The organism is Streptomyces sp. NPDC001750, from assembly GCF_042892615.1.
Lineage (GTDB): Bacteria > Actinomycetota > Actinomycetes > Streptomycetales > Streptomycetaceae > Streptomyces.
In genome coordinates this window covers 1-56,510 of the sequence record NZ_JBIAUE010000024.1, presented here as the reverse complement: position 1 = coordinate 56,510, position 56,510 = coordinate 1, and the positions used below count along the sequence as shown (strand labels likewise).

The following is a 56,510-nucleotide window of genomic DNA, read 5'->3' as shown; positions in this document are numbered from 1 at the left end:
GTGAACGCGGCCGCCGCACCTCCGAGCCCCATGGCCAGGCCGCCGATCGGCGGGCCCGCGATCTGGCTGAGGCGCAACGACAGCGAGCGCATGCCGGTGACACGGGCCAGTTGGTCGGGGTCGGTGATCCGCGGCGGAAGGGCCCCGATCGCGGGTACGAACAGCGCGTCGACGGCGCCGAAGACGAGCGCCACCGCGACCAGGACCCACAGGGCCGGCGCGGTCAGCGCGATGCCGGCGGCCACCGCCAGGGTGAGGAGACAGCGCAGCGCGTCGCTGCCGAGAATGACCCGGCGGGGGTCGAAACGGTCGGCCACCACGCCCCCGGCGAGCATGAGCAGAGCCCGTGGCAGCGCCCCGGCGGTCATGACGAGGCCGACTTCGGCGGGCCCGGCGGTCTTCTGGGCGGACCAGCCGAGGGCGATGAAGTACACGCTGTCGCCGATGAGGGAGAAGGTGTACGCGGTGAGCCAGCGCAGCACGTTCCAGTCGCGGTAGGCCGGGGTGCTGACGTGTGCGGGCACGGCTGTCCCAGGGGCGGTCATGGTGGGCTCCAGTGGTCGGGGACGCGGATGTGTCAGGGCCGGAACGGGAAGCCGTAGAGGTGTACGGACACGTGCTCGCGGCCCTGGTCCTCGCCGTCCGCCCCGGCGGCCTTGCCGCGCTCGCGCCAGCGTCGGGCCAGAGCATCGAACTCCTCGCCCATCTCGGCGAGTTCGGCCGGTGTCAGCCTGAGCAGCCACTCGGAGTTGAAGGCCGCGTCGGTCCACTCCTTGCCCCAGGCGGACTTCTGGTCCAGATATGCGCGGTACTGGGCGACGCGGGTGTCGACGATGCCGCGAGTCACCGCACCGACGGCGGCGGCTCCCTCGGGCGTGTCCAGGAAGTCCGAGTCGCGGTAGCCCCAGCCTTCCTCGGACGTCACCCGCCACCACCGCTCACGACCGTCGGACCCCTCGCCTGCGGCCTCGGTCACGAAGCCGTGTTCGGCCAGCTTGCGCAGGTGATAGCTGACCAGCGACGGAGTCTGGTCGACATGCTCGGCGAGCTGGGAGGCGGTCGCGGTGCCCGCGGCGTACAGCACCCGGTAGAGCTGCATCCGCAGGGGGTTCATGAACGCCCTCAATCGCGACAGTTCGGTGATCTGCTCAGGCTTTTGCTTCGGTGACATGCCCTCACCGTAGATATGAAGCAAGAACTTCGCAATAATTCCTTCAGAGTTGCTCGTCCGAGGGCGCAGCAGGCCCGGAGGTTCTGGTAAGGCTCGATCGCCGGGGGCGGGCGGAGCCCGGGAAGGAGATGTGGTCAGCCGTGCCAGACCGTGCCGGAGGCGGCCTCTTCGTCCAGCGACCTCAACAGCGCGTCGTCGATGGCGTCGAGCGAGTCGACGATGTGACGCGTGCCGACGTCCCGCATCAGCTGCCGCTGGAAGCTGTGCTCGAAGGAGCTGGGGTGACCGATGAACGGCATGTCCAGCGACTTCGCGGCCTCGGCGACCCGGGCCACGTCGTCGACGACGAGCACCTGATCGTGCCTGAGGCCGAAGAACTCGGTGGCGATCTCGTGGATGCCCGGGCGGAAGGCATTGGTGCAGACGTAGCCGGGGCCGTCGAACAGGTCGGCGAACTCGCCGAGGAACCTGTCGAAGTGCTCCTTGTCCAGTCCGCCGTAGCACACCGTCTTCATCCCCAAAGCCCTTGCCCTGTGCACCATTTCGATGGCGCCCGGCAGGATCCGGACAGGGTGTGCGACCAAGAACGCGGCACGTTCCTCGAAGTACGCGGCCAGGACATCGTCGGGGCTGGAGCCGGGGCCCAGGGCGGGACCGGCACCGGGGCCGGCACCGGAGCCGGCATCAGGACCGAGATCGAGACCGAGAACCGCCGCGATCTCGCGTGCTGCGATGTGCCGGGGCTGGGAGAAGATGCGGCGCTCGACATCGGCCGTGTAGGTGGCGCCCCTACGGGTGAGAAAGCCGTGGATCACCGGGCTGAAGGTGTCGTTGAGCAGAACACCGTCGATGTTCAGGGCAGCCAGGCGGATCTGCCGGATTCTCGTGACCACGACGGCTCCTGTGGGGGCGGTGGATGGTGGACGGAGGGGGAGTGCCGTGCCGGGGCGGCGGTGGGCGCGCGGACAGCCCGCGCCCCCACCGGCCCCATTCAGTTCTGCGTGAAGAGAAGCTGCTTCAGGCGGTCCGCGCTCACCTGGGTCTGCGTGAGGGCGGCGGGGACGGCGATGCCCGGCAGCAGCAGGTGCCACATGCGCGCGACCCGGTCCGCGAGGTCCTCGCGTCCGCTGACCACCGTGGCGACCATCTGCATGCCGGTACACGACTCGACGACGAACTCGGCGACCGCGTGCGCTTCGACGCCGGGCCGGAGCTCGCCCTTCTCGGCCGCCACCGCGAGGCAGTCGGCCATGATCTCCGTCCAGCTCCGGTAAGGGCTGGAGTCCTGTATGCCGAAGGTCGCCTGTTCACCCGTCAGCCGCACACCGGCGCGCAGGATCGGGTCCACCTGGAGCTGGTGCGACCAGATCAGAGTGAGGTCGATCAGACGCTGGAGGCCGGTCGACTCCATCCACGGGACGATGGTCCCGGGCTGGGCGTTCATCAGCGTACGGGCCAGCGCTTCTTTCGACTCGAAGTGGTGGTACATGGCACCCGAGGTGACTCCGGCGCGCGTCAGGATCCGGTTGATGCTCGCGCCGGCGAAGCCGAACTCGTCGAACACTTCCGCAGCCGCTCGCAGGATCGACTCACGGGTTTGTACAGCCCGTTCCTGCTTCGGCGTGCTCATATCCACCTCCGTAAAAAAAAGAGAACGGTTTTGATCGTATAGGCCGCCTCCCGGGCCTGGAAGGGAATCAGGAAGCCCCCGATCCTCTGTCGCCACCGAGCTGCCACGCATATCCTGACCGCCCATGAAATGCCGTTGACCTGCGGGTATGCAGGAGATGTGGTACTGGTCGCAGAGCGGCGAAGGTACCGGTACGCGTGAATCGCGAGGCGCCGGATGTGGCTTCTTTTCGCATGTGTCTGCGGTTGCCGCGAGGAGGAATTTCGTCGGGATATGGCGGAATCGAGTTGAAATCAGGCCGCGAATTGAGCGGGGTGCGGGCCGTCGGAAGTGGGTGTTCAGGCGTGCTGTCCGGCCCGGTCGGGATGTGGATGCGGACCGACCGGGCCGGACATCCGGCGAGCCACCGGAGGGCGGGCACGGCAGTACGGCGGGCATGGCGGGCATGTTGGGCGCAGCGCCCGTGGGGGTGGGCATTGGTCGCGCGGGACCGTGTCGGATCCAGGCCGGAGACGGCTACGCCGGGACCGGGTTACGCCGGGACCGGGCTGCGGCCTCGGGTCGGGCCGCGCCTCGGGTCGGGCTGCGTCGGAACCGGGCTGTGCGTGGGACGAGGAGTCGACGCTGCCGAAGTCCCTGCGGGAACTGGTTGAGTTGCGGGTCGACCAGATCAACGGTTGTGGCTTCTGTGTCGACATACACACCAAGGAGGCTGCGACCGCCGGTGAAACCACGCTCCGGCTCAACCTGGTCGCGGTCTGGCGCCACAGCACCGTGTTCACCGATGCCGAGCGGGCCGCGCTGGCGCTCGCCGAGGAGGGCAGTCGGCTCGGCGACCACGGTGTGTCCGAGAGACCTGGGCCGAGGTGCGCGAGCACTTCGACGACGACCAGGTCGGCGCGCTGGTCTGCCTGGTCGCCCTGATCAACGCGGCCACCCGGATGAACGTGATCGTGCGTAATCCGGGGGGTTCGTACGGGCCCGGCATGTTCGCCGGCTTGTCGAGCTGATCGGCAGGTGAAGTGCGGCCCGGCCCGGGACCGTCCGTCCCGGTCCGGGCTCGCGCCCGTCACGGCCACGAGGACCCGCGCCGTGACACGGACGCCGACCACCGAAATGGGACGTGGACCTCGGGCCCGAATGCCGCCCATGGGCCGAGTCCATGGAGTCGGCCCATGGGCTCGGGCAACAGGCTGGGAATCGGGATCGGGATTGGAATCGGGCTCGGATTCAGCGATGAGTTTTCCCGGCATGGAGAGTCTCATCAGCGTCATCAGTGAACAGGAGGAACACAACTGTGGCTCAGTTGCTGAGAGTCCAGAACTTCAACGTCTCGACTGACGGAATCGGTGCCGGCGAGGACCAGAGCCTGGAGCGTCCGTTCGGCCACGTCGAACCGGAGAGACTGTTCGCCTGGGCCGGTGCCACGGCGAGTTGGCCGATGCGTACCGACCCTGGAGGGAGCCGGGGCCTCGACGACTACCTCACGCGGGACTACGCGCGCAACATAGGCGCCGAGATCATGGGCCGCAACAAGTTCGGGCCCCAGCGCGGGCCCTGGCAGGACCATGACTGGTGCGGCTGGTGGGGTGACCAACCTCCTTTCCGTACACCGGTGTTCGTCATGACGCACCACAAGCGTCCTTCGTTCACGCTCTCCGACACCACGTTCCACTTCGTCGAGGGCGATCCGGCCACGGTCCTCGAACAGGCGCGGGAGGCGGCACAGGGCAAGGACGTGCGGCTCGGCGGCGGTGTCACCACCATCCGGCAGTTCCTCGACGCCGACCTCGTCGACACCATGCATGTGGCGGTCTCGCCGGTGAAGCTCGGGTCCGGAATACGGCTCTGGGAGTCACCCGATGAACTGCTCGACCGGTTCCACCTCGACGTCGTGCCCAGCCCGAGCGGCGTGACGCACCATCTGTTCTGGCGAAAGTGACGCAAGGGGATCCGGGGGCACAAGGGGTCCGGGGCACGAGGGGCCGAGACTTGAGGGGTCCGAGACCCGAGGGACCTGGGGGACCTGAGACCCGAGGGACCTGAGACACCCGAGATTCAGAGCCCCCGAGACCCGGAAGACCCCTCGGTGACGCCGTGACGGACTTCCGGGCAGTGATCACGGGGTGGGATACGCCGGAGCCCCGCCCGCGCCGAACGGAGTTCGTGCGCGAGCGGGGTTCCCAGCGGAGCTGGATCGCCGACGGGCTGCCGGCCCCGGTCCACAGGCCCTGGGCCGCCGGCCCCGGAGGCATCACCCCGGACGGGGCCCCGAGGCGTCAGGCCCGCTTGGAACGGCGGCGGGCCGCCACGACCAGGCCGGTGCCTGCGGCAAGCACCACGACGGTGCCGATGACCAGCGGGACCGTGCCGCTGCTGCCGGTCGAGGCCAGGTCGCCACCGCCGGTGGCGGGCGTCGTGCTCTGCGACGGGGCCGGGGTGCCCGGTGCGGCGGGCTCGGACGCCCCACCGGTCGGCGTGGCGCTCGTCGGAGGCGTGGTCTCGGGGGTCGACGGGGTGGTCGACGGCGACGGGGTGTTCTCCGGGGTGCCGCTCGGCGTCGGCTCGATCGACGGGGTCGTGCCGGGCTCGGGCAGGCAGCCGGTGAACGGGAAGTGGTGCGTCTCCGCGCCGCCCGAGCCGTGCAGCGAGGCGACCCACACCGAGCCGTTGATCGGCGCGGCGGTGCCCAGCTCCAGGTGCGCCTTGGGGGCCAGCACGCTGCCGGGCCACGCAGCCTTGCTGCTCTTGGTGATCGTGGTGGCCTCGGGGAAGTTCCAGAGCAGCTTGGAGCGCACCTTGCCGTCGGAGGCGCTCTGGAGCTTGTCGTCCAGGACGAAGTCCTGGCCGCCGGAGAGGAAGAAGCCGGTGGTGCCGGCCTTCGCCATGTCGTACGTTCCACCGCTGACGTTGACGATCGTGGTCGAGCCGGCCGGGACCTTGAGGTAGATGTCCTTGGCCTGTTCGAGCTGCGCGGCCGTCACGTTGAAGACGTTGCGCGTGGTGTCGGTGCCCTCCAGGGTGAGCTTGCCGCCGCTCGGCGTCACCGTGGCGCCGGCCGTCGTCGGCTCGTCGGCCAGCGCGGAGGAGTAGGACCGCAGCTTGGCGAACTCGGCGTCGAAGTCGATCAGATCGGCCTTCTGGCTGAACGTGCCGGAGTGCAGACTGACGGGGGTGTCGCTGACCTTGCCGCCGACGACCGCGTTGCCCTTCATCACCACGGTGGCCGACGAGCCGTTGAGCAGGTCGCCACGGACGACGAGCGAGGTCCGGCCGGGCAGGGCGTCGACCTCCGCCGCCGTCAGTTCGTTGGCGACGCTGAAGCCGCCGCGGAAGTCGGCGTTGCCGCCGACGGCCACCGCACCCTCTGCGTCGGGGGAGTGGACATCGTCGCCGAGGACGAACTCGCCGTACTTTCCGGCGATACCGAACGCATCGGTGGTGCACGCGGCCGAATCGGCGGGTGCGGCCAGCACGGCCGGGGCGGCCGTGAGGCCGAGGACGAGGGCTCCACCGAGCACGGCTGCTGCGGCGGTTGCGGATATGCGCATGGGGCTAGGTTCTCCCGCAGAGTGATTGAGAAGATTTTGTGGCGGCTTTGGCCATAGTTTGCACACAATGACACATTGGTCAAGACCAATGCTCGACGAGCTGATGAAGTGCCAGAAAATGGAAGGTTCTTTGATATTTGGCGTGCATGTGGCTCGATGAGCGCCGCGCGGTGCCGTATGCCCGTGGTGGGGGAGGGGCGGCTGCGGCAGCCCGACAACGGTTCTGGTCTGCGTGTTTTCGGGTCTCAAGGCTCGGCGCTCGGATCTCGGGTCCCGGTTCTGAACGCGCATTCTTCGCCGCGCAGGAGGGGGCGGGGGGTGGAGACGGGGCGAAGCCCGCACGCGAAAGCCGAACGCGGCCCGGCCCTCCTGAGTGATGCGTCTCACTGCCAAGGGCGATCCCATGACGGTACGGCTCGTGCCGCGCGCGATGGACGTGAGCGGGGCGGAGCGGGTGTCGACCGGCATGCCGGACGATCCTGCCCCCGGGGCCCCACCGAGGGTGATGCATCCCGGGTACCCGGTACCCCACCGAGGGTGATGCATCCCGGGTACCCGGTACCCCACCGAGGGTGATGCATCCGCGGCCGGACACTTCCTGATCCTGAACACCTGCGCCGACACGGGCGATCCCGAGGGTTACCTCACGTCGACGCAGTCCGCCGCGGAGGCGACCGCGGGGGCGGTGGACGTGTCTGCGAAGGAGTAGCGGAAGTAGCCGTCCGCCGTGGCCCTCGTCGTCGTCCTCAGGTTGCCCCTGCTGTCCGTAGTGACGGTCTTGAGGGTCTTGTAGGTGCTGGTGTTGTTCGAACTCCACTGGTCACGGATGGTCTGCGGTCGCAGGCCATCTTGGGCTCTCGCAGGTGAATCCGCTGCCCCGCGCCCCCGTGGTAAAGGTGTTCGCCCCACGGACCGCGGACGCGGGCCCTCGTACCCCAACGGCCGGGGCGCCCGCTCCCTCCTGCTTGACAGACCGTCAGCCGTGCGGGCAGGCACGGTGGCCGCACCTCGGAACCCTTGCGACGAGCAAGCGGCCCTCAGGCCGATGCCAGAACACGGCCGAGTACCGCCCGGCCCACGGGGCCCAGGGCGGCTTCCCGCCGGGCAGGCCCCAAGGAGCGGCCTTCGGTCTGGTGAGTGTCCGGCCGCGGTCAGTCTTCGGTGCCGTCGTCGTCCTCGTCGAGCCCAAGTGTGTCCGGGTCTCGCAGTGGCCTGAGGCCGCCGTCGGCCGGGGCGGACGCGGTGAAGCTACAGCGGTCGAGCACGTTCGGGTTGCGGTGCTTGAGCGGCGAGAGCCGGGCGACATCCCCGTCGCGGATTTCGTGCCCCTCGGCGCGGAGCTGGTCGACGGCGGCGTCGAGGCAGCGGGTGGTCCACAGCACGACGGCGTTGTGGCCCACAGCACGACGGCGTTGAGCGGGGCCTACGCGGGAGAGGGCCGGCCCGAGCTGGATGTCAGAACACGATCGAGCGCCGCCCGGCCTGCGGGTCCCCATGCCGGCTTGCCACCAGGAAGGCCCCGCTCCCCGTTCTGGCCCATAAGGATGAGGAAGAGGCTTTTCATAGCAGCCAGCCCGCGGGCGCGTCGGATCGTCGCCTCGTCCGCATGCGCGTACACCTCGAAGAACCGTGGGCCCGCGCCCGCGGGAAGGAGCACCCACGCGGCCGCGAGGTCCCATGCCGGATCGCCGGCGAACATGGCGTCGAAATCGATCACGCCCGAGAGTGTCCCGTCCGAGACGACGACATTCGCGGGGTGGAGGTCGCCGTGCAGCCATACCGGCGGGCCCTCCCAATCGGGGGCCGCAACGGCATCGTCCCAGACGTCCCAGACGGCCCGGACGTCGTTGGCAAAGCCGCCGGGGGCAATGGCTTGCAAGAACTTCTCGAAGTCGCCCGTGCACTTCTTGGGGTGAGCGCCGCGGTCCGAACTGGCCGGCGCCTCAGCGGGCGCCTCCACATGGAGCGCCCTGAGGAAGCCCGCCAGAGTGTCGGCCGCGTGGTCGCCGCGACTGATCGAGGTGTAGTCCAGTGGCTCGCCGCGAACCCACGTCATAATGCTCCAGGGCCTCGGAAAGCGCGCAGAGGGTTCACCGATCCGCACAGGAGTCGGAACCGGGAGCGGAAGACGAGGGGCCAGGACAGGCAGCCACCGGCACTCCTTGCGCAGGAGGTCCGGGGTACCTTCCATGCGCGGCATGCGCACGGCCAACTCATCCCCAAGACGCCACATCTGGTTGCCCCAGCCGCCCGCTACCTCGCGGATGGGCAGCCCGGCAAGGTCCGGATGCTGGTCCTTGAGAAGACCGTGCACCAGCTCTTCAGTGATCTCGATCTCGGAGTCGGTCATGCGAAGCCACAGTACGCCGTGCGCACCACCCACCTGAACGGTCGGTCCACCGCCGTCCCGGCCCACGTGAGCTGCCCGTCGAACTTCCAGGATCCGACCTTTCGCGCCCCGCCCCACGAGCTCCTGCGGGTCACTCGTCAGCTCGACGAGGAACCGCCCGTCGTGGTCGCCTTTGAGGTAGACGCAGGCGGGCCGGAGCCGGTCCCGTGCCTCATTGCCGCCGAGCGACTTGAGATCGTCCACGAGACCGTCCTGAGGTACTGGCGGGAGGGTGCGGCGGCTGGTCAGCGCTTCGTTCCCCGGGTGCGGCCGCCGCACCGGCAGGGACACCCGCGTACGCCGATGAGCGGCGGTGCGCCGGTCTCCGCACGTCCAGGGCCTCGAAGGCTCCGGGCCCGACTCCTGGGCTACCCGTCCGCCCGCATCAGCAGGTGGCCTCGGCGGAATCGTTCGTCCTCGCGGGGTTCGCGCAACATCCGGCCGACTTCGACGAACCCGGCCTTGTCCGCGAGCTCCGCGAGGCCGTCGATCGGCCACCGGTAGGCCGGTGCCGCCTTGTGGTCGAAGAGTGTGACCGGCTCGCCCTCCGACTCGAAGAAGGCGAGCAGGAGGTGGCCGCCGGGTACGAGTACGCGTCGGAACTCGTCGAAGTACGCGGGCAGGTCCCGCGGCGGGGTGTGGATCACCGAGTACCAGGACACGATGCCGCACAGTTCACCGTCGGGCAGATCCAGGGCATTCATGGAGCCGACCTCGAACCGCAGGTCCGGGTGTGCCTCGCGGGCCAGATCGATCATCACCGGCGACAGATCGACACCGAAGACGTCGAGCCCCAGGTCCCGCAGATGCGCGGTCAAGTAACCCGGACCGCACCCCAGCTCGGCCACGGACCCGGAACCAGCGGCGGAACGTGAACCGTCGGCCGCGGTACCCGCGAGTTCGGCGAACGTGGCCAGCAGCGCGCGGTCCAGCGGAAGTACGTCGAGCGAGTTACGGGCGAGCTCGGCATAGCGGACGGCGACGGCGTCGTAGGCACGCGCTGTCGCCACCAGGTGTGAGGACGGGGAGGCGGGCACAGCGGACGAGAGCGAGGACGGAGAGGAGGACGACGAGGACGGAGACGAGGAAGGCAGGAAGGAAGGCTCAGTCATAGGCGGGGACACTAGAGCACCCTCCGGCGTGCCTACGAGTGAACCATCGGTCAGAACAACCTACTTGGGGGCTCCGGACTGTGGGGGGCTCCAGGCTCCGGATCCGCGGCCGCCTTTCGGAGCCTTTGAAGAAACGGGCACTGGTCACCCGTTCGAGCGGAATGCACGGGCGGCGTGGCGACGATTGAGCTCCGATTTCCGAGCTCCGAGCCCCGGGCTCCGAGTGGCGAGCTTCGAGCTCCGGGCTCCGGGCTCCGAGTGGCGAGCTTCGAGAGCCGAGTCCCGAGCCCCGAGTCTCGAAACGAAGATACCGCCCACCCTGCCCTCCTCTTCGCTCAAGGACCCCAATGCACCCGGGGCCCAACGCCCCCACCCGCCACGCCCTGGTCGAATGCGCGGAATGCGCAGTGCCCGGCCCGCCCTGCGCTTCTGGTTCAGGCCGAGGGAATGCGGCGTCGGGTGTGTCCAGGAGCGCGACCAGGAGAGGTACGAACCAGCCCTGGGCGGTTTCACCGTCCCAGGGCGCGGGGGTCGAGGAAAACATCCATGTCAGATCGTGAGCTGAGCCGACGTTGGCCCTGGTAGGCGGCTGACGGAGCGTCGGCGCACCCCCTGGGGGCCCAGGCCGCCCGCTATCGTCACCGGATGCCTGAAGCTGCCGAGAGGTTCGAGACCGCCATGTCTGTCTGGAAGAAGTGGCAGGAGGCTCCTTGGGGCCGCCTGCGCTATGCGATCGGCGAGGCGAACCTGGCCCGCCGCTGCAAAGAACTGACCGACGGACCGCTGCGCGTACTCGACTTGGCCGGTGGGGACGGCGGCGACGCCGTGCGCCTGGCTGCTCGCGGGCACCACGTCACAATCGTCGACTACGCCCCGGCGATGCTCGCCGCGGCGGCCGAGCGGGCTGCTGCCGGTGGCCTGACGGATCTGATCACCTGCGTCGATGCCGACGTGAACGCACTGCCCGCCGACCTCGCCTGTGGGGAGTTCGACGTCGTGCTGTGCCACAACCTCCTCCAGTACGCGGACGATGTCCGCCGTACGATCGCTGCGTCGCTGGCCCCGCTGCGGCCGGGCGGCCTGTTCTCGGTGATGGCGATCAACCGTCATTCGGCACCGTTGACCGTCGCCGTCCGCGAGATGGACCTCACCGCGGCGGTTGCCGCGCTGGACACCGACCAGGCTCGGACACGGATGTTCGACTCAGCGCTGACACTGCACACGGCCGAGGAGATCACCCGTCATCTGGGCGACCTGGGCTGCCAGGACGTGCACCATTACGGCATCCGCAACGTCTGCGACTACATCACCGACGACGCACGCAAGCACGACCCTGCGTTCTACAACGATCTCGAACGCCTCGAACTCGCCCTGACCGCCCGCCACCCCTACATGCACACCGCTCGGCTCTTCCAGCTGACCGCTCGGAAGCACGAGAAGTGACACCCGTGGCGGGCGCGACGGACCGCGCCCGCCACGGCACTACTCCTCGTCCCCGGCGTCCGAGGCACGCAGAGGCCGCAGTCCGCCGGGCGGTCGGGGAGCTGGAAGGAGTACCGCCCGAGCACGTTGATGTGGTGGCACGCGAACGGGCACAGCCGGGAGACGTCCACGTCGCGGACCTCGAAGCCGTCGCTGCGGAGCTGCAGGAACTCGACCGCCACAACAGCTCTCCGAAGATCGACAACAACGACCCACGAAGGCTCCGACGCTTCGTCACCCCAGGTCAAAGCATCAGCCAGACACGAACGTCCTGCGCAGATCTGACACGGATGTTCCTCAGACCCCGGCGCCTTCACCGCGGCAACCTATCCGGCTGGGCGGCAGCTCGGGCACGAGTGAGGGGGTGTCGAGTGGGTCGTCGCCCTGTACCGGACACTGCCCGATCGTGGCGAACTCGCTTTGACGGATGGCTACTTCAACAGAGCCCCCGGCAGTCCTGAGGTGGTGGTCGGGCAGCCCTTCGAACTCTGGCCCGAACCAGAGGGGCAGGGCTACCTCGATGTCAGATCGGATCAAAGTCCAGAATCAGTCATCAATCCACGCGTATGACCAAATTACGCTTAAGCGCAGGAGTAAATCTTCCGGCAAGTGTGGCTGCAAACAGCAACACAAACGTTGGCTCCAGCATTGGCGCAAACATCGATGCAAGCATTGATGCAAACATGGATGCAAACCCTGCCACAACCCCTGCCGCAACCCCTGCCACAAACACTGCCACCAACTCTGTCACGAACATCGATGCAAACATGTGTGCAAGCTTTGATGTAGACACTTGCTCACGCATGAACGTGGATTCGTTATCAAACCCAAGCCGTCCACCGGCCCCGGGCACGGACGACCACAGGGCCCGTCGTCCGGACGTCAGGGGTTCGGGGGGCGATGTCGGAGTGCGATCGCTTCTGCGAGGCGCGCGACGAGTTCCCGAGCCTCGGGCGGGTCGATGACCTCGAAGTGGTCGCTGAACTGGAGGAGTTGGCGTATCCCGTCGAGCCGGTCGTAGCCGACCCGAACCAAGACGGTGCCATCGGCATCGGCGTCGGCCGGTCCCGTGCTCAGCAGGCGTTTGCCGAGGATTCTTTTGGCGATGTCGAGGCGGTCCGCGTCCAGCCGCACGGTCACGACGACGTCCCGCGCGTCCTCCAGGCCCGCACCGAGTGTCCCGGCCAACTCGGTGAGCGTTGTGTTCTTGCGCAGCCTGCGGGGTTCGTCCAACACTTCCCAGCTCGCGAGGCGGCTGAGCGCGTACATACGCGGTTCACCGTCCGTGTCGGCCACGAGGTACCACCGGCCGGCGCGCAGGAGCACCCCGTAAGGGTCGATGGTGATCGACCGGTGGCGCCGGGCGCCGCTGCGTCGGTAGCGGACACGCAGGCGTCGCGCACGGCGCAGATCATGCGTGAGGGAGGCGATGTCCGCCTCTTCGTCCTCGTCCGGGACGAACCAGGCCCGGTGATCGACGGCGACGACCTCCGCCAACGGGATCAGATCGCTCCTCTGCGAGGCCGCCCGCCGCTGAGGGGTGCCCCGCGCCGTGAGCTTGTCGGTGGCGCTGCGTGCGGCGGCTTCCATACCGAGCTTGCGTGCCTGGACGAGGTCGATCCCGAGCACGGTGAGCAGTTCCGTCTCGGTGTCACTCAGGCGGGACACGTCGAGCTGGGTGCCTGGGAGCAGAACGATCCCGCCGTATCTGCCCCGCTCGGTGAAGACGGGGACCTCGGCGGCGGCCAGCGCTTCGACATCGCGCATCACCGTCCGCACCGATACCCCGAACTCCGCCGCCAGCTCCTTCGCGTTGGTGCGCCGTCTCGCCTGGAGAGCGGCGAGCATCGCGAGCAGCCGTTGCTGCCGATTCATGGGATCACCTCGGCTCATGGGTCCACCTCCACGTAAACATGACGTGATGTGTCATGTTTACGTGCCAGTGTTGCGGACACGGCGGCCCGCCCCGACGCGGGCGACTGTCCAGGACGACGGAGAGGCAACAACATGGCGAATCCCAACCTGTTCCTGATCTACGTGGCCGATGTGGAACGGGCCACGCGCTTCTACAGCGACCTGTTCGAGATCGAGCCGGTCGTCACGACACCGCGCTACGTGCCGTTCGAGGTGGCGCCCGGGGTGCTGTTCGCGCTGTGGAGCGGGCGCAGCGAGAACGTGACGCCTGCGACCCCGCGTACGTCCGAGGTCGGACTCATGGTGCCGGGCGGCGCCGCCGTGGTCGACAAGGTCTACGAGCAGTGGCGTGCCAAGGGTGTGACGGTCGTCGAGGCGCCACACGACGAGGTCTTCGGCCGTACCTTCGTCGTCACCGACCCCGACGGCAACCTCATTCGTGTCTCCCCGGTGGACTGACCGCGCGGATCACGCGGGCTGGGCGAGCTGACGGGGAGGAGGAGGTGGTGTGCGAGGAGCCGGGCGAGCAGGCCGGTGCCAGGAAATGCCGCCCTGCATCACGAAATGGGCCGGTTTACGCCTGGCGTCCCTCGTCCACCGATTTCGTCGCCCTCACCGCCCGGTTGTTTCGGCTGCCCCACTGCCGGAACACCATCGAGGCCAGGATCGAGCCGATCACCAACGGCCCGGCGACCCAACGCATCACGGCCGACGGCCAGCTCCACGTCTCGCCGGTGAACCGGCCCACCGACGCGATGGCGAGTGACGCCCCCAGCAGCACGAATCCGAGCCCCCAGGTGCGGGTGGCCCAGACGGGCCCCCGAGCCAGCTCCGGGTACTGGTGGCGCCGATGCGTGGCGGAACACCCCAGCCACACGCATCCCAGGCCCATGGCCAGCATGAACACGTCCATGGCAGCCTCGAACAACTCCATCACGGTCGCGAACCTCCGCCCTCCGCCACATTGAGCAACTTCGAATCGAGCAACTCAAGTTGCGCAACTTCGAGTTGAGCAACCTCGAACACCGCAGCCGGAAGACCCGCCGCTGTGGTTCCCCCACCAGGATGGGCTTCCGGCCGGGCCCATGCGCCTGCCGGAACGGGCAGGGAATACGCCCCGCAGTATTCCGGGACTCGGCAACATGAGCGAGTGCGCGAATGCGCGAGTACGGGGCAGTGGCGCCGGTCCCTGGGACCCGTCTCCGGCCGGTGGGACCGGGTTCGGTCCCCACCGAACGCGGGTCGGCCCTCCATGGAACACGGGTCGGCCCTCATGGACCTCGGCCCCGGCTTGCGGAAATCGGCTTCGACGCCGAGGGGGAATGCTTCTACTGTGACGTGGTGAGAACTCAGGTGATTATGTTGAACGGCGGGTCCAGTTCGGGCAAAACCGGGATCGCCCGGTGTCTGCAGTCCACCTTGCCGGATCCATGGCTCGCTCTCGGGGTGGACACATTGATCGAGACGATGCCCGTCTCCATGCAGGCATCGCAGTCCGGCATCGACTTCGACACGGACGGCGGCGTGAGTATCGGAGCCGAGTTCCGGGCGCTGGAAGAGGCATGGATGGAAGGGGTCGCCGCGATGGCTCGTGCAGGCGCCCGGATCGTCGTCGACGATGTCTTTCTCGGCGGGGTGGAGTCCCAGCAGCGGTGGGGGAAGGCTCTCGGCGGGCTGCACGTGCTGTGGGTCGGCGTCCGGTGCGAGAGCGCTGTCGCCGCAGGCCGCGAGATCGCCCGCGGAGACCGAATCTCCGGTATGGCCGAGTCGCAGGCGGAGGAGGTCCACCGGGACGTGCTCTACGACTTGGAGGTGGACACCACGCACACCGAGTCCCTGGAGTGCGCGCGGATCATCGCCGCCCAGGTCGTGTGATCACGGTCTCGGCGGCCCCCCATCGGCGGCAAACAGGTTCCCGCAGACCACTCGGCCGTCGTCGGTGCCCGTCAGCTTTGCTGGCCCGGCTCGGGCCGTGGACAGCAGCGTAGCGCGTATCCGCAGGTGAGAGTTGCCGCGCTGGTGGAGTGCGGGACGCATGCGGGGTTCGCCGCGGCCACCGGTCCGCTCACCGCGCACGAACAGCATCTCGTCCGGTGATCCGGACGAGGCGGTCTCAGCGACGGTTCCTGCGGATGTCGCGCCGGATCCCCTCGATCATGTCGCGCAGGTCGAGGTGGTCGAGGACGAGCGCCAGGCCACGGGGCCCGCGACACCACCCTCGCCCACGACCTGCTCAGTCGTTGTCTTCGTCGTTGCCTTCGGTGCCCTCGTCGTCAGGAACCCAGCGAGCACATCGCCGCGTTGGCAGTCGAGTGTGCGGCAGATCGCGTCGAGCGTCGCGACGGCGATGACGGATACGGCCTACGGTTGCGGCTTGCGCGCCGGCATCGAGCGGCGCGCGGCGTAGACGAGCGCACCGGCCGCGAGCACCGCGGCGCCGGAGATGACCGAGGCCCACGGGAGTGCGAAGGCCAGGGCCAGGCAGCCGGCCAACCCGACGGCGGGGATCAGGAGATGGGGGCGGCCTTCGTCGGGGGCGAGGCTCCAGGCGGAGGCGTTGGCGATGGCGTAGTAGACGAGCACGCCGAAGGAGGAGAACCCGATGGCCCCGCGCACATCGGCGGTCGCGGCCACCACCGCCACCACGGCACCGACGAGGAGTTCGGCGCGGTGGGGCACCTTGAAGCGGGGATGGACGGTGGCCAGTGCGCGGGGCAGGTGACGGTCCCGGGCCATGGCCAGGGCCGTACGGGAGACGCCGAGGACGAGGGCGAGCAGGGAGCCGAGCGCGGCGACGGCGGCGCCGACGCGTACGACGGGGACGAGCCGGTCGGCGCCCGCGGCCCGCACGGCGTCCGACAGCGGAGCCGACGCCTCGGCCAGCCGCCCCGGGCCGAGCGTCGCCAGGACGGCGACGGCGACGACGGCGTACACCACCAGGGTGATGCCGAGCGCGAGTGGGATGGCCCGGGGGATGGTGCGGGCGGGATCGCGGACCTCCTCCCCGAGTGTGGCGATACGGGCGTAGCCGGCGAACGCGAAGAAGAGCAGGCCCGCCGCCTGGAGCACCCCGCCGACGGTCGCGTCCGAGCCGACGTCCAGCCGGGCGGTGTCCGCGGTCCCGGAGGTGAGGGCGGCGACCACCACGGCCGCGAGCACCGCCAGGACCAACGCGACGATCGCGCGGGTCAGGAGCGCGGATTTCCGTACACCCGCGTAGTTTACGGCCGTCAGCGCCACCACGGCGGCCACCGCGACCGCGTGCGCCTGCCCGGGCCACACGTACGAGCCGACCGTGAGCGCCATCGCCGCGCAGGAGGCGGTCTTGCCGACCACGAAGCCCCACCCTGCCAGGTAGCCCCAGAAGTCGCCGAGGCGCTCGCGACCGTAGACATAGGTGCCGCCCGAGGCCGGGTATCGGGCGGCCAGCCTCGCGGAGGACGTCGCGTTGCAGTAGGCGACCACGGCGGCCAGGGCCAGGCCGATCAGCAGCCCGGAGCCGGCCGCCCGTGCTGCCGGGGCGAGGGCAGCGAAGATCCCCGCGCCGATCATCGATCCCAGGCCGATCACCACGGCGTCGGTCACGCCGAGCCGCCGCCGCAGTTCGTCCGGCACACCGGTGGTCGACGGCTTGTTCACGGGCGTACTCCTCGGCGGCAGGCCACACGGGTCATGGTTTCCGACACCGGCAGACGATAGAGGAGCTTCGGGCAGGCTCCCACGGCCACTGCCCCTGCGCCGCCTGGCCCTTGCGATGTGCGGTGAGCCATGCGCCACATGGGTCGGGTGCCTGGACGGCTCTCCGGCGATCTGTTCCCCGCGTGAGCGGGGGATGGTCCCCCGCGACGGGCGACCCCCGATGGTGGTTCGACCGTCCCCGCGTACACGGGGACGGTCGGGGGAGCCGGCCCTGAAGGGGTTGCGAGTGGTGGCCGCTCGCACCCCCTCGGCCGGCGGTGTCGGGGCCTTCGGGTGGTGCGCTCAGGGGCGTCGGCTTCAGTCCGTCTTGCGCGTCCCCTTCTGCGGTTCTCGTAAGAGGTGGACCAGGGTGGCGCGAGCGCGGGCCACCCTGGAGCGGACCGTGCCGATCGGGCAGCCGAGGGCCCGTGCCGCTTCGGCGTACGGCAGGCCCAGCATCTGGGTCAGGACGAAGGCGTCCCGCCGCTCGGCAGGAACGGTGGCCAGGAGTTCGGCCAGCGCGACTCCGTCGTCGAAGCCGGGAGTGCGCGGCTGGCGGTGCTCCACCAGGCTCTGCCAGTCGTCCCGGTCGTAGAGCCGGGGTCGCGCGGCGGCGTGGCGGAAGCTGTCGACGACCGTGCGCCAGGCGATGGACAGCAGCCAGGTGCGTGCGGAGGAGCGGCCCTCGAAGCGGTGGAGGCTGCTCAGCGCGCGCAGGAACGTCTCCTGAGTGAGGTCGTCGGCGCTCTGCGGGTCCGCACTGAGGTGGGCGACGTACCGCCAGACGTCTTGGTGAAGGACGCGGACGAATCGTTCCACCGCAGCGGTGTCGCCGTGACGGGCGGCGATGGCGACACGGGTGATCTTCTCATCTGTTTCGGCGAGCGACCGGGCGGGCGTTCGTCCGGGTGCGGGCCGCACCCGGTGGGCGAGGGCAGGGGGCATCATGACGTGTCCTTCGGGATGTCGGTTCCGGCGCGCGGGGCGCGGCCGGTGAGCGGTACGGCCTGCCGGGCGGCATGACCGATGCCCGAGGCGCGGCGTGAGGCCCGCGCGTCGGGGTGCCGGCTGTCAGACGACAGCGATCCCGACAGGAGGCCCGCGCGTCTCGCGGGACGAGGCGAGGAGGAGGCGGCGAGGTCTGGTGGCGGTGTGCCGACGGCGCGGGCGCGGGGACGCCCCGCTGGGCGACGGCAGGAGACAGAAGACGAGGCGCAGGGGCGCGGACAACCAGCCCGCGACGGCGCGCAGGGCGCGGAACGCGACGCGTTCGCCGTGTGCCAGCCACAGACCGCACAGCAGCGCGGCGAGGAGGTGGGCGGCCAGCATGCAGAGAGGTGCCGTGCCGGACATGTCGTGGACCGCGGACATCGCTTCCGACCCCGTCCCGTGTCCGTCCGGCATCATGCCGGCCGCCATGTGTCCGGTGTGCGGCGTGCCGTGCGACATGCCGTGAGCCGTTGCGTGGCTGCCGGGCATCGCGTTGTGCGCCGCGTGCTCCGCGTGCGTCATGGCCTCGGCGACACGGTGCTGGTGTTGGTGCTCACGGACGGGGCCGTTCGTCGTCGACGTCATGGAGGGGATCGATGTCATCGAAGGCGTCGACTGCATCGAAGGCGTCGATGACATGCGGCAGAGCAGATGGTCGGCCCATGTACGGAGCACGGAAACGCCCGGAGGCCGTGGCGCGGTCAGGGCCTGGCTCAGTGAGAAGGCCGCGTGGAGGCCGGCTTGGGCCGTCACCGTCGCCGCCGTCACCGTGGCCGTGCCACGCTCGCGCACGGCGAGGGCCCATGCCGCCGTACCGGTCACCGCGAACGCGGCGGCGAGGCCCGGCCCGGCGATCGGCGAGCCCGACATGAGGATGTGGCCCGTGGCAGCGAGCAGCACGCACGTGGCCGCGAAGATCGCGGCCCTGAGCGCTCGGCAGCACCGGCCCGTAGTCATGGCGGGGTCATCCTCGCACCCGCCGTCGGCCCTGATCGGGTCGGTGCGCGGATCGGAGGAGTGGCCCTCTTCGTCGCGTCGGTGTGGCGCGTGCCACAAAGAGGGGCGGGAACTGGTGCGGCGACGCGTACGACTTCTGACGGCAGGCCGAGTTTGACGGCAGGCCGAGTTTGACGGCAGGCCGAGTTTGACGGCAGGCCGAGTTTGACGGCAGGCCGAGTTTGACGGCAGGCCGAGTCTTGCGGCGGGCCCACGTCCGCACCACGGCAATGGCGAGGAGGTGCGCATGGGCAGGGACGGGCCGGAGCGGCTCGGCTCGGGCGCGGGTGGTTCGAGGCCGGGCGCCTGGGCCAGTGACAGTGGCGCCTGGGCCAGTGACAGTGCGGTGGCCGGCTGTCGGCGAGTTGCCGTTCTCGAACACCACTGGTCGCCCCCCGGTCAGGGCGTTTCGGCTCGGGGTCGGTCGCGTCGTGCGCCCGCCCCGCCGTCCGCGACCTCGCTCTCTTCGCGGCCACCGAAGTCAGCCCATCACGTCCCCCGGACGACAACCACCATCTCCCGGACCACAGACGTGCCGCGCCCCCCGATCACCTATGTGCCGGGTCCCCGGATCACAGACGTGCCGCGCCCACACGGCGCGGCTCCCGCTTCTCTATGACAGGAGAGCCATGAACCGCAGAAACGTGCTCCGCGCCTCCACCGCCCTCGGTGCCGCCGGGGCCTCCGCAGCCGTGACGGGCACCGTCGCCACCGCGGCCTCGGCGGATCCGTCGGCCGCTCGGACGGGCGCCAGAACGCTCCGACCGGGCGCCCGGCCGCTGCGTGTGCACGTCGTCATGTTCGACGGTGTGGAGGAACTCGACTTCGCTGCCCCGTACGAGGTGTTCTCCGCCGCCGGGTTCTTTACCGACCGGGCGATCGACGTCCGTTACGTCAGCGCCACCGGCCCCGGCACGGTCCGGGCCTCGTACGGGACGGAGATCCGTGTCGAGCACGGCTGGTCGCCGCATCAGGCGGACATCCTGGTCGTGCCCGGTGGTGGCTACGCGCGCCGGGACAGCCCCGGGGTGTGGGCCGAGATCCGGCGCGGCACGCTGCCCAAGGCCTTGGTGGCGGCGGCACGGAGAGGGCTCACGATCAGTGCCGTGTGCACCGGCACGATGATCTTGGCGGCCACCGGCCTGACCCGCAACCGTCCCTGCACCACTCACCACAAGGCGCTGGCCGACCTGGAGAACCAGGGAGGCATGCTCAAGAACGCCCGTGTCGTGGACGACGGCGACCTGGTCACGGCAGGCGGCATCACCTCCGGGCTCGACCTCGCCCTCTGGCTCGTACGCCGGGAACTCGGCGCGAATGTGGCGACCGAGGTCGAGGCGATGCTGGAGTACGAGGCGCGGGGCACGGTCTGGGTGCCCGACGGGCGACGGTGAACCACGTGGGATGTGAAGCGGGGCGCTGTGAGGCGCAGCGTTGTGAGGCATGCGCTGTGAGGCGGGGCTCTGAGGCAGCGGGGCTGTGAGGCGTGGCTGTGAGACAGCGGGGCTGTGAGGCGTGGCTGTGAGGCGTGGGCTCTGAGACAGGGCGCTGTGGCGGGTGCTCTGAGACAGAGGCGGACTCCCTGTCCCCCGCCTCCATTCCCCTCATGCGCCGCGACGGGGGCCGCGCCGGGGGGCCGGGCCAAGGGGTCCGGGCCAGGGCCTCGGCGCGGCCCCGGGCAGGAGCAGCGTCAGGCCAGAATGCGCAGGGACTTCTCGACGAGTGCGACGAACGTCCTCATCCACTCGGCTGCGACGACGCTGTCCGACCGGTCGGTAGTCCGCGGAGAGGACAACACGCATGACCGTACAGAACGTCAACTCGCCGTCTTCGACGACTGGTTCGAAGCGGGCCCGCGTCAGCTGGCCCGCGTCAGCCGGTCCGCGCGGAGGGCCGCGCGGAGGGCCGCGCGGAGACAGAGGTGCGGAATCGTCCGCCTGCTCCCGCTCGGCTGCCTCGCGATCGCCTTGCCGATCCGGGTTGCGGGGCGACCACTTCGACCCACGACGCGGCGGGTCCAAGCCGGTTCACCTGAGGCATGGCCACACCGGCGATCGATTGCAGTCCGCTCGCAGCGGCACAGGATTGGATCCAAAATCCAGTTCTGGGATGACGCTGGACGGGATTCAATGGCTGTGCCTATGGTTTTGGGATCCAGGGCTTCAGAGATTTCCATGTATCTCATGCTTTGCAGGTGATCCACACGCTCTGGAGGCTCTGCGTGCTTCGCGCGGCCACGTGCCCCACGTGCCCCAGGTGCCCTGCGCGCGTCGCGTGTGCCATGACTGCTTGAGGAGGAGTGAGATGAGCGGCGGACTGCCGGGCCTGGCCGGTGTCGATCACATCGGGTTCACGGTCCCCGACCTCGACGAGGCCAAGGCGTTCCTGGTCGACGTGCTCGGGTGCGAGTACATGTATTCGCTCGGCCCGTTCCGCGATGACGACGGGAACTGGATGGCGGACCACCTCGATGTCCACCCGCGCGCGGTCATGCGGCAGCTGCACTTCTTCCGGTGCGGTGGGCAGGCGATCTTCGAGGTCTTCGAGTACGCCGCGCCCGGACAGAACACGACCCTGCCGAGGAACAGCGACATCGGCGGCCACCATGTCGCCCTGTATGTCGACGATCTCGACGCCGCCGTCTCGCACCTCCGGAGCCGGGGGGTACGCGTCCTCGGCGAGCCGACGACCAGCGGTGGCCCCAGCGAGGGGCAGCGCTGGGTCTACTTCCTCGCCCCCTGGGGCATGCAGTTCGAGCTCGTCTCGTACCCGGGCGGCAAGGCCTTCGACCGGCAGCGAGCGGCCGGATAGGCTCCGGGCGTGCTGGGGGAGAAGGTGCCGGGGAAGAAGACGAGCGCTCCGGAGCGGAAGGACGCGTCGGAACGCGAGACCGCCTCGGCGCACCGGACCGTGCCGGAGCAGTCGGACAAGGCGGTCGGGGGCCCCTCGGCCGGGGCGACCAGCCAGCGGATCGCGCACCATCTGCGCGAGGCGATCCTGAACGGCGAGATCGCGCCGGGGGAGCCGATCAGGCAGGAGAAGGTCGCAGAGCGCTTCGGCACCAGTCGGCTGCCGGTACGCGAGGCCCTGCGCATCCTGGAGGCCGAGGGCCTGACCGAGCACCGGCCGAACCGGGGCGCCCGGGTGCCCCGGCTGGGCAGCCACGAGGTGGGCGTGGTCTACCACATGCGCGAACGACTGGAACCTCTCGCGCTGGCCGAGAGCCTTCCGCACCTGACGGAGGACGACTTCCGGGCCCTCGACGAGATCCAGCGGCGGATCGAGGCGGCCGACGATCTCCTCGAATTCCTCGCGCTGGACCGGGAGTTCCATCTCCGCAGCTACTCCGGCTGCCGGACCGACCATCTCTCCTCGGTCGTCGTCCGCCTGTGGAACTCCACCCAGCACCACCGCAGGGTATTCATGCGCCTCGGCGGCTCCGGCCGGCGATGGGTCGTCAACGCCGAGCACCGACTGCTGCTGGAGGCCATCGAGCGACGCGACCCGGTCGACGCCGGACGCGTCCTGGAGGGCCACATCCGGCGCACCCGCGTGGAACTCTCCCAGCATCCCGAGGACTTCGACGGGTGAGGAGGCCACGGTTCTGTCCGCGGCCTTGGCCCTCTCACCCATCCGTCTCAGGCCCCCGAGGAGCGGCGTCGCGGGTGACGAACTGCCCCGGTGACACCTCGGTGATCGGCTTCAACGACCTGCCGTTCATCGACAAGCTGTGCCCGCCGCTGACCTCGGTCCACATCCCCCACCACAAGAGCCGGCCGTCCGACGAACCGGCCCGGCGGAACCGGCCCGACGGGGGGCTGTCGTGATCGACATCGACCCACCAGGCATGCTGGACTTCCGGTAGCGGCCGACAGCGACGCGGACGAAATGCGGCCACCGCCGGGCCCGGCACACCGTGCCCGGCACGCACGACGGAGGAGGGGAGGGCGAAGTGCCTGAGCGCACACGCGAGTTCGGGAAGTACGGTGCCCAGGGCGTCAAGGGCCACGAGTTGGTCGCCCGGCGGCTCGACGAACTCGCGGGCGGCATCACTACCCCCATCACCGCCAAGCGCGGCCTGATGGCACGCCTGCACTACCTGACGAGGTCGGCCCACGCCCGCGCGGCGGCCTGGGACGCCGGCCTGACCGTCACCGACCGCACCCTCAAGGCATGGCTGGACGGCAGGCGCAGCCCTTCGCGCAAGAACCTCGAAAGGATCGAGAGGGCCTACCGCACGGTGCGCCGCGCGAATGTGGCCCGATACCTGCTCCGCCGCCTCAACGCCGAGGGACGCGGCACACGCGTCGAGATCCACCCCCTCAACCAGTCCCAGGTGCCGCGCCCGCGTCAGCGATACCTGGAGTTCCGTACGCTCAACATCCGCCACTGGGACCGGATCGTCGACGCGTGGGTCCGAGAGGACGATGCCGCGCTGGACGCCGCGTGGGTGGACCAGATCGTCGACCTGGGCTCGCAATGGGGACAGTACGAGTACTGCACCAACATCGGTTTCGCCGCGTAGCGACTCGCAATGGCCTGTGACGGTTCGTAACGACTCCTAACGGAGTGTGGGACACGAGGTACGGAGCGCAAGGCGCGGGATCCAAGCATGCGGGGCGCGGGGCCCAAAGGATGCGCGGCGCGGGGCAAGGGTGCGGGGTGCGGGGCAAGGGTGCGGGGTGCGGGCGTGCTCACTGAGCGCCGCACGTCGACGGCGTTCCGCCATTCGCCGCGAGTGACGTGACGGACGTTTACCTGTTGCGGGTTCACTCGTTCGGCCCTGGCCATCCCTTGTGACGCGGGGGTGTCGTTACCCGATCGGGTGATGTAGTCCCCTCCAGCGAGCTAATCCGATGATGATCGTGATGTGATCCATTTCGGAACTTTCGTCACCTGATTGGAGAAACATGCGCATTCGAACCGCTATGGCCGCCACTGCTATGGCCGCCTCGGCCGTTCTCGCCGGCGCCGGTGCCGCCGCCGCCGACGCCGGTGCGGGGGGCGCCGCCATCGGCTCCCCCGGCGTTCTCTCCGGCAACGTCATTCAGCTCCCGCTCCACGTCCCGATCAACGCCTGTGGGAACAGCGTCAACGTCATCGGTGTGCTGAACCCGACGTTCGGCAACACGTGCGCCAACTTCTAGTGCATGAGGGGTACTGATGCCGCCGGGAGCGGCACTGGGACGGTGACCGTGTCAGTGCCCGCCCCGAACAGCACGGTGCCCGATGCCTGACGCATGACGCAGGGTCCGCCCGGGATCACCCGGGCGGACCCACGTGTGTGCGGCGTTGTAACCCTACGGCCCGCGCCCCGCCCGAGTTCTCGTTCGCACCGGGCAGCCGTCAGCGCGATCCTGGCGAGGAAGCCGTTCATCGGAGGGTGGTTCGGCCACCGGCGACGCGTACGGCCTCATCGAAGTACGCGCGTTCACGCGATCCCTCAGGGGCTCCGAGAACCGCGAGCCCCCGGTCCGCGAACGGCCGGAACAGCCGTCCGTGCCGGAGCACCGTGTCGGGGCCCGGGGCGCCGGTGTCCTCGACCGTCGTGAGTGGCAGGGCGCGCGAAGCCCCCACGGTCATCGTCACCGCCCAGCGGGTGATGTCGTCCTCTCCGAGCGGAAGGGGCGCGAAGCGCACGCCGCTCACCTCTTCCCAGGCCGCCCGGCGACGTGACCACGGTCGGAGGACCGAGACCCCGGATTCGTCGAAGCACACGGCGAACCGGCCTCGTAGCGCGAAATGCACCACGACCGGCAGCACCAGGCAGGCGGGGAGGAACCACCATGTCGGATGGTCCCCCAGAAAGCCGAGGGTCCCCGCGACGGTGACCAGAACCCAACTGATCGCCGTCTCGGCGCACAGCCACTCGACGTGCAAAGGCCCTTCCAGTACACGCACCTTCACCGCTGCCGTCACGTCCGCATCCCGTCGCATCTTGTCGCCCGTGTCATCGCTCATAGCGCGGTCAACGTACCCACCGCGACGCGCCGACGCCATGAGCACGCGTACTCAACCATGTTTGGCGCACAGCAAGTTGGGACGTCGAATGGAGATGCGCAGGGTTCTGCGCCCCGGCGGGCTGCTGGTGATCAGTGCACGCCCCTACGACGAGATCCTGCGCGACCGCCCCGCATCGACTGCCTCGCAACTCGGCTCGACGCGGTGGTGGTCGGCACGGCGGTGGCCGACACGGAAGCGGTTGGCCCAGGAGCGGCTGGCCCAGGAGCGGCCGGTCCGGGAGCGGCCGGTCCGGCGTGCAGGTAGCGGCTGCGGACCGCGGTGACGATCTCGGCGCTCGCCTGTCCGGTGCCGTAGGGGGAGGGGAGCCGGGCCAGCCGTTCGGCACCGGCCTCGTCGTCGAGCAATTCCCGAAGTACCCGGGCGAGTTCGTGGCCGGGCTGGGCGAGGCGGGCGAAGCCGGCCTGGACGGCCTCGGGGCGCTCGGTGGAATTGCGTACTACCACGAGCGGGCGCTTGAGCACGGTGCATTCCTCCTGGATCCCGCCGGAGTCCGACACCAGCAGGCGGCAGTGCTGGGCCAGGGCGAGGAAGGCGGCGTGGCCCAATGGCTCGATCCGGCGCAGTCGCGTGATCGACGTGCGCAGGCCGTACGCGTCGACGGCGGCCCGGGTCCGGGGGTGCAGCGGAAGCAGCACCGGTAGGTCCATGGCGGCGAGTTGGTCGAGGATCTGGGCGAGCCTCGCGGCGTCGTCGGTGTTCTCGGGGCGATGGATGGTGGCGAGCACGTAGCCGCCCGGGACGACGGCGTGCTCGGCCACGATCCGGCGGACTTCAGCCTCGGAAGGCAGGGATTCCAGGGTGGCCTCGACGACGGTGTTCCCCGTGATCACCACCCGGTGCGGATCGATGCCCTCGCGCAGGAGGTGCGCGGCCGCGGTCGCGGTGGGCGCGCAGTGCAGGTCGGCGAGCGGGGCGATGAGGCGGCGGTTGGCCTCCTCGGGCATGGCGGGGTCGAAGGAGCGCAGTCCGGCTTCGACATGGACGACGGGTATGCCGACGCAGTGCGCCGCCAGCGCGCCGGCGGCCGCGGTGTTGGTGTCGCCCTGAACGACGACGGCGGCCGGGGGACGTGCCGCGAGGTGGTCGCTCAGCGCGCTGACCATGCGGCCGATCTGCTGTCCGCGTGGTTCGCCGCCGACGTCCTTGAGCCGGTGGTGCGGACGAGGAAGACCGTACTGCGCGAAGAAGGCGGTGGTGAGGGCCGGATCCCAGTGCTGGCCGGTCCAGACGACGCGGGCCTGTGGACCCAACAGGCGGACTACGCCGGCGAGCTTGACGATCTCCGGACGGGTTCCGAAGACCAGGGCGACATCGGTCGGGGACATGGCGCTCCGAAGGGGCGAGGGGAGAGGGGCGATGCGAGAGGTGTGGTGCAGAAGGCAGTGCAGTATCAGCAGACAGTACGAAGGTGATTCGAAGAAATATCCGAAAAATTGGCCAAAATCACCCGAAAGGCTCAATGCAGTGTTGATCCGGCCTGGAGCAGGTGTGTCCGCCTCAGGATCGGCCGACTCGACGACTCGACGACTCGGCCGGGACGGGGTCAGGGCGGCCGGGACGGCCGGGGTGTCGTGAGCTGTCGGTGGTCTCTCCTTGTCGCACTGTGAGCAATTACGGCAAACGGGTGAATCTCGAATGAATGTGCACAGTTTTAGTCGGAACGGATGATTTCTGCGGCAATATGCGGGCTTGTCCGATCTCGTGAACTTGCCTGAAGCGAGAGGAACTAGTCATGTATGGGCCCATAGTTGGGGGTCTGCCCCCTGCCGCTGCCGGGGGCGGCGTGCTCGCCTCCACCGGTTCGCCAGGTCTCGGCATCGCGGCGACCGCCGCGACCGCGCTGGTGCTGCTCGGCGTCGTGCTGGTCCGGCGTAATCGGCTGGCCGTCCACAAGGCCGATCCGACCGGTCCGACCGGTCCGAGGCGCGGCGGCGCGTAACCAGTCGCCGCCGTGAGCGGATGGATCGGGCGGTTCCGGGCGGCCCCGGGGGAGGGGCTGCGGCGGACCGCGAACCAGCGTCGGCCGTGTCGTCGGCTCGACTCGTCCGGAGCGCGTCCGGGGCCGGCCGCAGCGGAGCCCCGGCCGACCGCCTTTCTCCCAGGGGGTTCTCTTCATGTCGTCAGACGCGCTTCCGCAAGGGGCACGGCCGTTGAGGCCGACCCGCTCGCGGGTGTCGCGCACCGGCCGCACCTCGTTGTTCGGCCGGGTGCTCGGGCCGCTGCTGCTGGTCCTGTGCGGGTTCCTGGTCGTCGGCGAGCGCGACTACCGCTTCCACGAGATGGCCGCGGCGGAGTGGCTGATCTCCCAGGTCCTCGGCCTGCGGACCATGGTGCTCGCGGCCCCCGACGCGCCGGTCCTCTACGCCGACGGCGACGACGGCTTCGGGCGCGGAATCGCGCTGACCACCGGTTGCAGCAGTGCGCTGTTCATCGCCACGCTCGCCCTGTTGTCCGGCGTCCTGTTGCTGTTCAGCACGCGTCGGCCGACACGGATCCTGTTGGGCTTCGTCCTGGCGGCCGCCCTGATCGGCGGCACCAACCTGGGGCGCCTGATGCTGATCGTCGCCATGCAACACCGCTACGGCGACGAGGGTTTCGGCTGGACGCACATCCTGTTCGGCTCGGTGCTGATGATGGCCGCCGCCCTGGTCGCCCTGCTGCTCTTCCTCTACATGATCACCCGAACGTCCACCAACGACGCCGAGGACGACGCGCTGTGACCTTGCTCGACATCTCCATATCCCTCTCGTTCGTTCTCGGGGTCAGCTTCCTCGCCTACGTCGCCGTGATCGTGCGCAACTTCCTGCGGGCGCGCCCGGATCCCCCGGGCGATCCGACAGGCTTCAGCTGGCACTTCTTCGTCCCCTGCCTGGACGAGGAGGCCGTGATCGGCACCACCTTGGACTACCTCGCCCGGCATTTCCCCAACGCCCACGTCTGGGTCGTCGACGACCACTCCGACGACCGGACGGCCGAGGTGGTACGGGCCCGAGCGGACACGGGACGGCCCGTCCATCTGGTCGGCCGTCGCCTGCCGCAGGCGCGGACGGGCAAGGGCGACGCGCTGAATGCCGCCTACCAGGCACTCGAAGCCTGGCTGCCCGAGGACGCCGATGCCGACCGCGTCATCGTGACCGTCCTGGACGCCGACGGGCGGCCCTCCCCGGGGATGCTGGACTGCTTCGCCGGACCGACGTTCTTCGGCGACCCGTCCATCGGGGCTGTCCAGGTCGAGGTCCGGATGTCCAACCGTGACGTGGCCGTGCCTCTGTCCGACCGGGGGCCCGTCCGTAACCGCTTCGCCCGCCTGCTGGCCCGGTTGCAGGACATCGAGTTCCGCGGGCCCATCTCCGCCATGCAGATCACCCGCCGGTACACCCGGACCGTCAACGTGGGCGGCAACGGGCAGGCCAATCGGCTGAGCGCACTGCGCTCGATCGACCAGGGCAGCGCCGAACCGTGGGGCAAGGCGCTGCTGGAGGACTTCGAACTCGGGCTGAGGATGATGCTCGGCGGCTGGCGCAACGGCTACACCACGGCTGCCTGGGTGGACCAGGAAGCCCTGTGGAGCGTACGGCAGTTGCTCACCCAGCGTGTCCGCTGGGCACAGGGGGCCATGCAGTGCGCGCCCTATCTGCGCCAGGTCTGGCGGTCCCACCACTTCACCACGGCGGGCTTCCTGGAAGTCCTCTACTTCATGAGCCAGCCTTGGCTCCAGGCCGTCGGGCTGGTCGTCTACACCGTTCCGATCGCCGCCTTCGCCTACAACGCGGTCGTGTACCCGGAATTCGTCCTCGCCTTCCTCGGCCAGGGCGGCGCCCCGCTGATCGCGATCTACCTGCTCGTGGGGATCGCCGAGTTCGCCGTCTGGGGACCGCTCTACCGGCGCCGCTGCGAACCCGGAACGAGTCGCCGGGCCGCGCTCGGCTACGGACTCGCGCTCGCGGTCTACGCCGCGACCACCTACATCGTCGCGGTCCGCGCCTTCTGGCGGATCGTGCGGCGCAAGGGCTCCTGGCACAAGACGGCCCGCACGGCCGAGCCGCTGCCCGCCGCCCAGGAGATCGTCACCGCCTGACCGACGAAGCTTCTCCCAGACCGGGAATCCGTGGCCGAAACCACGGCCGGACAAGGGAGTCGACGCACCAACTCCAAGGCCCCGGCACCCGGCGCGACGACGCCTGCAGCATCGACCGGCCACCGCCGACGGCCCGTCCGGGGACGTCCCCGAAAGCCCTGAGCAGCACCTTCACGGCCGACGGGAGACCGACCCGTCCCCGGAAACCATCACCCGACGGCGAATCTCGCTGTCCGCTACATGAAAGGCCCAACCCGTGAGAACCCGTACCCGTGCCCGTGCCCGCATCCATGTCTTGACGGGCAGCGCACTCGTCGCCGGAATCCTGTCCGCCGCAGCCCCGGCCTACGCCGCCCTCCCGGCTCCCGAGGCCGACGCCTACGTCGTCTCCTCGGAGGCCCTGAGCGGGGCCGTCGCCGTTTCGCCGACACCCCACTCGACCTACCCGTCGGGCGGAACGGAGACCCTCGTCGGCCTCGACCTGGGCGCGTTCACCACCACATCGGTGCTCACCGCGAAGACCGGCGGCAACCCGGCCGACGGCACCTCGTCGGCCTCCGCGGCGGTCGACAAGCTCGGGCTCGACCTCGGTGTCGCCCAGGCGTCCCTGACGGGTGTCGAGTCGACCTGCGAGGCGACCCCCACCGGTGCCAAGGGCAGCGGCCTGATCGCGGGCGGATCGATCACCGTCCTCGGAATCCCGACCAACCTCCAGGCCAACGCCCCCGCCAACACCAAGGTCAGCATTCCCGCTGTCGGTTCGATCGTCCTCAACGAGCAGACCACCGACGCCGACGGCGTGCTGAGCGTCAACGCCGTCCACATCACCCTGCTGCCGGCGCTGAACGGTGCCAACCTGGTCATCGGCCACGCCGAGTGCGGCGGTGCGGAGCCCGCCGAAGCGGTTCCGATGATTGACCCGACCGTCGCCGGGGCCACGGGCGGCGTGGCCGTGGCGGGCGTCCTGGCCACGGTCTACCTGCGCCGCCGCAACGCCGCCGCCGACGGCTCGGCAGCCTGACGCGACCGTCCGACCGCACCGGGCCTCCGGCCCGGCTGCCCGGTCCCTCGGCCCACCGGACCGAGGGACCGGGCTCACGGGCCCGAGCCCGAGCGCGGGTCAGGGGCCGGGCCGGGCCGGGCCCCGGGGCATTCCATGGAGAGCTCCGAGGCCAGGTCCGACGCACGGCGGATGTCGTCGGCGAGGGCTTCGCGGTCGGACTCGTGGAGAAGCGGCGCGTGGGGCTGCCCCGGGCCGGTACGCGGTCCGTGCGGGCCAGGCGGTCGGGCGGCGGCGAACTCTTCGGGCTTGATGCCTGTCGTGAAGGATCTGAACACGTTGGTGGTGGTGTTCAGCACCGGGCCCTTGGTTCTCCCGCCACCGCGCGCTGCGGGACTACTTCACGTCGACGAAGTCACCGGGGGCGTTGACTGCGGGAGTCGAGGCCGTACCGGCGAAGCTCCAGCGCCAGTAGCCGTCCTGTACCGCCTTGACCGTGGTCTTCAGTGTGCCGGTTTTGGAGCTCTTCACCGTTTTGACGGTGGTGTATGTGCTGCTGTTCTTCTTCCGGAACTGGAGTTTGACCGACTGGGACGCGTAACCCGCGTACTTACGGGTGTCCCAGTTGGCCCGGTCCAGCTTGCCTGTGACCGTGATGGTCCTGCCCTTCTTCACGGGCTCCGGGGAGGCATCGGCCGTCAGCCGCGACAGCCGCTGGAACCTGACCGAGGAGAACGTGTCCTTCCCGGTGAAGCTCCCGTCCTTGCCCCATGCACCGGCGTAGACCCGCCAGTTCGTGGCGTTGGTGTTCCACAGGTATCCGGGATCGACCGTGATGGTGAGGGTGCAGGTCGAGGTTGTGGCGTTCGTGGCCTTGCACTTGGCCTTTGTCCCGTCCGGGTGGAACCCGAAGTCGTACAGGTTCGGGTTGTTGTCGCGGCCCCTCCAGATGTAGGAGAGCGCGTCCTCGATACCCGAGGAGTGGGATGCGGTGACGGAGACCGTCACCTTCTTGGTGGCGGTGGTACCGAGCACAATCGGCTTTCCACTGTTCACAACGACCTTGCTGATCACCGGGGCGGCGTTTGCCTGTGTCAGCGCGAACGAGGGGCTGCTCGCCTGAGAGGCCGGCACGGTGAGGACGGACAGGGCCAAGGCGCCGGAGACAGCGGCAACAGTGGCACGAATACGCATGTGTTCCCCAAGTCTGGACTGTGGGTCTGCTGACCCGACAGACCAGACCTGAGGCGAACGTGAAAGGTTGTACACAAAGATGAAATCTTCGCGAAGATTGGTGATCAGCCCAGATCAGAGGCTGTCGCACGGCTGAGCGTTGTTTTCCGCGAGAACTACCGGGACGGACCCGACGGAGCCTCGCCCTGGACACGGACGGAAGGTGCGCCGCGACCAGAAGCCCCACCATGCGACGCGCGATGGGGCACACCTCAACTGGTGATCCGTGCGGGCCCTGCGGGCCGACGGTCAGTCGGCGGCGAACTCGCCGGACTTGATGCCCGCCACGAAGGACGTGAACGCGTCGGTGGTGGTGTTCAGCACCGGGCCGTTCGGGTTCTTGGAGTCGCGGACGGGGACGACGCCGCAGGTGGCGGCGAGGTTGGCGGCGACCTCCACACATGCGCCGCCGTTGTCGCTGTACGAAGACTTGAACCAGTGGGGGGACTCGGTCGTGGTCGTCACGGGGTGCCCTTTCGTGCCTCGTTGATCATGAATACGGATTCTGCCTGGGACAGCGCCTCGGCCTGTAGCTGATGGTAGGCCGTCAGCAGGGGGAGTACGGAGGTCGTTTCGCGCTCAAGGTGCCCCCGAATCTGGGATTCCGCGTATGCAATCACGGACATGTCCGACAGCGTCAGCATGTACAGGGGAAGGTTGAACGGCCGGCGCTCTCCTATGTCGTACGGGACGACCTGGAGCACGGTGTTCGGCTGCTCGGCGAACTCCGCCAGCCGTTCCAACTGCGCGTCCATGACCTCATCGCCGCCGACCCGTCGACGGATGCAGCTCTCGTCCATCACCACCAGCATCATGGGCGGGCGGGGGCGTACCAGAGCCGCCTGCCGCTCCGCCAGGAACGAGACCCGTTCGGTCGCCTGCTCGGGACTGATCGCCCCACGCCGTACGGCGCTGTTCGCGAGGACCCTGGCGTACTCCGGCGTCTGTAACAGTCCGGGGATGATCCCGATTTCGTACAACCGGATCTCCACGGCGCGTCCTTCATGCCCCACGTACTGCGGGAAGCCCTCCAGCAGTGAACCGTGCCGGATCTCGCGCCACTGACGCTCGAACGTGTCGGCCGTGTCACCGGTTCCGAAGACGCGGTCTGCGCTGCGCGAGAAGCGAAGAGTCGGCATCTTGCGACCAGTTTCAACGGCGGAGACATGCGTGCCGGAGTACCCCATCTCCCCGGCCAGTTCTTCCTGCTTCCAGCCACGAGCCTCTCGCAAGCTGCGGATACGCGCGCCAAAGGCAGCCTCGGGACTGCTCTCGGGATCCAACTCCTTGCGGTTCAACGGCCTTTCACCAGCTTTCCGTTCTTGCTCAACAAGTTGAAGCGTTCCAGACGCTAGGTCACGCTGGGCCGCCTTGGTAGTGGAGTCACTACGGAGAGGAGTGGCCCGTGTCCGCGAAGAACGGCGCCTCGAACCAACAGGAACCCCCGCACACCCCGGCCTCGGCCTCGACCCCAGCCCCCGGCACGCTCGTGGTTGACCTATCACGGGACCTGGTCGGTGAGTTCCGCGGTGAGTGGTGCGGGAAGTGGTCCTTGCGGCCGGTCGGCGGTGGGGTCGAGTGGACCGTCGATCCGGAGGACGTGCGGCCGGCCGACCCGATACAGCGGCTGCGCGCCGAACTCACCCGCGCCAACCGTCGCAGCCGTGGTGAGCTGCTGTGACGGGACCGTTCCCCCTCCGCAGCACACGCGGGTGACGGCCGCACGACCGTCCGGCTCGGCACAACCGTCGCCACGCTCCGCGGCTCGCGCTCCGGTGGCTGCACGGCCAGTCCGCACGGATCGCGAACGTACTGCACCCGGAACCGGGCAACCCATGGATTCCCCCATACGTGTTACGGCCCACGCCCGCGCCCGCACCCAACCCGTCCCCCAACCTGTGCCCGCGCTTCGTGCGCGGATGGCCGCGTAACCCCGCTCTCACCCCACCCGCACATCCCGTACCCCCCTCCCTCCCCATTGCCCTCGCCCGGCCTGCCGAAAAAGGGAAGCGCCCTCATGCCCCTCATGACGCCGTACATCGCGTCGCGCACCATCCGAACAACCGGTGTGCGAAGCGGAGTTGACCATCGAGTTCGCCCGGGGCGGGCCCCGGCTCGCCTACCGCCACCCACGACCGGGGGACAGATCCGCTTCGAGAACTGGGGCGTGCGGCCGCCGTCACGTCACGGGTGACAGGGGCATCGTCCCGGTCTGCGTCTGACAGAGGTAGAACAGTTCGGGGTCACCCTCATCAAGGCCGTGGAGAAGGCCGACTGGCCTCCACCCGGCCCGTTGCAGCAGCCGCTGCATCGGCTGGTTGGAGACGTTGGTTGAGGTGAACAACTTCTGGGTTTCGCACGAGGCCGCCACGGCGTCCAGCAACCGACGGCCAACGCCTCTGCCGCGAGCGGATGGTGCGACCATCAGCATCGTGACGAAGCCTTGTTCGAAGAATGTGTACTCAACTACACAGTAGCCAAAAAGGCCAGACGCACCTTCCGCTACGACCACCAGGCCCTGCTGGCACCACCTCCGGATACTCGCCACTCGCTCCCTGTCACCTTTGGCCGCGACCGAGTCGATACGAACCAGCACGTCTGCCTCCGACTCCCTGACGCGACGCACAACGAGTTCACCGAGATCCATTGCCTCCATGGGGCCATGTTGTCAGTTCGCACCGATGACCTGAGCTGCCTCTGGCCCTCTATCGCGGACCAGGTCGTAAGGGCTGTGCCGTAATCCCTGGTGGGCGCGCGACGACAGCTGCGGCACCTCGCCGCGTTGTTGGAACGCCCGAGTACATCCAGTATGCGGGCGCCCCTCCGCCTTGCGATGCACCGCATCCGACGCCGCTCGCTAATCCACCAGGGATTACGGGACAGCCCTCAGCCGTGCCGGGTGAAGACTTCGCGGACTGCGGGCAGGTCCGCTTCCTTCTCCTTCTCGTCCTCGTAATGACCGTCCTCGTCCCGGATAGCCACGACGGTCTCCGGGGTGAAGTCCTGGCCGAAGCGGTAGACGTCCAGGCAGTAGTCGAAGCCGGACTCGCCGAAGAGGTCCGCGTCCTCGCGGCGGCAGTACTCCGCCAGGCCGTCGGACACGTGCCAGCGCGTACCGTCGTACCAGAAGACACCGCCTGCGTAGTGAATCGTCCGGCCCGTCGCGGAGTCTGTGAGGTTCAGCGACTCGTAGTTCTCGGGACGGTCACGGACCAGGGCGACGAGGGATTCGGGGACGCCCTCGTAGAAGGACTCCTGGAGGGCGAAATCCTCCTCGGCGTACAGATTCAGCGCCGACTCGTGGTCGAACGTCAGCAGCAGCACACGGCCGTCCTCCGCGAAGTACCACACCGCGGACTGGCCGCCGCCGTCGTTCCAGGCCAGACGGCGTGCGCCGGTCACCGTCACCGGTTCGACCTCGGCGAGTTCGTCCATGATGGCCGCGCGGCGCCGCACTTCCGGGAGGGGTGTCGCTGCCAGGGCATCCCATATCGCGTTACTCATTCCCGCAGGGTATCCACCGCCTACGACAAGGCCGTCACCAACTACCTCGCCGCCATCCTCATCCGGTCAGCAGGTGATCCACCAGGGGTTACGGGACAGCCCTTACGACCTCGCCCACGATTGGCAGGGGGGAAGGAGCGGCGTCTGGGGCCTTCGAATCCAAGGCGGAGGAGGGAGTCGGATGGGGTCTCCCCTGCTCGAAAGCAGCTGAGAGCTCGGGGAAGGAGCGTCGGGGACTGACGACAACGCCGGAGGCGGAGGTCCCAGACACCGCGACGCCGCTGACAATCGTGGGCACGCCTGGCTGCCCTCCCTCGCCCCGCACCTCCCTCAGCCGCTATCACCCGACAGCTCGTAAGGTGAACCAGTGGACACCGAGGCATTGCGTTCGTTCGTCCGGGCGGCCGAGCTCGGACAGTTCCAGCATGCGGCCGATGAGCTGGGCGTGACACAGCAGGCGGTTTCCAAGCGGATCGCCGCGTTGGAGCGCGAGCTGGAAGTCCGTCTGTTCGCACGTACCGCCCGAGGGGTCGAGCTGACGCTCGACGGTCAGGCGTTTCTCCCCCACGCGCGGACCATCGTCACGGGTGTCGACCGCGCCGTCACCGCGGTCAGGCCGGGCTCCCGGGCCCTGCGGATCGACGTTCTCGGCCTGCGAAGCGCGCAGGCCGTTGTGCTGCACGGCTATTGGCGGTCGCATCCCGAAACCGAGCTCGACGTGGTGACCCTCAGGGTCGACGACCCACGCGTGGCGGTCGCCGCCGTCGAAGCGGGCGATATCGACGCCTCGTTCCGTACCGTCACCGACCCGGCCGCACTGCCGCCCGACGTGCAGATGATCCACGCGTTCGACTCCCCGCTGGAACTTCTCGTCGGCCCGAGACACCCGCTGGCCTCCGCGCGAAGACTGAGACCACCGCAGCTGCGCGAGCACCGGATCTGGGTGCCGGGCATCGCTCCCCGAAGCGAATGGGCAGAGTTCTACGAACAGCTCGCCACCGAATTCGACCTGCGCATCGACGCGGCAGGCCCGCACTTCGGAGACGAAGTGCTCCTGGACACCCTCGCGGACTCGTCGGACGTGGCCACCCTCGTCGGGTCACGCGACCGGTACATCTGGCCGACGAACCACGACCTACGCCGCATCCCTGTCGTGAATCCGACCCTCGCATACCCGCTCTCGCTCATCCTTCCCAGAACGAATCCGCATCCAGAACTCCGTCGGATCATCGCGCACCTCGGAACCCTGCCGAGGCTTGCCGAGGCGGTCTGGCGCCCGTCCTGGGCGATGACGCCACGGCGCGTCGACAGCGAGATCGCGAATGTTCACGGGGTCCAGCCCCGACACGGGTGACTCGACCGGCTGCCGACGGCGGCCTCCACCACCACCTTGTGAGTCCTGTCCAGTCACCGGTACACCGAGCAAAGGGGCGTGGCATGTCCAGCGACCGTCTCATGCGCATTCACAGCGCCGAGTTCCAGGCCATGGCCGAGAGGGTTCTGCGCGTCACCGAGCTTACGACCTCGTCCACGATTGTCAGCGGCGTCGTGGCGTCTGGGACCTCCGCCTCCGGCGTTGTCGTCAGTCGCCGACGCTCCTTCCCCGAGCTCTCAGCTGCTTTCGAGCAGGGGAGACCCTATCCGACTCCCTCCTCCGCCTTGGATTCGAAGGCCCCAGACGCCGCTCCTTCCTCCACTGCCAATCGTGGACGAGGTCGTTACCTCCCGCCTGAACGTCCTGCCTTTCGAGGACGAAGCAGGCAAGGCGGAGCTTTTCGAACAGATCCTTGGCAAGCCGCTGCCGCCGAGAGTCACGATCTACCCGCCCTTCTACACGGACCACGGTCTGCACCTCGACCTCGCGGAGCGTGTGTTCATCAACCAGAACTGCACGTTCCTGGACTACGCCGGTATCCGGATCGGCGAGCGCGTGATGATCGGCCCGAAGGTCACGTTCATCACGATTCGCCGATCGGCAGGGCCCACCGACCGGGACCACTCACCGGCCGAGGCGGCACGTCAATCGGTGTGAGCACTCCGAAGCGGCACGTCGAGCGGCGTGAGCACTCCGAGCCGGTCCTCGATCTCCTGGGCGGCGGCCAGGCACAGGTCCTCCCGGAACGCGCGCCCGACGATCTGGACGCCGGACGGCAGGCCGTCGTCCACCCCGGTCGGTACGGCCACCGCGGGCACGCCCACGAAGCTGGTCACCGTGCAAAGGCGCATGCCCGTGCCGACCCGCTCGTGTCCCGCCGCGTCGCGTGACTCGAGTCCCGGTTCGACGGGCGGCTCGGTGAACACCGGCCCGAGCAGCAACGGGTACGTGTCGAGGAACTCCGCCCACGACCGGCGGATGCCCAGCCAGGTGCCCATCAGTTTCATGAACTCCGCGGCGGTCGCGGGCGGGGTCCGCTCCATCGCCATCGCGATGTACCGGTCTCCGCCCGCCCCGAGCAGCGTGCGTACCACGGGCCAGGTGGGGGCGAACTCGGTCACGGTGATCCGGCCGTACGCCTCAAGTGCCTCGTCCAGCCTCGGAACGTCCGCCACCTCCCGCACGTCGTACCCGGCGTCCCGCAACGCGTCGGCCGCGGTCATGACGGCCGCGTGCACCGTGGGGTGGACGCCGCGACCACCGGGGTCGGCGACGACCGCGACCTTCACCGGACCCGGCAGTGGCTCGCCCCGGACGGGGACGGGTACGGCGCGCGGGTCGCGTGGATCGGTTCCGGCCAGCACTTCGTACGCCAGCCACAGGTCGGCGACCCGGCGCGCCAGCGGGCCGTCGGTCACCAGCATCTGCGAGGCCGGTCCGGGGTCGTCCGGGCCGAGGACGCGGTGGTCGGCGGGGAACCGCCCGGCGGTGGGCTTCAGCCCCGCGACACCGCAGAACGAGGCGGGGATCCGTATCGAACCGCCGGAGTCGTTGCCGAGTCCGACCGCGGCCATGCCGGTGGCGACGGCCGCCCCGTCGCCGCCGCTGGTCCCGCCGGGCGTCCGGCTCGGGTCCCACGGGTTGACGGTGTCGCCGAACAGTTCGCTGCGGGTGTGCATGCCGGCCAGGATCATGGTCGGCATGTTGCTGTGCCCGATCGGTACGGCTCCGGCAGCCCGGAGCCGGGCCACCGGCGGCGCGTCGGTCGCCGCCACCAGATCACGGAACCGCGCCGTCCCGAAGGTGGTGGGCACGCCCTCGACGGCGAGGCACTCCTTCACCGTGAACGGCACGCCCGCCAGGGGGCCGGGATCCTCGCCCGCGGCCCGCTTCCGATCGGTCTCCGCCGCCGCTTCACGGGCGCGTTCGGCCATCGGTTGCGTGACCGCGTTGATCCGCGGGTTGACGTCGGCGATGCGTGCCAGATGGCTGTCGACCAGTTCGACGGCCGATACGTTTCCGCTCCGGACGGCTTCCGCCTGCGCCGTGGCCGACAACTTCCATAGGGCGTCCCGCACGATCCCTGTCCTTCCCCTCATGTCCTTCGCGTCCTTCGCAGGTCGAAGCACCCGTGCCGGAAACATAGCCCAGAAGCGATACGATCGTATCGAAAAAAGAAACGCATGGATCGAGAGGGAGGAGCGACCGGCCATGCCCAAGCAGGTGGATTACGAGAGCAGACGCCGTCGGATCGCCGACGCCGTCTGCCGTCTCGCCGATGAACACGGGCCGGAGGGGGTGTCCATGCGCGATGTCGCGGCTCGTGCGGAGGTCTCGCTGGGGGCCGTTCAGCGCTGCTTCCGGACCAAGGAGGAGATGCTCCTGTTCGCCGTCGAACACGTCGGCGAGCGTCTGACCGAGCGCGTACGGGCCCGCCTGGTCCGTGGCCCGGCCCAGTCGGCCGCCACCGCCCTGGGCCACACGGCCGGCGAGGTCGCCCTGTTGCGCGAGGAACACCGCGCCGAGGCACGGGTCTGGCTCGCGTTCGTCGCCCAGGCCGCCGTCAGCGAGCCGCTCGCCGACAAGCTCAGGACCAGTTACGCGGATCTCCAGGGCGTTTTCGCCCGTCTCATCGCGGAGGTCGCCGAGAGCGCCGGCCCGGGCACCGGGAACGGTCCGGGCACCGGGGACGGTTCGGTCACGGGGAAGGGGGCCGCTGCCGGGATCGATCCGGCCGACGGAGTCCCCGCGGCGCCCGATCCGCGGCGCGAGGCCCGGTCACTCCTCGCACTCACCGACGGCCTGACCAGTCATGTGCTCATCGGACACCTGAGCCCGGAGGAGGCCCAGGACGTCCTGCACGCGCATCTGGCCCTCCTCTGGGAACGCCTCGGTGTGACGGCCCCCGTTTCCGGAAAGGCCGGTTGAACCATGCCCCGTGCTCACCGCGCCGCGCTCTCACCCTGCCTCGCGTCCACCGTGCCGGGAACTCACCGCGCGCCGGGCGGTCACCGTGCCGGGCGCAGCCGGAATTCGCGGCCCTGCCAGCGCCTTCGCAGCCAGCGGTCGTGACTGGCCAGGACGATCGCCCCGGGCCCGGTGCCCAGGGCGTCCTCCAACTCGTCGCACAGGCGCGGGGACAGGTGGTTCGTGGGCTCGTCGAGCAGCAGCAGTTGCGGAGGACTCGCCACCAGCAGTGCCAGGGCGAGCCGCCGCCGCTGGCCGACCGACAGTTGCCCGACCGGTTTCTCCAGGTCCGGCTCGTGCATCAGCCCCAATGAGACCAGCGGGACCTCCTCCGCCCGTTCGGCGCCGAGCGAGAGCGTGTAGGTGTCGCGCACGGTGCGGTCGGGCCGCGTGAACACGGTGTCCTGGGACAGCAGTCCCACGGACAGCCCCGGTCGCCGTCGCACCCCGTCCCCGCCCCCGGTCGCGAGCCGTCCGGCGAGTACGGACAGGAGCGTCGACTTGCCCGCCCCGTTGCCGCCGGTGACGAGGAGGCGTTCGGTCGCCGACACGTCCAGCCGGGCGACCTCCAGCCGACCCGGCAGGCGCACGTCGCGCAGGCTCACGAGATCGCCGGGGGCGTCGTCGTCCGTCGGCCCCTGGGCGAGCGCGGTGACGTGGAACCGCAGCGGTCGCGGCGGCTCACCGACCTGCCCGCGCTCCAACTCCTCCAGCCTGCGGGCGGCGTTGCGCACCCGCCGCGAGATCTGGCCCTGCACCCGATCGCCCCGAAGGCCGTACATCATCTTCTCGTTGTCCCGCCGCTCCCGGTTCGGCGCGACGAGGCGGGCGGTCACCCGCGTCGACCGGCGCAGTGCCGCCAGTTCCTCCTGTTCCTCCGCGTACCGCCGCTCCCAGCGCTGCCGCTCGGCGTGCTTCTCCGCCTGGAAGGCGCTGTAGTTGCCGCCGTACCGCACGGGGCCGGCCACCGCCGGGTCGAGGTCGATCAGATCCGTGCACACGGCGTCGAGGAAGGCCCGGTCGTGGCTGGCCACCATCACGACCCCGGGCAGTTCGCGCACCCGCGCCTCCAGGAACGCGGCGGCGCCGTCGTCGAGATGGTTGGTCGGTTCGTCGAGCAGCAGCGCGGAGGGACGGCGGACCAGCAGGGCGGCCAGCGCCAGGCGACTGCGCTGCCCGCCCGAGAGGGTGCCGAGGGTCCGGTCGTGGTCGAGTGCGGCGAGGCCGAGCCCGTCGAGCGTGATCGCGGCACGACGGTCGGCGTCCCAGGACTCGCGTTCCCGGGCCTGTTCCAGCCGTCGGCCGTAGGCGTCGAGCAGTTCGCCGTGGCCGGGGGAGTCCTCCGGGACGTGCGCGAGCAGATCGGCGAGGCGGTCGAGCTCGGCCAGGTCGGCGCGGGCCTCGCGCAGGGCGTCGTCCAGCACCTCGGTGACCGTCGACGCGGCGTCGAAGGGCATCTCCTGGTGCAGGAAACCCAGGTCGGCCGGGCGCGTGATGCTCCCGGCGTCGGGCTCGTCGACCCCGGCGAGCAGACGCAGTAGCGTCGACTTTCCGGCACCGTTCTCCCCGATCAGGCCGATGCGGCGGCCGGGGGAGGCGGTGAGCGACACCCCGTCGAGGACGCGCCTGTCCCCGAGCGTACGGACGATGTCGTGTGCGAGCAGGGCGGGTCGAGACATGGTGGTCCACCTGACGTGGTTGGTGTTCGGCCCGCCGGGGGACACCCCTCGGACGCGGGCCCGGCCGACACGTCAGCGGCTCACACCTCGGGCGCCCCCGTCTCCTTCAGCTCACCGTCGGCCAGCCGCAGCCAACGGTTCACCCCGATCCGTGCGAGGAAGCGTTCGTCGTGGCTGACCACCATGAACGCTCCCCGGTAGGAGCACAGCGCGCTCTCCAGCTGGCCCGCGCTGACCAGGTCGAGGTTGTTCGTCGGCTCGTCCAGCAGCAGCAGTTGCGGGGCCGGTTCGGCGCACAGGACACAGGCCAGGGTGGCCCGCAGCCGCTCGCCGCCGGACAGCACACCCACGGGCAGATGGGCGCGGGAACCCCGGAAGAGGAAGCGCGCGAGCAGGTTCATCCGCTCCGCCTCCGACCGGTGCGGGGCGAACGCGGCGAAGTTCTCGGCGACGCTGCGTTCGAGGTCCAGCAGGTCCAGCCGCTGCGAGAGGTACGCGACCCGGCCGTCGGCCCGCTTGATCTGTCCGCCGACCAGCTCGTCGCTCCGTCCGTCGTGCGGATCTCCGGGCGTTCCCCCACCCGCTCCTCCGCCCGCGCCGTCGGTCATTCCTTCGGCCGGCTCCAGATCACCGTTGACCAGACGCAGCAGTGTGGTCTTGCCGGCGCCGTTGGGGCCGGTCAGTGCGATGCGTTCGGGGCCGCGGACGGTCAGGTCGATGCCCGCACCGGCGAACAGGGGGCGTTCGCCGTGCTGGACCCGCAGCCGCTCGCCCAGGAAGAGGGTGCGTCCGGCGGGCACGTCGGTGTCCGGCAGATCCAGGGTGATCCGCTGCTCGTCGCGCAGGGCGCGCCCCGCCTCGTCCAGCCGGGCCTTGGCCTCGCCGACCCGGGAGGCGTGCATCTGACCCGACCGTCCGGCGGACTCCTGGGCGCTCCGCTTCAATCCTCCGGCGACGATGCGCGGCAGGCCCGCGTTCTTGAGGTTGCGGGCGGCGTTGCTCGCGCGGCGCTCGGCGCGTTCGCGGGCCTGCTGCATCTCCCGCTTCTCGCGCTTCAGTTCCTGTTCCGCGTTGCGGACGTTCTTCTCGGCGACCTCCTGCTCGGCCTGCACGGCGGCTTCGTACTCGGTGAAGTTGCCTCCGTAGAAGCGCAGTTGACCGCTCTCCAGTTCCGCGATGCGTTCCATGCGGTCGAGCAGTGCCCGGTCGTGGCTGACCACCAGGAGACAGCCGGACCAGTCGCCCAGCACGTCGTAGAGCTTGTGCCGGGCGTCGAGGTCGAGGTTGTTGGTCGGTTCGTCGAGCAGCAGTACGTCGGGCTGCTTCAGGAGCTGGGCCGCCAGGCCGAGCGAGATGATCTGGCCGCCGCTGAGCGTGCTCAGGCTCCGGTCGAGGGCGAGTCCGTCGAGGCCGAGCCGGTCCAGCTGAGCCCGGGTGCGTTCCTCGATGTCCCAGTCGTCACCGATGGTCGCGAAGTGTTCCTCGCTCACGTCCCCGGACTCCACGGCGTCCAGGGCCCGGATCACCGAGGCGACGCCCAGGACCTCGGCCACCGTGAGGTCCCCGATCAGGGGGAGGGTCTGCGGAAGGTAACCGAGCGTGCCGACCGTGGAGACGGAACCGGAGCCCGGCCGCAGCTCACCGGCGATGAGTTTGAGAAGGGTGCTCTTGCCGGAGCCGTTGGGCGCGACCAGGCCCGTCCGGCCGCCGCCCAGGGCGAAGGACAGGTCCTGGAAGACGGGGGTGCCGTCGGCCCAGGCGAAGGACAGGTGGGAGCAGATGACGGAGGCGTCTGACATGGGAAGACCTCAAAGGGAATACGGGCACGCAGAGAGTGGTGCCCGGGACATGGACAGAGGGAACGACTGAACGGGCCACGACGGTGACGCGATGCCTCTGGGCATCGGCCGGTGGCCTGTCGGAGCGGGATCTCACCCCGAGATGTCGTCGTCCCCTGCCATGTCTGGTCTCCTCGATACACGAACAACGTCGCCATGAGCTTAACAGCGGTGGCGTCGCGATGGCTCCTGGTTTTTCGCGGGCCGCCGCGACGGCCGGGGCCCGCAGGTCGAGGCCCGTGGCCGGGCGGGCCGCGCCGGGCGGGGCATGCCCGGCAGGCCGCCGTCGTGTCCGTATGTCTGTGCACCCGGGGGCGCTCGTGTGTCCGGGGTGCCTGTGCCTGAGGTGTCGCCACTGGTTTATCGTTATTCGATAATAACGATAAACGATATGGGGGTGCTGTTCGTGGGCACGAAGTCGTGGTGGAGCCGGGGTGACCAGCGGGCACTGGAGCTGGGCTGCGCGCTGGCGCTGGGCCTGGTCGGTCTGTTCGGTGTGCTCATACCGCTCCTCGGGGTGGTCGGCGTCCTCGACCCGATCACGGACCGGGAAGTGCGGCTCGAAGAGCGGGGACCGGCCCCGCACGTGACGCCGGGTGGTGACGGGCCGTCCGTCATCGGTACCGATCAGGCCGAACTCGTCTTCGCCCACCCCGCCTTCGGGCAGCGACTGCTGCTCGCGCTGCCCGAGATCGTCGGCAGTGTGCTGCTGATCGTGATACTCGGTTTGTTGCTCCGAATGGCCCGGAGCCTGCGCGGCGGCGAGGAGTTCACCACGCGGAACGTCCGCGGGCTCCACGCCATCGCGGTCACGGTGTTCCTCATGAGCGTCCTCGCGCCGCTGCTCGACGCCGTCACGACCGGCCTGCTCCTGCGGGGCACCGGGTCCGAGGACCTGGTTCCGTTCTCCGTCACCTACTCCTTCCCGTACCTGCTGCTCGCGCTCCTGATCGCCGCCGTCGCCGAGGTCATCCGGCGGGGCGCCCGGCTGCGCGACGACACGGAGGGGCTGGTGTGACGGGCCCGTCGCCGGAGCACGGCATCGAGGTCCACCTGGACCGGTTGCTGGCCGAGCGCGGGATGACGCTGACCCAGCTGGCGGCCCGGGTCGGGGTGTCCGTCGTCAATCTCTCCGTACTGAAGAACGACCGCGCCAAGGCGATCCGCTTCAGCACGCTCACCGCGCTCTGTCGCGAGCTGCGCTGCCAGCCGGGCGACCTGCTCGGTTACCGGGACGAGTGACGGCCGGTCCCGTTGTACGGAGTGCCGGTCACGGCACTGGATGCCGTGCGTCCGGCGCCGTACATCCGGGGCCGGACCCGGCTTCCGGGGCGCCGTACATCCGGGCCCGCGCAGGCCGGCGGCGCCCCCGGCGCTCGCTCCCTCGTTTCGTTTCGCCGTGACGAACGAGTCACAGGGCTGTCCCGGTCGCGTCCCGTCCGCTCAAGTGGCCGAAATTCGCTGGTTACTCTGATCCGGCTCCGGGCGCCACATCAGGCACACCGGACACGGACTTCGCAGGAGACGGGGAACGAGACCATGAGCCGAGACGACGTGTCACGCCGCCGGGTGATGAGCCTCGCGGGCAAGGGCCTGGGACTGGCGCTGCTCGGGGCGGGTGCGTGGGGATGCGGACCGGAGGACGAATCCGGCGGCGGTGGTGCCACGCGGGAACCCGGAGCGGGCGGGAACAAGGACACCTTCACCACCCCTCCGGCAGGCACCGGCCCCCGGGCCCTCTGGCAGGCCCCGGCGGCCAACAACAGCCTGGCCGGAGATGACGCGCTCGCCGTGGTGGGCGACCTGGTCATCGTGTCCGGCGACCCCCTGGTGGCACGTGATCTGGCCACCGGCAAGGAGGTCTGGTCCCGCAAGGGCGTCACCACCCCCGGAGCCGCGCTGCTCCTGGACTCCGGCACGCTCTACCTCGCCAGCGCCGAGTACGACGGGAACGTCGTCGGCCTGGATCCCGCCACGGGCAAGGAGACCTGGCGCAGCCGCCTGGGCAGCCAGTACGCGCAGCCCCGGCCGATCGCCGTGGACGACGACCACGTCTACGTCACCGGGGGCATCCTGGACAAGGACTTCAGGACGCCGGACAACGTGGTCGCCGCGATCGACACCTCGTCCGGCAAGGTCGCCTGGCGCGAGCAGCGCGACCACGGCACGGAGGAGACCGGCATCACCGCCGTGGCCGTCGGCGGCCGACTCGTCTACACCGACTTCCGTGAGAACCTCACCGTCCGGGACACCAGGACCGGACGGCAGATCTGGACGAAGAAGATCGGCCGGTCCAACAACCGCAAGTTCGCCGTCCACGACGACCTGGTCATCGTCGCCGACGGGCGCCGGCTGCGCGCCTTCGAGCTGGCCGGCGGCAAGGAACGCTGGTCGCTTGCCTCCGAGGAGTTCAGCCGGTTCAACGACCCGGCGGTCCTGGACGGCGTTCTCTACGCCTCCGACAGCACCCACGGCCTGTGGGCGGCCGACCCCGCGACGGGGAAGAAGATCTGGCACAACACCGACCTCCTGGACGTCGCCTACCCCTGGCAGTTCGCCAAGGTCGGCGGCACCCTCTACGGGGCGACCGAGTTCGACGAGGACGGCGGCATCCACGCCTTCGACGCCGCGAGCGGAAAACTGCGCTGGACGTACAACGACGGCAGCGGCGACATCCAGAAGTGGTACCTGGCGGCCCGGGGCAAGCGGCTGGCGGCCCTGCACGCGAAGAAGCTGACCGCCCTGCCGGCCGTGTGACACCGCCGCGCGGAACGGTCCCGGACCACCGGTGGTTCCGGGGCCTCCGTCGGCGGCCCGGGGCCGGGAGGGCACTTGGTTCCATGAACCGTTCCCGGCCCTCCGCCCAGCCCGCCGAGCGGGTGCGGGGAGGCGGTGCGGCGGTATAGCGGGTCTATAGCCGGGGAATCCACGCTGGGAGGAGACCGCACCGGGGCCGTCGGACGGCTGCTGCGGGCGGCGGCCTCTTCTCCCCCCTCTCTACGCACCGGAGTTGGCCGTGGACTCCACGAACAGCACGCCGGACGTGACCGACCGACTGGAGCGGAGCCCAGGCGACCCGCGCGACCGTCGGCATCAGCTTTCGGCGGCCCCGGCCCGCGACCGTGCGGGGCATTCGGCCGCGCGCGTCGCGGAAGGCACCGGCACCGGCTGCACAGTCACCGGCCACGTCGCCACCGACCGCGAGCACGGCGGCGAGCGCCCGCTCCACGAGTCGGCCGCGTACCCCACCGCGTCCGGCGGACATGGTCGGTACCGCACCGGACGGTCGCTGTCGCTCCCGCCCAACCGCCGGTCGGCCGCCCCGGGGGAGTCGTGACGACCCGCGGCCGGACGACGCCCGTCACCCGGCGGATCGCCGAACTGGAACGACTCCTCGGAGATCCGCGTGACCCCCGCAACCCGCTCGGGCACTCGGCGGTGATCGACGCCGACGAGCGCGGGGTGCCGCTCGCCGCGGGCGAGCGCGTGCTGCGCCTGTTCGGGCTGAACGCCGAATTCGTACCCCGGCACCTGGGCGGGCGCTTCGACCAGGTCGACGAACTCGTCCAGCTGATGCGCGGCGTCTTCCGTCGCGACGGCACCCTCGGTCTCGGCTACGGCGCGTCCAGCTTCGTCGCCGGACTGGCGGTCTGGGCGGCGGGCACGCCGGGCCAGCAGCGCCGGGCCGCCCGCATCCTCCTCGCCGAGGAACGCATCTGCGCCGGGGTCCCGGAACTCGACCCCGACGAACCGGCCGCGGCCCGCCTGTCCGCCGCGCCGAGCGCGGGACGGCTCGTCCTCAACGGGGGCGGACCGCTCGTCGGCAACGCCGAACGGGCCGAGGCCGCCGTCCTGCTCGCCCGCACCGGCCACCGCACCGGCACGCCCACCCACTCCCATCTGCTGGTGGACCTGGAACACCTGCCCTGGGACCGGGCCGCCCGCGATCTCCGGTTCACCACCGCCGGACAGCGCGGACTGTCACTGGGCGCCATCGAGTTCCGCGACTGCCCGGTGCCCGCCGACAGCGTGCTCGGCGAACCCGACAGCGCTCATGAGACCGAGCTGCGCACCTGTCCGATCATCGACACCGCCCTCCCCGGCATGGCCGTCGGCATCGCGGACACCCAGCTGCGCACCGCCGTCGCGATCGTCCGGGAACGGCCTGATCGGGACCGGTCCGTCGCGACCCCGCACCACGCCCGCGACATCTTGGCCGGTGCCTTCGCGGAGCTGCTCGTCTGCGACGCCCTGACGACGGTTGCCGCGCGCTCGCCGCATCTGCTGCCCGCCGAGAGCGGCGTACGGTCCGCTGCGGTGCGGCACCTGGTGCCCAGGCTGCTCCGAGGAGTCTCGCACCGGCTGTCGTCACTGCTCGGCGTGGACGGCTGCCCGGAAGAAGGCCTCCATGCCGTCTTCCGGAAGGCGGCACGCGACCTGCTGGGCATCACCCTCGCCCCCATGGCCACGCGGGCCACCGGCCCGGCGAGGATCGTGCCCCGGCTGCCCGTGCTGGCCGAGCACGCGTGGCTGCCGGCCCTGGAACGGCCCGCGGCACCGCCCGGTGACCGGGACGACGTGCTCACCCGCCTCCTGAGCCCCGGCAGGCCGCTGCCACGCCTGGACTTTGCCCGGCTCGGCACCGTCACCGGCGCGGCGGACGGCCTCACCGGCGTACTCCCGGCCATCCATCACGCGCTGGCGCGGCAACCCGCCACGGCACCCGAACTCCTCGCCCTCACCGGACCGTTGACGGCAGAACTGCGCCGGCTGGCCGGTCTGGCCCGGTCCCTCCCGCCGTCCGGGCCCGGGCAGGTGCACGACCACGGGTACGAGTACAGGACGGGCGCGCCTGCCACCGACCGGCGCGCCCACGTGCTCGCCGACCGCTGGACGCACCTGCTGGCGGCCGCCGCCTGCCTGGGCCTCTGGCGGACGGCCTGGCAGGTTCCGCAACCCGGATTCACCGCCGATCCGGTCTGGGTGACCGCGGCCCTGCACCGGCTCGCCGACCGGCTGGGGCTCGGCCCGTCCCCGCTGTCCGCGCGGGTCCGGCACCGGCTCCACGGCGAACTCGTCCACCGGTGCGAGGATCACCTCGGCCTCGATCTCACCGGCGGCCCGCTCGCCGGGACCCGCACGTCCGACCCCGGGACCCGCGTGCCCGGCCCCGGGAGCCGCACATGCGGCGATCCGACACGCACGTCCGACCGGACCCGTGCGCCCGCCGGGACCCGCGGCTCCCGGGCGGCCGGGATGCCCGCCGGGCGGTGCCGCTCCGGTGAACCACCCGCCCCTCACGGAAACGGAGCCACCCGACCATGAAAGACAGCAGCGGCCGACTCGCGGTGACCGGCGCCGTCCACATCTGGCACGGCCGCGCGCCGCACACCCCGGACCCCGCCGACCTGGCCGTGCTCGACGACGAGGAACTCCGGCTCGTCCACAGCAGACGTGCCGCCGTACGCTCCCACTACGCCCACGCGCACGCCTCGCTGCGCAGGGTCCTGGCCGATCACTACCTCGGCGGGCCGCCCGAGGCGATCCGGTTCGGACGGCATCCCTGCCCGCGCTGCGAGGACGGGAGGCACGGCCGCCCCCGGGTCCTCTCGCCCGCCACCGGAATGGAGTTCAGCCTCTCCCGCTCGGGGCCGCACTGGGCCCTCGCCGTGACCGCCGCCGGACACATCGGGCTCGACATCGAGAGCCGGGGCGACCTCGACGCGGACGCCCTGTCCGGCCTGGTGCTCTCCGGTCTCGTGCTCTCCGTCGGCGAGCGCGACCGGATCCGGGCCGCCGGACACGGCGACACCCGGCGGGAACTCTTCCTCCGCGCCTGGACGCGCAAGGAGGCCGTGCTGAAGGCGGTCGGCGTCGGCATCGCCACCGACCTCAGCCGCCTGGACGTGCGCGTCGCCGAGCAGGGACCGGTGCGCGTCGAGCACATCGAGCGCGACGACCGCTCCCACTGGCTCGTCGACGAACCGGAGCTGGCCCCCGGACTCGTCGCCGCGCTCGCCAGACGGGCGGACCGGCCCGGCCCCGTCGTCGTGCGGGGCGTCCCCTTCCGGCGGACGGGGAACGAGGCCCACGGCGCGATGGCCGTACCCGGGCCGAGCGGCGGCGGGAGCGCCCGATGACGCGGGAGAGTCCCTTCCGGCGGTTCCTGCCGCGCCCCCGGGCCCGCACGCGGCTCTACTGCTTTCCGCACGCCGGGGGAGCCGCCAGCGCCTTCCACGGCTGGGCGCGGCTGCTGCCGGAGTCGGTCGAGCTGGTCGCCGTCCAGTACCCCGGGCGGCAGGACCGCTACGACGACCCGGCGCCCGGTTCGCTCACCGGACTCGCGGAGGAGATCGTGGCGGCCATCGACACGCCCTTCGACCGGCCCACCGCGTTCTTCGGGCACAGCATGGGCGCCGTCGTGGCTTTCGAGGCGGCCCGCCGTCTCCGGCCGCGCTTCCCCTCGCCGCTGGCCGCGCTCCTCGTCTCCGCATGCAAGGCACCCGGCGAACGCAGACCCCGCGGCCTGACGTTCGAGGAGGACGAGGTGCGGGCGTACCTCCGTGAACTCGGGGGCGAGGGCGCCCGGGCCCTGGAGGCCGACGAGGACCTGTGGCAGGTCGCCTACCCCGTGCTCTCCGGGGACCTGCGGCTGATCGAGCAGTACCGCTACGCGCCGGGCGCCCCGCTGACCTGCCCACTGGTCGCGATCGGGGGCGTGGACGATCCCTCGGTCACCCCCGCCGACCTCGGCCTGTGGAAGGACTACGCCATTGGTGGCGCCAGGGTGCACACCGTCGCGGGAGGGCACTTCTACTTCGACGAATCACTGCCCCGGCTGGCCGCCCTCCTCGCCGATGAACTCGGCCAACTCCCTTGATAGAAAGGCCAATCGACGCGTTCTGACGGGTCCGTCGCGCTCTCTCCGGGGGCTCCCTGAGGCCGTCGCTCCGCATCCCCTAGGGGATTGCTCGCAGATGCCCCTGGTGTCATCCGCCGTGCGTTGCACGTCGGCGTTGCACCTGCCAGCGTTTGTATGCAGGTGATGACGCGAGGAGACCCCGAGGGAGCTGGTCGGCATGGACTGGGCGTACTGGTTCTACGCGCTGGTCGTCGTGGTCACCGCGCCGCCCATGGTGCCCAACTCGGCCGTGCTGGCCGGGGCGGGCGCGCTGGCCGCGGCGGGCAGCCTGAACCTGCCCCTCCTGGTCCTCTTACCTCTGACCAGTGCGATCCTGGGCGATCTCGCGGTCTTCTGGCTGGGGCGCAGGGCGAGCGGGCGCGCGCACGACTGGCTGTCGCGCAACGCCCGGCGGCGGTCGATGCTGGAGTGGGTCTCCGACCGGTCGCGGCGCTACGGAGTGCCGTCGGTGATAGCCATGCGGTTCGTGCCCACCGGGCGCGGCGTGGGCGGGCTCACCGCCGGAGTGGTCGGCTATCCCGTCCGCAGGTATCTGCTCGGCGCGGGGATCGCGGAGGCTCTGTTCGTCTCGTACACGGTCGGGCTCGGGTATCTGGGCGGACGGTTCGTCACGGACGGCGGGCCGACGGCGCTGCTCATCGGACCGGCGGTCTCATTCCTGCTCGCCGGGGTCACCGTGGCCGTGCAGCGGTGGGGCGGTCGCCATTCCAAGAGAACGGTGCAGTGAGGGAGTTGGCGGGGGATGTGCGTGATCGGATCGGTTGGAAATGGATTTCGGCACCTGCTAACGTCTCGTGGCATGTTCGGTGTGATGCTGTGAGGATCCCTTCGCACGACGGGGACGAACTGGTACACGTGCTGGCCACGCTGGCCAACCCGCACCGTCTGCGGGTGGTGGCCGCCCTGTCCCACCGGCGCAACTACGTGAGTCAGTTGGCTCGGGAGCTGGGAATCAGCCGGGCTCTGCTGCAGGCCCATCTGAGAAAGCTGGAGACCGCCGGTCTGGTGTCGGCACAGCTGGAAATCTCGAGTGACGGGAAGGCGATGAAGTTCTACGAAGTGACGCCCTTCGTGCTTCACCTGACACCGGAAACAATTGCGGCTGCGGTGCTGAAATTCAGCTCGCACGAAGCCGTCCAGCAGGACGGTGAGAAAGGACCCCCGTCATGACTTACCACGGCTGGCAGGAAGTCGTAGGCGCCGTCGGTATTTTCGGCATGGTTATTGTGGTGGTCACCATCGTCGTCTGGCACATGGCCGCCACCTGGCGGGCCCGGGCGATCTTGGCGCGCGATTACGAATACCGGACCCTCGCCGAGAAGGCGATCCGCAACCAGGATGTCATCGAAAAGCAGCTGGCCGGGATCGACAGCAGCCTTGAGGACATCCGGACCCGCATGCGTTCTGTGGAGCGGATCCTCAAGGAGGTCGAGTAGCCGGAAAACGGGACCGGGCTGTCGAGCGGCAACTCGACGGCCCGGTGATGAAGAAGCAACGCCCTCGCCGATGGCGAGTTTTCACCGGATCGCTCCTTCAAGGGAGGACTTTAGTTCATGCTGCGCAGAAGCAGACGGCGTCGTACGCAGAGCGGCCAGACGGACACCACTTCGTTAGCCCCCACGGCGCCCGAAACCCCAGATATGGCGCGAAGTGGCCGTCGCCGCAAGGGGGAGGGCGCGATCGTCGAGCGGATCGCCGGCTGGTCCATCCGGCACCGCGCCCTGGCGATCGGCGGCTGGCTGGCCCTCGTGGTCGTCGCCGTACTCGGCAGTGCCCTGGTCTCCGGCCCCGGTGCCGACACCGACGACCCGCGTGAATCCGGCGTCGTCAAGCGCGTTCTGAACGCGCAGAAGAACTATGAGCCGATCCTGGAGAACGTGCTCATCCAGCCGCTCGACGGCGGCGGCGGGAAATTCCTGGACAATCCCGCACTCGTCGAGGCCGCCGACGATCTGGTGGCCGAGATCAACAAGACTCCCGGGGCGGTCACCGGATTACGCACCCCGATGAATCCCGGCACCGAACGGCAGATCTCGGCCGACGGGCGGTCCGGACTGGTCACCTTTTTCGTGGCCGGACCGAACGAGCAGATGACCCCGCATTTCGACGCCGTCGTGAAAGCCGTGGACACCGTCGCCGAACGCCACAAGGACGTACGCGTCGTCCAGGCGGGTGATGTGAGTCTGTCCCGGGCCGTCGACGACGCCATCAAGGAGGACTTCGCCGGCGCGGAGACCACCTCGCTGCCCATCACCCTCGTCATCCTGCTGGTCGTCTTCGGTGCCCTCGTCGCCGCCTCCATTCCGCTGCTGCTGGCCGCCACCACCGTCGCGGGCACCTTCGGCCTGCTGGCCGTCCTCGAACGGTGGGTCGCCGTCAACAGCGCCGTCACCTCGATGATCCTGCTCATCGGCGTCGCGGTCAGCGTCGACTACTCCCTGTTCTACCTGCGGCGGGAACGCGAGGAACGGGCCGCGGGGCGCGGCGTCGCCGAGTCGCTGCACATCGCCTCACGCACCTCCGGGCACGTCGTCGCCGTCTCCGGCCTCACCGTCATCGTGTGCGTCTGCGGCCTCCTCTTCAGCGGCCTCGACGTCTTCCGCGGCCTCACCCTCGGCACCGCCCTCGTGGTCGGCCTCGCCATGCTCGCCTCCGTGACGGTCCTGCCGGCCCTGCTCGCCACGCTCGGCCACCGCATCGACAAGGGCCGCATCCCGTGGCTCGGCAAGCGGCGCACCACCATCGTCGAGTCCCGCGGCTGGCAGAAGCTGGCACGGGCCGTCGTCCGGCGCCCGAAGGTGTGGGGCGGCGCCGCGGTGCTGGTCCTGCTCGCGATGGCCGTCCCGATGACCGACATGCGCCTCCAGGACGCAGCCGTCGTCAACAGCCTGCCGCGCAGCGCGCCCACCGTGGACGCCGCGATCCGCATGCAGGAGTCCTTCCCCGGGGCCCCGACCCCCGCGCGCGTCGCCGTGTGGAACAAGGACGGCGGCCGGCCGGACACCCCAGAGGTGCTGGACGCGGTCGACAAGCTGCGCGAGCGGATCGCCGACAGCGGCGGTCAGTTGTACGGCCCCGTCTCCACGGTCCGGGTCGACGACGTCCTCGTGGTGCGGGTGCCGCTGGCCGGCACCGGCACCGACGAAGTGTCCAACGACGCCCTGGAGACACTGCGCGAGGTCGCCCTGCCCCGAACCCTCGGCACCGTCGACGGCGTCGGCTTCGCCGTGGGCGGCCGGACCGCCTTCGCCGAGGACTTCAAGGAACAGCTCGGCGGACGGGCGGCGATCGTCATCGGATTCGTCCTCCTGCTGGCGCTCGGCCTGCTGCTGGTGGTCTTCCGTTCCGTGGCCATCCCGCTGATCTCCATCGTCCTCAACCTGCTCTCGATGGGGGCCGCCTACGGCGTGCTGACCTGGGTGTTCCAGGACGGTGCCTTCAGCTCGCTGCTGGGCTTCACCCCGTACGGAGGCGTCGCCGGCTGGCTGCCGCTGTTCATGTTCGTCGTCCTGTTCGGGCTGAGCATGGACTACCACATCTTCATCCTCAGCCGCATCAGAGAGCGCAGGCTGGCCGGTGCCGGCCCGCGCGAGGCCGTCGTCGGCGGCATCGCCGCCAGCGCGGGCGTCGTCACCAGCGCGGCCGTCATCATGACCGCGGTGTTCTCGGTCTTCATCACCCTCTCCGCCATAGAGAACAAGATGATGGGCGTGGGCATGGCGGTGGCCATCCTCATCGACGCCACCCTCGTCCGAGGCGTCCTGCTCCCCGCGGCCGTGGCACTGCTCGGTGAACGCGCCTGGACCCTGCCACGCTGGCTGGAATGGCTGCCCGGCAAGGGTGAGCGCCCGGAACCCGTGCCCGCCCCGTCCGCGGCCCGGCCCGCACCGCACGCGGCCGGCAGCCCGGAGCACGCGCACATCGACTGACGGAACACCGGAGTCGGCCCGGACCAACACTGACCGACGACCGGCTGATCGGCACACCGGCGGCGGCTCGCCGTGCGGTGGGCCGGCGCACCATCCGGCACGGGGCGCCCGGCCCCGCCACCGAGGCCCGTCGGCCCGGGACCCGACTCCGATCGGGCCCGGTCCGACGGGCCTTCGGCGTCATTGACCCGTCGTGCCAGAGCGGCGGCCCCGGCCGTCGGACCAACGTCATCTCTCCGCCGGACACCGTGGATAGCTTCGGTATAGACGGACTATCGGGTCGGCGAGAAAGCTGGTCGAGCAGATGTGAGGAATGCCAGAACTCCCACTGATCGACGGTTTCTCGACAAAGGAATTCACATGGCTGACGAGCTGGACGACGACCAGATCTACCGTGTCGTGGTCAATGACGAGGAGCAGTACTCCATTTGGTGGGCGGACCGGGAAATTCCTGCCGGATGGCGCGCCGAGGGCACCGAGGGAAAGCGGTCGGAATGCCTCGCGCACATCGGTGAGGTGTGGACGGACATGCGGCCGCTGAGCCTGCGCCGCCGCATGGAGCAGGCCGCGGCGAACTGACGGAACGCCGTTCCGGCACGACTGCGCGAACTGACCGACGAGAAGTCGGAATCCCCGGATTACTCAACAGCGGCGGCAGCAGGAGGACTGGAAGAGATGAGCGTCGAAAAGCAGAAGAAGACCGACGTCGACGCCCTTCAGGAGAAACTCCTCCGGCACAGGCTCGGCGGTGGGCGTTCGCGGGCCCGCCGCCGGGGCATCGCCCTCGCCGATCGGTCGGGCCCGCTGCGGCTGTCGTTCGGACAGCAGCAGATGTGGTTCCTCAACCGGCTGGATCCCGACAGCGCCGAATACCTGGTGCCGCTCGCCTTCCGGATACGCGGCACGCTCGACGTCGCCGTCCTGGAGCGCGCCTGGAACGTGCTGCTCGCACGCCACGAGATCCTGCGCACCCGCTACACCCTCACCGACGGGGAACCGGCCCAGATCATCGACCCGCCGCGGACCGTCGGCCTGCCCGTGGACGAGCAGCGCGACGTCCCCGGCGGAGAGCGCGGACGGCGTGCGGACGCACGGGTCGCCGAGGATGCCCGCACCCCCTTCGACCTGGAGCGGGAGTGGCCCGTGCGGGCCCGGCTCCTGAAGCTCGCGGACGATGACCACGTCCTGGGCGTCGTCGTCCACCACATCGCCTTCGACGCCTGGTCGGCGCGCGTACTGATCAACGAACTCGGCGCGCTGTACGAGGCGCTCGCCGCCGGGCGCGAGGCGCCGCTGCCCGAGCTGCCGGTGCAGTACGCGGACTACGCCGCATGGCAGCGCGCCCAGGAGGCCGACGGCGCCCTCGCCGAACACCTGACGTACTGGCGCGAGCGGCTGGCCGGGATCGGCCCGCTCGACCTGCCGGCCGACCGCCCCCGTCCGGCGCACCGCGACCACGAGGGCGCCGACGTCTCCTTCGTCCTCCCCGACGGACTCTCCGAGAAGATCCACAAGCTGGCGCTGCGCCACAACACCACCCCCTTCGCGGTACTGCTCCCCGCCTTCCAGGCACTGCTCGCCCGCTACACCGACCGGAGCGACATCGCCGTCGGGACCGTGGCCTCCGGCCGCACCCGCCCCGAACTCCAGGGGCTCATCGGATACGGCATCAACAACCTGGTGATGCGGAGCAGTTGGCGTGGCAACCCGCGTTTCGCCGAGCTGATCGAGCAGGCCCGTGACCACCTCGTCGAGGCGTACGACCACCAGTCCGTGCCGTTCGCCCGTCTGGTCGACGAGCTCCAGCCCGAACGCGACCTGTCCCGCACCCCGCTCTACCAGGTGGCGTTCACCCTCCACGAGCGCGGCGGCGAACGTGTCGAACTGCCGGGCCTGACCATCGAGCCGCACACCGCGACCGGCTCCGTCGCCAAGTGTGATCTGGAACTCCAGATCAACTCCGCGCCCGACGGCACCTTCCACGGCCAGCTCGTCTACGCGACCTCGCTGTTCGAGCGGGACACCGTGCTGCGCATGAGCCGGCACTTCGTACGGCTGCTCCAGCAGGCCGTCGAGGACGAGACCACCCCGCTGTCCCGCCTCGACGTACTCGACGCCGCCGAACGCGCCCTGGTCACCGCCGGTCCCCGGTTCTCACGACCCGTGACGCGGACGGTGCACGAGTTGTTCGAGGAGCAGGTGGCGCGTACGCCGGACGCGGTGGCGGTGGTGGCGGGCGAGGTGTCGTTGTCGTATGCGGAGGTCAATGCGCGGGCGAATCGGCTGGCGCGGCGGTTGCGGGCTTCGGGGGTGGGGGCGGAGTCGTTGGTGGGGGTCTGTCTGGAGCGTGGCCCGGACCTGATCCCGGCGCTGCTCGGCGTCCTCAAGTCCGGCGCCGGATACGTCCCCCTCGACACCGCCCACCCCGCCGAGCGGCTCGGCCATGTGCTCGCCGACGCGGGTGTACGCATCGTCGTCACCACCACCGGCCAGGAGGAGCTGCTGGGGCAGGTCTTCGAGGGTGAGTCGGTGGTGTTGGACCGGGAGGATCTGTCGGGGTTCGGTTCGGGTGATCTGGTGTCGGTGTCGGGTCCGGGTCATGCGGTGTATGTGATTTATACGTCGGGTTCGACGGGGCGTCCGAAGGGTGTGGTGTTGTGCCATGCCAATGTGGTGCGTTTGTTGGGGGCGGCGCGGGAGTGTTTCTCGTTCGGTGCTTCGGATGTGTGGTCGTTGTTTCATTCGTATGCGTTTGATGTGTCGGTGTTCGAGATGTGGGGTGCCTTGTTGTTCGGGGGCACGTTGGTGGTGGTGGGTCGGGATGTGGCGCGGTCGCCGGAGGATTTTCTGGATTTGTTGGTGGAGCGGGGTGTGACGGTGTTGAGTCAGACGCCGTCGGCGTTCCGTGCGTTGGTTTCGGCGGCGGGTGCGGGGGATGAGCGGGTGGGGCGTCTGGGGTTGCGGTATGTGGTGTTCGCGGGGGAGCGGTTGGAGTTTGGGGAGTTGGGTCCGTGGGTTGCGCGGTTGGGGTTGGATGCTCCGGCGTTG

The 56,510-nt window shown here is 69.9% G+C and carries 54 protein-coding genes and 4 pseudogenes (1 of these 58 running past the window's edge); 33 read left to right on the top strand and 25 right to left on the bottom strand.

Annotated elements, in window-relative coordinates; genetic code table 11:
* The 4 genes from ACFYY6_RS29775 to ACFYY6_RS29760 form a co-directional block, all read right to left on the bottom strand.
* Positions 1–545, bottom strand: partial view of an MFS transporter gene (locus tag ACFYY6_RS29775; RefSeq protein ID WP_351631591.1) — the 5' portion only. The gene continues 802 nt to the left of window position 1, outside the view; 545 of the gene's 1,347 nt are visible here — the first part of the coding sequence; the start codon lies at positions 543–545; its stop codon lies beyond the left edge, outside the window.
* Between the two features lie 32 nt (positions 546–577).
* Positions 578–1,171, bottom strand: a complete 594-nt coding sequence (locus ACFYY6_RS29770) for a helix-turn-helix domain-containing protein (RefSeq protein ID WP_351520736.1) — start codon at positions 1,169–1,171, stop codon at positions 578–580.
* A gap of 134 nt (positions 1,172–1,305) precedes the next feature.
* Positions 1,306–2,064, bottom strand: a complete 759-nt coding sequence (locus tag ACFYY6_RS29765; protein WP_388652005.1) for an HAD family hydrolase — start codon at positions 2,062–2,064, stop codon at positions 1,306–1,308.
* Positions 2,065–2,162: 98 nt separating this feature from the next.
* Positions 2,163–2,801 (bottom strand): ScbR family autoregulator-binding transcription factor, encoded by a 639-nt coding sequence (locus ACFYY6_RS29760; protein ID WP_351520739.1) that lies wholly within the window; start codon positions 2,799–2,801, stop codon positions 2,163–2,165.
* Positions 2,802–3,293: 492 nt separating this feature from the next.
* Between ACFYY6_RS29760 and ACFYY6_RS29755 the strand changes: the two are divergent.
* Positions 3,294–3,811: pseudogene (locus tag ACFYY6_RS29755) on the top strand (carboxymuconolactone decarboxylase family protein).
* A 287-nt stretch (positions 3,812–4,098) separates the two neighbouring features.
* The gene (locus ACFYY6_RS29750) at positions 4,099–4,743 is read left to right on the top strand and encodes a dihydrofolate reductase family protein (protein WP_351520740.1); all 645 of its coding nucleotides are present in this window, start codon (positions 4,099–4,101) and stop codon (positions 4,741–4,743) included.
* Positions 4,744–5,080: 337 nt separating this feature from the next.
* On the opposite strand, the gene ACFYY6_RS29745 is transcribed toward ACFYY6_RS29750, so the two are convergent.
* The 4 genes and pseudogenes from ACFYY6_RS29745 to ACFYY6_RS29730 form a co-directional block, all read right to left on the bottom strand.
* A complete protein-coding gene (locus tag ACFYY6_RS29745; protein WP_389196521.1) occupies positions 5,081–6,352 on the bottom strand; it encodes a choice-of-anchor A family protein in 1,272 nt (423 codons plus the stop codon).
* A 1,151-nt stretch (positions 6,353–7,503) separates the two neighbouring features.
* Positions 7,504–7,743: pseudogene (locus ACFYY6_RS29740) on the bottom strand (Tn3 family transposase); the annotation flags it as partial.
* A 32-nt stretch (positions 7,744–7,775) separates the two neighbouring features.
* On the bottom strand, positions 7,776–8,702 hold the full coding sequence (locus tag ACFYY6_RS29735) for an aminoglycoside phosphotransferase family protein (RefSeq protein WP_351520743.1): 927 nt from the start codon (positions 8,700–8,702) through the stop codon (positions 7,776–7,778).
* A gap of 407 nt (positions 8,703–9,109) precedes the next feature.
* Positions 9,110–9,751: a methyltransferase domain-containing protein gene (locus ACFYY6_RS29730; protein ID WP_351520745.1), complete on the bottom strand. Its 642-nt coding sequence runs from the start codon at positions 9,749–9,751 to the stop codon at positions 9,110–9,112.
* A gap of 747 nt (positions 9,752–10,498) precedes the next feature.
* Between ACFYY6_RS29730 and ACFYY6_RS29725 the strand changes: the two genes are divergently transcribed.
* Positions 10,499–11,296, top strand: coding sequence for a methyltransferase domain-containing protein (locus ACFYY6_RS29725; RefSeq protein WP_351631573.1), 798 nt, complete (start codon positions 10,499–10,501; stop codon positions 11,294–11,296).
* Positions 11,297–11,888: 592 nt separating this feature from the next.
* On the opposite strand, the gene ACFYY6_RS29720 is transcribed toward ACFYY6_RS29725, so the two are convergent.
* Positions 11,889–12,140 (bottom strand): hypothetical protein, encoded by a 252-nt coding sequence (locus tag ACFYY6_RS29720; protein ID WP_389196519.1) that lies wholly within the window; start codon positions 12,138–12,140, stop codon positions 11,889–11,891.
* A 77-nt stretch (positions 12,141–12,217) separates the two neighbouring features.
* On the bottom strand, positions 12,218–13,210 hold the full coding sequence (locus ACFYY6_RS29715) for a helix-turn-helix transcriptional regulator (RefSeq protein ID WP_389196517.1): 993 nt from the start codon (positions 13,208–13,210) through the stop codon (positions 12,218–12,220).
* A gap of 132 nt (positions 13,211–13,342) precedes the next feature.
* Between ACFYY6_RS29715 and ACFYY6_RS29710 the strand changes: the two genes are divergently transcribed.
* Positions 13,343–13,708, top strand: a complete 366-nt coding sequence (locus ACFYY6_RS29710) for a VOC family protein (protein ID WP_351520749.1) — start codon at positions 13,343–13,345, stop codon at positions 13,706–13,708.
* A gap of 115 nt (positions 13,709–13,823) precedes the next feature.
* On the opposite strand, the gene ACFYY6_RS29705 is transcribed toward ACFYY6_RS29710, so the two are convergent.
* Positions 13,824–14,183, bottom strand: a complete 360-nt coding sequence (locus ACFYY6_RS29705; protein ID WP_351520781.1) for a hypothetical protein — start codon at positions 14,181–14,183, stop codon at positions 13,824–13,826.
* Positions 14,184–14,590: 407 nt separating this feature from the next.
* Between ACFYY6_RS29705 and cpt the strand changes: the two genes are divergently transcribed.
* Positions 14,591–15,124 carry a chloramphenicol phosphotransferase CPT gene (gene cpt, locus ACFYY6_RS29700; protein WP_351520750.1) on the top strand — a complete coding sequence of 178 codons (534 nt, stop codon included), beginning with the start codon at positions 14,591–14,593 and terminating at the stop codon, positions 15,122–15,124.
* A 486-nt stretch (positions 15,125–15,610) separates the two neighbouring features.
* Here cpt and ACFYY6_RS29695 read toward each other — a convergent pair whose 3' ends face one another.
* The 3 genes from ACFYY6_RS29695 to ACFYY6_RS29685 all read right to left on the bottom strand — a co-directional run bounded on the left by ACFYY6_RS29695 (position 15,611) and on the right by ACFYY6_RS29685 (position 18,874).
* Positions 15,611–16,888 carry an APC family permease gene (locus tag ACFYY6_RS29695; RefSeq protein WP_351631562.1) on the bottom strand — a complete coding sequence of 426 codons (1,278 nt, stop codon included), beginning with the start codon at positions 16,886–16,888 and terminating at the stop codon, positions 15,611–15,613.
* A gap of 357 nt (positions 16,889–17,245) precedes the next feature.
* Positions 17,246–17,875 (bottom strand): sigma-70 family RNA polymerase sigma factor, encoded by a 630-nt coding sequence (locus ACFYY6_RS29690; protein WP_351520753.1) that lies wholly within the window; start codon positions 17,873–17,875, stop codon positions 17,246–17,248.
* A gap of 123 nt (positions 17,876–17,998) precedes the next feature.
* On the bottom strand, positions 17,999–18,874 hold the full coding sequence (locus tag ACFYY6_RS29685) for a hypothetical protein (RefSeq protein ID WP_389196515.1): 876 nt from the start codon (positions 18,872–18,874) through the stop codon (positions 17,999–18,001).
* Between the two features lie 668 nt (positions 18,875–19,542).
* Here ACFYY6_RS29685 and ACFYY6_RS29680 point away from each other — a divergent pair.
* The 6 genes from ACFYY6_RS29680 (at position 19,543) to ACFYY6_RS29655 (ending at position 24,060) form a co-directional block, all read left to right on the top strand.
* A complete protein-coding gene (locus ACFYY6_RS29680; RefSeq protein WP_351520757.1) occupies positions 19,543–20,307 on the top strand; it encodes a DJ-1/PfpI family protein in 765 nt (254 codons plus the stop codon).
* 910 nt (positions 20,308–21,217) lie between these two features.
* Positions 21,218–21,724, top strand: a complete 507-nt coding sequence (locus tag ACFYY6_RS29675; RefSeq protein WP_351520759.1) for a VOC family protein — start codon at positions 21,218–21,220, stop codon at positions 21,722–21,724.
* Between the two features lie 9 nt (positions 21,725–21,733).
* A complete protein-coding gene (locus ACFYY6_RS29670) occupies positions 21,734–22,504 on the top strand; it encodes a GntR family transcriptional regulator (protein WP_386609251.1) in 771 nt (256 codons plus the stop codon).
* A gap of 74 nt (positions 22,505–22,578) precedes the next feature.
* Positions 22,579–22,740 (top strand): hypothetical protein, encoded by a 162-nt coding sequence (locus ACFYY6_RS29665; protein ID WP_386609252.1) that lies wholly within the window; start codon positions 22,579–22,581, stop codon positions 22,738–22,740.
* A 125-nt stretch (positions 22,741–22,865) separates the two neighbouring features.
* A complete protein-coding gene (locus ACFYY6_RS29660; protein ID WP_351520763.1) occupies positions 22,866–23,438 on the top strand; it encodes a transcriptional regulator in 573 nt (190 codons plus the stop codon).
* 385 nt (positions 23,439–23,823) lie between these two features.
* Positions 23,824–24,060: a chaplin gene (locus tag ACFYY6_RS29655; RefSeq protein WP_351631545.1), complete on the top strand. Its 237-nt coding sequence runs from the start codon at positions 23,824–23,826 to the stop codon at positions 24,058–24,060.
* Positions 24,061–24,286: 226 nt separating this feature from the next.
* On the opposite strand, the gene ACFYY6_RS29650 is transcribed toward ACFYY6_RS29655, so the two are convergent.
* Positions 24,287–24,874 carry a hypothetical protein gene (locus ACFYY6_RS29650; RefSeq protein ID WP_351520765.1) on the bottom strand — a complete coding sequence of 196 codons (588 nt, stop codon included), beginning with the start codon at positions 24,872–24,874 and terminating at the stop codon, positions 24,287–24,289.
* A gap of 131 nt (positions 24,875–25,005) precedes the next feature.
* Positions 25,006–26,262: a non-hydrolyzing UDP-N-acetylglucosamine 2-epimerase gene (gene wecB, locus ACFYY6_RS29645; protein ID WP_388652025.1), complete on the bottom strand. Its 1,257-nt coding sequence runs from the start codon at positions 26,260–26,262 to the stop codon at positions 25,006–25,008.
* 407 nt (positions 26,263–26,669) lie between these two features.
* Here wecB and ACFYY6_RS29640 point away from each other — a divergent pair, with 407 nt between their 5' ends.
* The 4 genes from ACFYY6_RS29640 to ACFYY6_RS29625 all read left to right on the top strand — a co-directional run bounded on the left by ACFYY6_RS29640 (position 26,670) and on the right by ACFYY6_RS29625 (position 30,036).
* A complete protein-coding gene (locus ACFYY6_RS29640; RefSeq protein ID WP_351520768.1) occupies positions 26,670–26,876 on the top strand; it encodes a hypothetical protein in 207 nt (68 codons plus the stop codon).
* 211 nt (positions 26,877–27,087) lie between these two features.
* Entirely contained in the window at positions 27,088–27,657 is a 570-nt protein-coding gene (locus ACFYY6_RS29635; RefSeq protein ID WP_351631540.1) for an archaeosortase/exosortase family protein, read from the top strand.
* Entirely contained in the window at positions 27,654–29,015 is a 1,362-nt protein-coding gene (locus ACFYY6_RS29630; protein ID WP_389196511.1) for a glycosyltransferase family 2 protein, read from the top strand. The genes ACFYY6_RS29635 and ACFYY6_RS29630 overlap by 4 nt, the downstream gene beginning before the upstream one ends.
* A 256-nt stretch (positions 29,016–29,271) precedes the next feature.
* Positions 29,272–30,036, top strand: coding sequence for a choice-of-anchor P family protein (locus tag ACFYY6_RS29625; protein ID WP_386609256.1), 765 nt, complete (start codon positions 29,272–29,274; stop codon positions 30,034–30,036).
* Between the two features lie 74 nt (positions 30,037–30,110).
* On the opposite strand, the gene ACFYY6_RS29620 is transcribed toward ACFYY6_RS29625, so the two are convergent.
* From ACFYY6_RS29620 to ACFYY6_RS29605, 4 genes are all read right to left on the bottom strand, one after another.
* Complete coding sequence (locus ACFYY6_RS29620; protein WP_389196509.1) at positions 30,111–30,374, bottom strand: hypothetical protein; 264 nt, start codon at positions 30,372–30,374, stop codon at positions 30,111–30,113.
* Between the two features lie 37 nt (positions 30,375–30,411).
* Complete coding sequence (locus tag ACFYY6_RS29615; protein WP_351631530.1) at positions 30,412–31,209, bottom strand: DUF5707 domain-containing protein; 798 nt, start codon at positions 31,207–31,209, stop codon at positions 30,412–30,414.
* 288 nt (positions 31,210–31,497) lie between these two features.
* Positions 31,498–31,713 carry a DUF397 domain-containing protein gene (locus ACFYY6_RS29610; protein WP_351520774.1) on the bottom strand — a complete coding sequence of 72 codons (216 nt, stop codon included), beginning with the start codon at positions 31,711–31,713 and terminating at the stop codon, positions 31,498–31,500.
* A complete protein-coding gene (locus tag ACFYY6_RS29605) occupies positions 31,710–32,546 on the bottom strand; it encodes a Scr1 family TA system antitoxin-like transcriptional regulator (RefSeq protein ID WP_389196507.1) in 837 nt (278 codons plus the stop codon). Before ACFYY6_RS29605 ends, ACFYY6_RS29610 begins: the two co-directional genes overlap by 4 nt.
* 107 nt (positions 32,547–32,653) lie before the next feature.
* On the opposite strand from ACFYY6_RS29605, the gene ACFYY6_RS29600 reads away from it, so the two are divergent.
* A complete protein-coding gene (locus ACFYY6_RS29600; RefSeq protein WP_389196505.1) occupies positions 32,654–32,929 on the top strand; it encodes a hypothetical protein in 276 nt (91 codons plus the stop codon).
* Between the two features lie 498 nt (positions 32,930–33,427).
* On the opposite strand, the gene ACFYY6_RS29595 is transcribed toward ACFYY6_RS29600, so the two are convergent.
* Complete coding sequence (locus ACFYY6_RS29595; RefSeq protein WP_351631521.1) at positions 33,428–33,904, bottom strand: GNAT family N-acetyltransferase; 477 nt, start codon at positions 33,902–33,904, stop codon at positions 33,428–33,430.
* Between the two features lie 230 nt (positions 33,905–34,134).
* Positions 34,135–34,752 (bottom strand): hypothetical protein, encoded by a 618-nt coding sequence (locus ACFYY6_RS29590; protein ID WP_351526028.1) that lies wholly within the window; start codon positions 34,750–34,752, stop codon positions 34,135–34,137.
* A 367-nt stretch (positions 34,753–35,119) separates the two neighbouring features.
* Here ACFYY6_RS29590 and ACFYY6_RS29585 point away from each other — a divergent pair, with 367 nt between their 5' ends.
* The 3 genes and pseudogenes from ACFYY6_RS29585 to ACFYY6_RS29575 all read left to right on the top strand — a co-directional run.
* Positions 35,120–36,106 carry a LysR family transcriptional regulator gene (locus ACFYY6_RS29585; RefSeq protein WP_351526030.1) on the top strand — a complete coding sequence of 329 codons (987 nt, stop codon included), beginning with the start codon at positions 35,120–35,122 and terminating at the stop codon, positions 36,104–36,106.
* Positions 36,107–36,189: 83 nt separating this feature from the next.
* Positions 36,190–36,271, top strand: a pseudogene (locus ACFYY6_RS29580) (sugar O-acetyltransferase); the annotation flags it as partial.
* A 144-nt stretch (positions 36,272–36,415) separates the two neighbouring features.
* A pseudogene (locus ACFYY6_RS29575) lies at positions 36,416–36,745 on the top strand (hypothetical protein); the annotation flags it as partial.
* A gap of 26 nt (positions 36,746–36,771) precedes the next feature.
* Here the strand turns inward: ACFYY6_RS29575 and ACFYY6_RS29570 are convergent.
* On the bottom strand, positions 36,772–38,226 hold the full coding sequence (locus ACFYY6_RS29570) for an amidase (protein WP_389196502.1): 1,455 nt from the start codon (positions 38,224–38,226) through the stop codon (positions 36,772–36,774).
* 112 nt (positions 38,227–38,338) lie between these two features.
* On the opposite strand from ACFYY6_RS29570, the gene ACFYY6_RS29565 reads away from it, so the two are divergent.
* Positions 38,339–39,055 (top strand): TetR/AcrR family transcriptional regulator, encoded by a 717-nt coding sequence (locus tag ACFYY6_RS29565; protein WP_389196500.1) that lies wholly within the window; start codon positions 38,339–38,341, stop codon positions 39,053–39,055.
* Positions 39,056–39,135: 80 nt separating this feature from the next.
* Here ACFYY6_RS29565 and ACFYY6_RS29560 read toward each other — a convergent pair whose 3' ends face one another.
* Together ACFYY6_RS29560 and ACFYY6_RS29555 are read right to left on the bottom strand one after the other, a co-directional pair.
* A complete protein-coding gene (locus ACFYY6_RS29560; RefSeq protein WP_360115031.1) occupies positions 39,136–40,773 on the bottom strand; it encodes an ABC-F family ATP-binding cassette domain-containing protein in 1,638 nt (545 codons plus the stop codon).
* A gap of 80 nt (positions 40,774–40,853) precedes the next feature.
* Positions 40,854–42,572: an ABC-F family ATP-binding cassette domain-containing protein gene (locus ACFYY6_RS29555; RefSeq protein WP_388652036.1), complete on the bottom strand. Its 1,719-nt coding sequence runs from the start codon at positions 42,570–42,572 to the stop codon at positions 40,854–40,856.
* A gap of 430 nt (positions 42,573–43,002) precedes the next feature.
* Here ACFYY6_RS29555 and ACFYY6_RS29550 point away from each other — a divergent pair, with 430 nt between their 5' ends.
* From ACFYY6_RS29550 to ACFYY6_RS29490, 13 genes are all read left to right on the top strand, one after another.
* Entirely contained in the window at positions 43,003–43,629 is a 627-nt protein-coding gene (locus tag ACFYY6_RS29550) for a DUF2975 domain-containing protein (protein ID WP_388652037.1), read from the top strand.
* The gene (locus ACFYY6_RS29545) at positions 43,626–43,853 is read left to right on the top strand and encodes a helix-turn-helix transcriptional regulator (RefSeq protein ID WP_351524401.1); all 228 of its coding nucleotides are present in this window, start codon (positions 43,626–43,628) and stop codon (positions 43,851–43,853) included. The genes ACFYY6_RS29550 and ACFYY6_RS29545 overlap by 4 nt, the downstream gene beginning before the upstream one ends.
* 297 nt (positions 43,854–44,150) lie before the next feature.
* Complete coding sequence (locus ACFYY6_RS29540) at positions 44,151–45,368, top strand: PQQ-binding-like beta-propeller repeat protein (RefSeq protein WP_351631506.1); 1,218 nt, start codon at positions 44,151–44,153, stop codon at positions 45,366–45,368.
* A 259-nt stretch (positions 45,369–45,627) separates the two neighbouring features.
* On the top strand, positions 45,628–45,948 hold the full coding sequence (locus ACFYY6_RS29535; protein WP_351524399.1) for a hypothetical protein: 321 nt from the start codon (positions 45,628–45,630) through the stop codon (positions 45,946–45,948).
* A complete protein-coding gene (locus tag ACFYY6_RS29530) occupies positions 45,945–47,936 on the top strand; it encodes an acyl-CoA dehydrogenase (RefSeq protein ID WP_389196497.1) in 1,992 nt (663 codons plus the stop codon). The genes ACFYY6_RS29535 and ACFYY6_RS29530 overlap by 4 nt, the downstream gene beginning before the upstream one ends.
* A complete protein-coding gene (locus ACFYY6_RS29525) occupies positions 47,933–48,751 on the top strand; it encodes a 4'-phosphopantetheinyl transferase superfamily protein (protein WP_351524397.1) in 819 nt (272 codons plus the stop codon). Before ACFYY6_RS29530 ends, ACFYY6_RS29525 begins: the two co-directional genes overlap by 4 nt.
* Complete coding sequence (locus tag ACFYY6_RS29520) at positions 48,748–49,491, top strand: alpha/beta fold hydrolase (RefSeq protein ID WP_351524396.1); 744 nt, start codon at positions 48,748–48,750, stop codon at positions 49,489–49,491. The genes ACFYY6_RS29525 and ACFYY6_RS29520 overlap by 4 nt, the downstream gene beginning before the upstream one ends.
* A gap of 199 nt (positions 49,492–49,690) precedes the next feature.
* The gene (locus ACFYY6_RS29515) at positions 49,691–50,260 is read left to right on the top strand and encodes a VTT domain-containing protein (protein ID WP_351524395.1); all 570 of its coding nucleotides are present in this window, start codon (positions 49,691–49,693) and stop codon (positions 50,258–50,260) included.
* A gap of 128 nt (positions 50,261–50,388) precedes the next feature.
* Entirely contained in the window at positions 50,389–50,703 is a 315-nt protein-coding gene (locus tag ACFYY6_RS29510; protein ID WP_351524394.1) for a winged helix-turn-helix domain-containing protein, read from the top strand.
* A complete protein-coding gene (locus tag ACFYY6_RS29505) occupies positions 50,700–50,969 on the top strand; it encodes a hypothetical protein (RefSeq protein WP_351524393.1) in 270 nt (89 codons plus the stop codon). Before ACFYY6_RS29510 ends, ACFYY6_RS29505 begins: the two co-directional genes overlap by 4 nt.
* Before the next feature lie 204 nt (positions 50,970–51,173).
* The gene (locus ACFYY6_RS29500; RefSeq protein WP_389196495.1) at positions 51,174–53,462 is read left to right on the top strand and encodes an MMPL family transporter; all 2,289 of its coding nucleotides are present in this window, start codon (positions 51,174–51,176) and stop codon (positions 53,460–53,462) included.
* A 360-nt stretch (positions 53,463–53,822) separates the two neighbouring features.
* Positions 53,823–54,041 carry an MbtH family NRPS accessory protein gene (locus ACFYY6_RS29495; protein ID WP_351524391.1) on the top strand — a complete coding sequence of 73 codons (219 nt, stop codon included), beginning with the start codon at positions 53,823–53,825 and terminating at the stop codon, positions 54,039–54,041.
* 96 nt (positions 54,042–54,137) lie between these two features.
* A partial coding sequence (locus ACFYY6_RS29490) for a condensation domain-containing protein (protein WP_389196493.1) occupies positions 54,138–56,510 on the top strand: 2,373 nt, incomplete at its 3' end.

Coding starts and splice junctions, on each gene's coding strand:
- ACFYY6_RS29770 (WP_351520736.1), bottom strand. CDS start 1,171: ATGTCACCGAAGCAAAAGCCTGAGCAGATCACCGAACTGTCGCGATTG.
- ACFYY6_RS29760 (WP_351520739.1), bottom strand. CDS start 2,801: ATGAGCACGCCGAAGCAGGAACGGGCTGTACAAACCCGTGAGTCGATC.
- ACFYY6_RS29745 (WP_389196521.1), bottom strand. CDS start 6,352: ATGCGCATATCCGCAACCGCCGCAGCAGCCGTGCTCGGTGGAGCCCTC.
- ACFYY6_RS29735 (WP_351520743.1), bottom strand. CDS start 8,702: ATGACCGACTCCGAGATCGAGATCACTGAAGAGCTGGTGCACGGTCTT.
- ACFYY6_RS29725 (WP_351631573.1), top strand. CDS start 10,499: ATGCCTGAAGCTGCCGAGAGGTTCGAGACCGCCATGTCTGTCTGGAAG.
- ACFYY6_RS29720 (WP_389196519.1), bottom strand. CDS start 12,140: ATGCGTGAGCAAGTGTCTACATCAAAGCTTGCACACATGTTTGCATCG.
- ACFYY6_RS29715 (WP_389196517.1), bottom strand. CDS start 13,210: ATGAATCGGCAGCAACGGCTGCTCGCGATGCTCGCCGCTCTCCAGGCG.
- ACFYY6_RS29710 (WP_351520749.1), top strand. CDS start 13,343: ATGGCGAATCCCAACCTGTTCCTGATCTACGTGGCCGATGTGGAACGG.
- ACFYY6_RS29705 (WP_351520781.1), bottom strand. CDS start 14,183: ATGGAGTTGTTCGAGGCTGCCATGGACGTGTTCATGCTGGCCATGGGC.
- ACFYY6_RS29690 (WP_351520753.1), bottom strand. CDS start 17,875: ATGATGCCCCCTGCCCTCGCCCACCGGGTGCGGCCCGCACCCGGACGA.
- ACFYY6_RS29685 (WP_389196515.1), bottom strand. CDS start 18,874: ATGACTACGGGCCGGTGCTGCCGAGCGCTCAGGGCCGCGATCTTCGCG.
- ACFYY6_RS29680 (WP_351520757.1), top strand. CDS start 19,543: ATGAACCGCAGAAACGTGCTCCGCGCCTCCACCGCCCTCGGTGCCGCC.
- ACFYY6_RS29675 (WP_351520759.1), top strand. CDS start 21,218: ATGAGCGGCGGACTGCCGGGCCTGGCCGGTGTCGATCACATCGGGTTC.
- ACFYY6_RS29655 (WP_351631545.1), top strand. CDS start 23,824: ATGCGCATTCGAACCGCTATGGCCGCCACTGCTATGGCCGCCTCGGCC.
- ACFYY6_RS29650 (WP_351520765.1), bottom strand. CDS start 24,874: ATGAGCGATGACACGGGCGACAAGATGCGACGGGATGCGGACGTGACG.
- wecB (WP_388652025.1), bottom strand. CDS start 26,262: ATGTCCCCGACCGATGTCGCCCTGGTCTTCGGAACCCGTCCGGAGATC.
- ACFYY6_RS29640 (WP_351520768.1), top strand. CDS start 26,670: ATGTATGGGCCCATAGTTGGGGGTCTGCCCCCTGCCGCTGCCGGGGGC.
- ACFYY6_RS29615 (WP_351631530.1), bottom strand. CDS start 31,209: ATGCGTATTCGTGCCACTGTTGCCGCTGTCTCCGGCGCCTTGGCCCTG.
- ACFYY6_RS29595 (WP_351631521.1), bottom strand. CDS start 33,904: ATGGAGGCAATGGATCTCGGTGAACTCGTTGTGCGTCGCGTCAGGGAG.
- ACFYY6_RS29590 (WP_351526028.1), bottom strand. CDS start 34,752: ATGAGTAACGCGATATGGGATGCCCTGGCAGCGACACCCCTCCCGGAA.
- ACFYY6_RS29570 (WP_389196502.1), bottom strand. CDS start 38,226: ATGAGGGGAAGGACAGGGATCGTGCGGGACGCCCTATGGAAGTTGTCG.
- ACFYY6_RS29565 (WP_389196500.1), top strand. CDS start 38,339: ATGCCCAAGCAGGTGGATTACGAGAGCAGACGCCGTCGGATCGCCGAC.
- ACFYY6_RS29560 (WP_360115031.1), bottom strand. CDS start 40,773: ATGTCTCGACCCGCCCTGCTCGCACACGACATCGTCCGTACGCTCGGG.
- ACFYY6_RS29555 (WP_388652036.1), bottom strand. CDS start 42,572: ATGTCAGACGCCTCCGTCATCTGCTCCCACCTGTCCTTCGCCTGGGCC.
- ACFYY6_RS29550 (WP_388652037.1), top strand. CDS start 43,003: ATGGGGGTGCTGTTCGTGGGCACGAAGTCGTGGTGGAGCCGGGGTGAC.
- ACFYY6_RS29540 (WP_351631506.1), top strand. CDS start 44,151: ATGAGCCGAGACGACGTGTCACGCCGCCGGGTGATGAGCCTCGCGGGC.
- ACFYY6_RS29525 (WP_351524397.1), top strand. CDS start 47,933: ATGAAAGACAGCAGCGGCCGACTCGCGGTGACCGGCGCCGTCCACATC.
- ACFYY6_RS29520 (WP_351524396.1), top strand. CDS start 48,748: ATGACGCGGGAGAGTCCCTTCCGGCGGTTCCTGCCGCGCCCCCGGGCC.
- ACFYY6_RS29515 (WP_351524395.1), top strand. CDS start 49,691: ATGGACTGGGCGTACTGGTTCTACGCGCTGGTCGTCGTGGTCACCGCG.
- ACFYY6_RS29505 (WP_351524393.1), top strand. CDS start 50,700: ATGACTTACCACGGCTGGCAGGAAGTCGTAGGCGCCGTCGGTATTTTC.
- ACFYY6_RS29500 (WP_389196495.1), top strand. CDS start 51,174: ATGGCGCGAAGTGGCCGTCGCCGCAAGGGGGAGGGCGCGATCGTCGAG.
- ACFYY6_RS29495 (WP_351524391.1), top strand. CDS start 53,823: ATGGCTGACGAGCTGGACGACGACCAGATCTACCGTGTCGTGGTCAAT.